General features: G+C 67.6%; 52 protein-coding genes (1 of these 52 only partly in view). 18 read left to right on the top strand and 34 right to left on the bottom strand.

Features of this window, described 5'->3' with window-relative positions; translation table 11 throughout:
• Positions 1-148 precede the first annotated feature (148 nt).
• The 3 genes from AC5JCN_RS10695 to rimO all read right to left on the bottom strand — a co-directional run bounded on the left by AC5JCN_RS10695 (position 149) and on the right by rimO (position 2,545).
• Positions 149-376: a hypothetical protein gene (locus tag AC5JCN_RS10695; protein WP_495755040.1), complete on the bottom strand. Its 228-nt coding sequence runs from the start codon at positions 374-376 to the stop codon at positions 149-151.
• 221 nt (positions 377-597) lie between these two features.
• Complete coding sequence (locus AC5JCN_RS10700; RefSeq protein ID WP_495755041.1) at positions 598-1,224, bottom strand: MarC family protein; 627 nt, start codon at positions 1,222-1,224, stop codon at positions 598-600.
• A gap of 4 nt (positions 1,225-1,228) precedes the next feature.
• Positions 1,229-2,545 (bottom strand): 30S ribosomal protein S12 methylthiotransferase RimO, encoded by a 1,317-nt coding sequence (rimO, locus tag AC5JCN_RS10705; protein WP_495755106.1) that lies wholly within the window; start codon positions 2,543-2,545, stop codon positions 1,229-1,231.
• Between the two features lie 187 nt (positions 2,546-2,732).
• Between rimO and AC5JCN_RS10710 the strand changes: the two genes are divergently transcribed.
• Positions 2,733-4,274, top strand: coding sequence for an OpgD/OpgG family glucan biosynthesis protein (locus AC5JCN_RS10710; protein WP_495755042.1), 1,542 nt, complete (start codon positions 2,733-2,735; stop codon positions 4,272-4,274).
• Positions 4,275-4,307: 33 nt separating this feature from the next.
• On the opposite strand, the gene AC5JCN_RS10715 is transcribed toward AC5JCN_RS10710, so the two are convergent.
• The 3 genes from AC5JCN_RS10715 to AC5JCN_RS10725 are packed head-to-tail and all read right to left on the bottom strand — an operon-like array spanning position 4,308 to position 9,417.
• Positions 4,308-7,481, bottom strand: coding sequence for an efflux RND transporter permease subunit (locus AC5JCN_RS10715; protein ID WP_495755043.1), 3,174 nt, complete (start codon positions 7,479-7,481; stop codon positions 4,308-4,310).
• Entirely contained in the window at positions 7,478-8,746 is a 1,269-nt protein-coding gene (locus AC5JCN_RS10720; RefSeq protein ID WP_495755044.1) for an efflux RND transporter periplasmic adaptor subunit, read from the bottom strand. The genes AC5JCN_RS10715 and AC5JCN_RS10720 overlap by 4 nt, the downstream gene beginning before the upstream one ends.
• A complete protein-coding gene (locus AC5JCN_RS10725) occupies positions 8,743-9,417 on the bottom strand; it encodes a TetR/AcrR family transcriptional regulator (RefSeq protein ID WP_495755045.1) in 675 nt (224 codons plus the stop codon). Before AC5JCN_RS10725 ends, AC5JCN_RS10720 begins: the two co-directional genes overlap by 4 nt.
• Before the next feature lie 214 nt (positions 9,418-9,631).
• Between AC5JCN_RS10725 and AC5JCN_RS10730 the strand changes: the two genes are divergently transcribed.
• The 3 genes from AC5JCN_RS10730 to AC5JCN_RS10740 all read left to right on the top strand — a co-directional run bounded on the left by AC5JCN_RS10730 (position 9,632) and on the right by AC5JCN_RS10740 (position 12,207).
• Positions 9,632-9,874, top strand: a complete 243-nt coding sequence (locus AC5JCN_RS10730; protein WP_495755046.1) for a hypothetical protein — start codon at positions 9,632-9,634, stop codon at positions 9,872-9,874.
• A 129-nt stretch (positions 9,875-10,003) separates the two neighbouring features.
• On the top strand, positions 10,004-11,320 hold the full coding sequence (gene gabT, locus AC5JCN_RS10735; RefSeq protein ID WP_495755047.1) for a 4-aminobutyrate--2-oxoglutarate transaminase: 1,317 nt from the start codon (positions 10,004-10,006) through the stop codon (positions 11,318-11,320).
• Positions 11,317-12,207 (top strand): NAD(P)-dependent oxidoreductase, encoded by an 891-nt coding sequence (locus AC5JCN_RS10740; protein ID WP_495755048.1) that lies wholly within the window; start codon positions 11,317-11,319, stop codon positions 12,205-12,207. Before gabT ends, AC5JCN_RS10740 begins: the two co-directional genes overlap by 4 nt.
• Before the next feature lie 160 nt (positions 12,208-12,367).
• Here the strand turns inward: AC5JCN_RS10740 and AC5JCN_RS10745 are convergent, their stop codons facing one another.
• Positions 12,368-13,978 (bottom strand): phytoene desaturase family protein, encoded by a 1,611-nt coding sequence (locus AC5JCN_RS10745; protein WP_495755049.1) that lies wholly within the window; start codon positions 13,976-13,978, stop codon positions 12,368-12,370.
• 67 nt (positions 13,979-14,045) lie between these two features.
• Positions 14,046-15,419 carry an FAD-binding oxidoreductase gene (locus AC5JCN_RS10750; RefSeq protein ID WP_495755050.1) on the bottom strand — a complete coding sequence of 458 codons (1,374 nt, stop codon included), beginning with the start codon at positions 15,417-15,419 and terminating at the stop codon, positions 14,046-14,048.
• A gap of 105 nt (positions 15,420-15,524) precedes the next feature.
• Here AC5JCN_RS10750 and AC5JCN_RS10755 point away from each other — a divergent pair, with 105 nt between their 5' ends.
• From AC5JCN_RS10755 to AC5JCN_RS10770, 4 genes are all read left to right on the top strand, one after another.
• Positions 15,525-16,628, top strand: coding sequence for an AI-2E family transporter (locus AC5JCN_RS10755; RefSeq protein WP_495755051.1), 1,104 nt, complete (start codon positions 15,525-15,527; stop codon positions 16,626-16,628).
• Between the two features lie 112 nt (positions 16,629-16,740).
• Positions 16,741-17,169, top strand: a complete 429-nt coding sequence (locus AC5JCN_RS10760; RefSeq protein WP_495755052.1) for a response regulator — start codon at positions 16,741-16,743, stop codon at positions 17,167-17,169.
• Between the two features lie 80 nt (positions 17,170-17,249).
• Complete coding sequence (locus AC5JCN_RS10765) at positions 17,250-18,728, top strand: oxidoreductase (protein ID WP_495755053.1); 1,479 nt, start codon at positions 17,250-17,252, stop codon at positions 18,726-18,728.
• A gap of 69 nt (positions 18,729-18,797) precedes the next feature.
• On the top strand, positions 18,798-20,435 hold the full coding sequence (locus AC5JCN_RS10770) for a GMC family oxidoreductase (protein WP_495755054.1): 1,638 nt from the start codon (positions 18,798-18,800) through the stop codon (positions 20,433-20,435).
• Here the strand turns inward: AC5JCN_RS10770 and AC5JCN_RS10775 are convergent.
• From AC5JCN_RS10775 to AC5JCN_RS10800, 6 genes are all read right to left on the bottom strand, one after another.
• A complete protein-coding gene (locus tag AC5JCN_RS10775; RefSeq protein WP_495755055.1) occupies positions 20,429-20,680 on the bottom strand; it encodes a hypothetical protein in 252 nt (83 codons plus the stop codon). The genes AC5JCN_RS10770 and AC5JCN_RS10775 overlap by 7 nt on opposite strands.
• 155 nt (positions 20,681-20,835) lie before the next feature.
• Complete coding sequence (locus AC5JCN_RS10780) at positions 20,836-21,945, bottom strand: DUF3618 domain-containing protein (RefSeq protein WP_495755056.1); 1,110 nt, start codon at positions 21,943-21,945, stop codon at positions 20,836-20,838.
• A complete protein-coding gene (locus AC5JCN_RS10785; protein WP_495755057.1) occupies positions 21,942-22,352 on the bottom strand; it encodes a phage holin family protein in 411 nt (136 codons plus the stop codon). The genes AC5JCN_RS10780 and AC5JCN_RS10785 overlap by 4 nt, the downstream gene beginning before the upstream one ends.
• On the bottom strand, positions 22,342-23,223 hold the full coding sequence (locus AC5JCN_RS10790; RefSeq protein ID WP_495755058.1) for a hypothetical protein: 882 nt from the start codon (positions 23,221-23,223) through the stop codon (positions 22,342-22,344). Before AC5JCN_RS10790 ends, AC5JCN_RS10785 begins: the two co-directional genes overlap by 11 nt.
• Before the next feature lie 228 nt (positions 23,224-23,451).
• The gene (locus AC5JCN_RS10795; RefSeq protein WP_495755059.1) at positions 23,452-23,667 is read right to left on the bottom strand and encodes a hypothetical protein; all 216 of its coding nucleotides are present in this window, start codon (positions 23,665-23,667) and stop codon (positions 23,452-23,454) included.
• A 130-nt stretch (positions 23,668-23,797) separates the two neighbouring features.
• Complete coding sequence (locus AC5JCN_RS10800; protein WP_495755060.1) at positions 23,798-24,985, bottom strand: glycosyltransferase family 87 protein; 1,188 nt, start codon at positions 24,983-24,985, stop codon at positions 23,798-23,800.
• 432 nt (positions 24,986-25,417) lie between these two features.
• On the opposite strand from AC5JCN_RS10800, the gene AC5JCN_RS10805 reads away from it, so the two are divergent.
• Positions 25,418-26,167 (top strand): ABC transporter ATP-binding protein, encoded by a 750-nt coding sequence (locus tag AC5JCN_RS10805; RefSeq protein WP_495755061.1) that lies wholly within the window; start codon positions 25,418-25,420, stop codon positions 26,165-26,167.
• A complete protein-coding gene (locus AC5JCN_RS10810; protein ID WP_495755062.1) occupies positions 26,164-27,792 on the top strand; it encodes a hypothetical protein in 1,629 nt (542 codons plus the stop codon). Before AC5JCN_RS10805 ends, AC5JCN_RS10810 begins: the two co-directional genes overlap by 4 nt.
• Here the strand turns inward: AC5JCN_RS10810 and AC5JCN_RS10815 are convergent.
• The 9 genes from AC5JCN_RS10815 to AC5JCN_RS10855 all read right to left on the bottom strand — a co-directional run bounded on the left by AC5JCN_RS10815 (position 27,765) and on the right by AC5JCN_RS10855 (position 37,320).
• Complete coding sequence (locus AC5JCN_RS10815) at positions 27,765-28,559, bottom strand: MBL fold metallo-hydrolase (protein WP_495755063.1); 795 nt, start codon at positions 28,557-28,559, stop codon at positions 27,765-27,767. The genes AC5JCN_RS10810 and AC5JCN_RS10815 overlap by 28 nt on opposite strands.
• Entirely contained in the window at positions 28,556-29,335 is a 780-nt protein-coding gene (locus tag AC5JCN_RS10820) for a TatD family hydrolase (protein WP_495755107.1), read from the bottom strand. Before AC5JCN_RS10820 ends, AC5JCN_RS10815 begins: the two co-directional genes overlap by 4 nt.
• A gap of 8 nt (positions 29,336-29,343) precedes the next feature.
• Complete coding sequence (metG, locus tag AC5JCN_RS10825; RefSeq protein ID WP_495755064.1) at positions 29,344-30,906, bottom strand: methionine--tRNA ligase; 1,563 nt, start codon at positions 30,904-30,906, stop codon at positions 29,344-29,346.
• Positions 30,907-30,931: 25 nt separating this feature from the next.
• On the bottom strand, positions 30,932-31,999 hold the full coding sequence (locus AC5JCN_RS10830) for a DNA polymerase III subunit delta' (RefSeq protein WP_495755065.1): 1,068 nt from the start codon (positions 31,997-31,999) through the stop codon (positions 30,932-30,934).
• On the bottom strand, positions 31,996-32,676 hold the full coding sequence (gene tmk / locus AC5JCN_RS10835) for a dTMP kinase (RefSeq protein WP_495755066.1): 681 nt from the start codon (positions 32,674-32,676) through the stop codon (positions 31,996-31,998). The genes AC5JCN_RS10830 and tmk overlap by 4 nt, the downstream gene beginning before the upstream one ends.
• On the bottom strand, positions 32,673-33,869 hold the full coding sequence (locus tag AC5JCN_RS10840) for a D-alanyl-D-alanine carboxypeptidase family protein (protein WP_495755067.1): 1,197 nt from the start codon (positions 33,867-33,869) through the stop codon (positions 32,673-32,675). The genes tmk and AC5JCN_RS10840 overlap by 4 nt, the downstream gene beginning before the upstream one ends.
• 88 nt (positions 33,870-33,957) lie before the next feature.
• Positions 33,958-35,073: a septal ring lytic transglycosylase RlpA family protein gene (locus AC5JCN_RS10845; RefSeq protein WP_495755068.1), complete on the bottom strand. Its 1,116-nt coding sequence runs from the start codon at positions 35,071-35,073 to the stop codon at positions 33,958-33,960.
• A gap of 317 nt (positions 35,074-35,390) precedes the next feature.
• Positions 35,391-35,825 carry a hypothetical protein gene (locus AC5JCN_RS10850; RefSeq protein ID WP_495755069.1) on the bottom strand — a complete coding sequence of 145 codons (435 nt, stop codon included), beginning with the start codon at positions 35,823-35,825 and terminating at the stop codon, positions 35,391-35,393.
• A 226-nt stretch (positions 35,826-36,051) separates the two neighbouring features.
• Positions 36,052-37,320 (bottom strand): L,D-transpeptidase family protein, encoded by a 1,269-nt coding sequence (locus tag AC5JCN_RS10855; protein ID WP_495755070.1) that lies wholly within the window; start codon positions 37,318-37,320, stop codon positions 36,052-36,054.
• A 178-nt stretch (positions 37,321-37,498) separates the two neighbouring features.
• On the opposite strand from AC5JCN_RS10855, the gene AC5JCN_RS10860 reads away from it, so the two are divergent.
• Complete coding sequence (locus AC5JCN_RS10860) at positions 37,499-38,335, top strand: DUF1295 domain-containing protein (protein ID WP_495755108.1); 837 nt, start codon at positions 37,499-37,501, stop codon at positions 38,333-38,335.
• A gap of 63 nt (positions 38,336-38,398) precedes the next feature.
• Here AC5JCN_RS10860 and ldtR read toward each other — a convergent pair whose 3' ends face one another.
• The 3 genes from ldtR to AC5JCN_RS10875 all read right to left on the bottom strand — a co-directional run bounded on the left by ldtR (position 38,399) and on the right by AC5JCN_RS10875 (position 40,569).
• The gene (gene ldtR / locus AC5JCN_RS10865; RefSeq protein ID WP_495755071.1) at positions 38,399-38,911 is read right to left on the bottom strand and encodes a transcriptional regulator LdtR; all 513 of its coding nucleotides are present in this window, start codon (positions 38,909-38,911) and stop codon (positions 38,399-38,401) included.
• A 207-nt stretch (positions 38,912-39,118) separates the two neighbouring features.
• On the bottom strand, positions 39,119-39,541 hold the full coding sequence (locus AC5JCN_RS10870; protein WP_495755072.1) for a DUF6163 family protein: 423 nt from the start codon (positions 39,539-39,541) through the stop codon (positions 39,119-39,121).
• The gene (locus AC5JCN_RS10875) at positions 39,538-40,569 is read right to left on the bottom strand and encodes an enoyl-CoA hydratase/isomerase family protein (RefSeq protein WP_495755073.1); all 1,032 of its coding nucleotides are present in this window, start codon (positions 40,567-40,569) and stop codon (positions 39,538-39,540) included. Before AC5JCN_RS10875 ends, AC5JCN_RS10870 begins: the two co-directional genes overlap by 4 nt.
• Positions 40,570-40,767: 198 nt before the next feature.
• On the opposite strand from AC5JCN_RS10875, the gene hemB reads away from it, so the two are divergent.
• The 6 genes from hemB to AC5JCN_RS10905 all read left to right on the top strand — a co-directional run bounded on the left by hemB (position 40,768) and on the right by AC5JCN_RS10905 (position 46,366).
• Positions 40,768-41,823, top strand: coding sequence for a porphobilinogen synthase (gene hemB, locus AC5JCN_RS10880; RefSeq protein ID WP_495755074.1), 1,056 nt, complete (start codon positions 40,768-40,770; stop codon positions 41,821-41,823).
• A 14-nt stretch (positions 41,824-41,837) separates the two neighbouring features.
• Positions 41,838-43,193, top strand: a complete 1,356-nt coding sequence (locus AC5JCN_RS10885) for a branched-chain amino acid ABC transporter permease (protein WP_495755075.1) — start codon at positions 41,838-41,840, stop codon at positions 43,191-43,193.
• Between the two features lie 15 nt (positions 43,194-43,208).
• Positions 43,209-44,444, top strand: coding sequence for a threonine ammonia-lyase (locus tag AC5JCN_RS10890; protein WP_495755076.1), 1,236 nt, complete (start codon positions 43,209-43,211; stop codon positions 44,442-44,444).
• Between the two features lie 82 nt (positions 44,445-44,526).
• A complete protein-coding gene (locus AC5JCN_RS10895) occupies positions 44,527-44,973 on the top strand; it encodes an RDD family protein (RefSeq protein WP_495755077.1) in 447 nt (148 codons plus the stop codon).
• A 125-nt stretch (positions 44,974-45,098) separates the two neighbouring features.
• Positions 45,099-45,845, top strand: coding sequence for an arginyltransferase (locus AC5JCN_RS10900; RefSeq protein ID WP_495755078.1), 747 nt, complete (start codon positions 45,099-45,101; stop codon positions 45,843-45,845).
• A gap of 269 nt (positions 45,846-46,114) precedes the next feature.
• Positions 46,115-46,366 carry a helix-turn-helix transcriptional regulator gene (locus AC5JCN_RS10905; protein WP_495755079.1) on the top strand — a complete coding sequence of 84 codons (252 nt, stop codon included), beginning with the start codon at positions 46,115-46,117 and terminating at the stop codon, positions 46,364-46,366.
• A 12-nt stretch (positions 46,367-46,378) separates the two neighbouring features.
• On the opposite strand, the gene parC is transcribed toward AC5JCN_RS10905, so the two are convergent.
• Both parC and AC5JCN_RS10915 read right to left on the bottom strand, forming a co-directional pair.
• Positions 46,379-48,628, bottom strand: coding sequence for a DNA topoisomerase IV subunit A (gene parC / locus AC5JCN_RS10910; RefSeq protein WP_495755080.1), 2,250 nt, complete (start codon positions 48,626-48,628; stop codon positions 46,379-46,381).
• A gap of 198 nt (positions 48,629-48,826) precedes the next feature.
• Entirely contained in the window at positions 48,827-48,985 is a 159-nt protein-coding gene (locus tag AC5JCN_RS10915) for a DUF1127 domain-containing protein (protein ID WP_495755081.1), read from the bottom strand.
• Positions 48,986-49,277: 292 nt separating this feature from the next.
• Between AC5JCN_RS10915 and trmFO the strand changes: the two genes are divergently transcribed.
• Positions 49,278-50,702 (top strand): methylenetetrahydrofolate--tRNA-(uracil(54)-C(5))-methyltransferase (FADH(2)-oxidizing) TrmFO, encoded by a 1,425-nt coding sequence (gene trmFO / locus AC5JCN_RS10920; protein WP_495755082.1) that lies wholly within the window; start codon positions 49,278-49,280, stop codon positions 50,700-50,702.
• Between the two features lie 6 nt (positions 50,703-50,708).
• Here trmFO and AC5JCN_RS10925 read toward each other — a convergent pair whose 3' ends face one another.
• From AC5JCN_RS10925 to AC5JCN_RS10950, 6 genes are all read right to left on the bottom strand, one after another.
• Positions 50,709-51,563 carry a phytoene/squalene synthase family protein gene (locus tag AC5JCN_RS10925; protein ID WP_495755083.1) on the bottom strand — a complete coding sequence of 285 codons (855 nt, stop codon included), beginning with the start codon at positions 51,561-51,563 and terminating at the stop codon, positions 50,709-50,711.
• A gap of 6 nt (positions 51,564-51,569) precedes the next feature.
• On the bottom strand, positions 51,570-51,953 hold the full coding sequence (locus AC5JCN_RS10930; protein WP_495755084.1) for an Mth938-like domain-containing protein: 384 nt from the start codon (positions 51,951-51,953) through the stop codon (positions 51,570-51,572).
• A complete protein-coding gene (gene secF, locus AC5JCN_RS10935) occupies positions 51,953-52,939 on the bottom strand; it encodes a protein translocase subunit SecF (protein WP_495755085.1) in 987 nt (328 codons plus the stop codon). Before secF ends, AC5JCN_RS10930 begins: the two co-directional genes overlap by 1 nt.
• 13 nt (positions 52,940-52,952) lie before the next feature.
• Positions 52,953-54,560: a protein translocase subunit SecD gene (gene secD / locus AC5JCN_RS10940; RefSeq protein WP_495755086.1), complete on the bottom strand. Its 1,608-nt coding sequence runs from the start codon at positions 54,558-54,560 to the stop codon at positions 52,953-52,955.
• 52 nt (positions 54,561-54,612) lie between these two features.
• Positions 54,613-54,894, bottom strand: coding sequence for a preprotein translocase subunit YajC (gene yajC / locus AC5JCN_RS10945; protein ID WP_495755087.1), 282 nt, complete (start codon positions 54,892-54,894; stop codon positions 54,613-54,615).
• 163 nt (positions 54,895-55,057) lie between these two features.
• On the bottom strand, positions 55,058-55,179 hold the end of the coding sequence (locus tag AC5JCN_RS10950) for a COX15/CtaA family protein (RefSeq protein ID WP_495755088.1). 949 nt of this gene lie beyond the right edge of the window; only the last 122 of its 1,071 coding nucleotides appear in the window; the start codon falls outside the window, past its right edge; the stop codon is at positions 55,058-55,060.

Genomic DNA, 55,179 nt, shown 5'->3' on the forward strand with positions numbered 1-55,179 from the left:
GGCCTGTGTCAAAACCTTGGGGGTTTTTTTTGTGGGGCCGGGGGGGGCGCGCGGGCCCCCCCCCATCCCGTGCCCCCCGCGCCCCGGTTGGGCCCCCCCGGGCGCCGCTTCTGCGTTGAAAGGGTGTGAAACGGTTCGGCTGGCAGCGTCAGGCTGCGTCGGCGTCGAGCATGAAGGCCGGGAGCTGGCGCGCTTCGGTATCCGCGTGGGCCTTCCTCTTCAGCTGCGCTGCGGCGGCGGCGACTGCGGGAATGCCGATCCCCCGAAATCCCGCAGCGTAGACCGCTGCCTTCTCGGCGTGAAAGTTGGGCTGCTCGGGCAGCCGTCGGCTGGCCTGGCGGGGGGCATTCTGCGCGTCCTTGGCCTCGACGTTCATGATCCAGCGTTCCTCTGCTACGCGGCGAAGTGCCGCCGCGGCGGTGTTGATGGGGCAATCGAGCCCAGCGATGGCGGGTTCATGGAGGAAACGTGGCCTCCCTGCTCGCCGTACCGGTTGGAGCCGAGAGTCCTCCAGAGCGGTGAATCGAGTTTTAACGGTCGCGTTAAGGAGGGGCGGTGCGGCTGCGCACGCGGCCGGTGTGGCCGCGGAGTACCAGGTCAGGCCGCGACGATTGCCTTGACACCGTCGGCCACGAACTGGACCGCGAGCGCGGCGAGGATCACGCCGAGAAGGCGTGTCAGCACCGCGTTGCCGGTGACGCCGAGCAGTCGCGAGATCCGTTCGGCCGCGAAGAAGGTCAGCAGGCAGCTCAGCACGACGCCGGCGATGACAGCCATCAGCAGCCCGAGCTTGAGCAGGTCACCCTGGGCACGGCCAGCGAGCAGGATGGTCGCCGTGATGGCGCCGGGGCCCGCCATCAACGGGATGGCGAGCGGAAAGGCCGCGACGTTGCGGATATGGTCGATCGTGACGGCGGCCTCGACGTCGGCCGATTTCCGCTCCGTGCGGCGGCCATAGACCATCTCGAACGCGATCCAGAACAGCATCAGCCCACCGGCGATCCGGAAGGCCGGCAAGGTGATGCCGAGTGCGTTGAGCAATTGCGCGCCGACCAGGCCGGAGGCCGCCATGATGAGTCCGGCGATCACGGATGCGCGTACCGCGACCTGCCGCCGTTCCTCAGAGGTCATTCCGGGTGTCACGCCGAGGAAGATCGGCGCAAGGCCGGGCGGGTCTACCGTGACCAGTAGGGTGACCAGCGCGGCGGCGAGGTAGTCGAGCATGCGCTCAGACTGCCACGCCGTGGAGATCGTAGGCGTCGGCCCGCTCGACCTTGACGGTCACGATATCGCCGGCCCGCAGCGGGCGGCGGGAGCCGACATAGACCGCCCCGTCGATCTCGGGCGCGTCCCACTGCGAGCGGCCCTTCGATACGGTCGGGCCGGGCTCGTCAATGATGACCTTGATGCGCCGGCCGACCCTTGATGCGAGCCGCCTGGCGCTGACGGCCTGCTGCGCAGCCATGAAGCGCTCCCAGCGCGACTGCTTCACCTCTTCAGGCACCGCGGGCAGGCCGAGGTCGTTGGCCGTCGCGCCGCGGACGGGCTCGTACTTGAAGCAGCCCACGCGCTCCAGCCTGGCCTCTCCAATAAAGGCGAGGAGCTCCTCGAAGTCCTCTTCCGTCTCTCCGGGGAAGCCGACGATAAAGGTGGAACGGATGGCGAGGTCCGGGCAAACCTCGCGCCAGCTCCGTATCCGTTCCAGCGTTTTTTCCTGGTGGGCGGGGCGGCGCATCGCCTTCAGCACCTTCGGCGAGGCATGCTGGAAGGGGATGTCGAGATAGGGAAGCACGAGGCCCTCGCTCATCAGCGGGATGACCTCGTCGACATGCGGATAGGGATAGACGTAGTGCAGGCGCACCCAGGCGCCGAGCGATCCGAGTTCGCGAGAGAGATCGATAAAGCGGGTGCGGATCTCGCGGTCTTTCCAGACCGAGGGCGGATACTTCAGGTCGAGCCCGTAAGCGGAGGTGTCCTGCGAGATGACGAGGAGTTCCTTGACGCCCGCGGCGACCAGCTTCTCGGCTTCCCGGAGCACATCGCCGATGGGCCGGGAGACGAGGTCGCCGCGCAGCTTGGGAATGATGCAGAAGGTGCAGCGGTTGTTACAGCCCTCGGAAATCTTCAGGTAGGCGTAGTGGCGGGGCGTCAGCTTGATGCCCTGGGGCGGCACGAGGTCGAGATAGGGATCGTGCGCCGGCGGCACCGCCTCGTGCACGGCAGCCACGACGCTCTCGTAGGCTTGCGGGCCGGTGATCGCCATTACGCCCGGGTGCACGTCGCGGATCTGCTCGGGCTCGGCGCCCATGCAGCCCGTCACGATCACCCTTCCGTTGTGCGCCAGCGCATCGCCGATGGCCGCAAGCGACTCGGCCTTGGCGCTGTCGAGGAACCCGCACGTATTGACGATGACGGCGTCGGCGCCCTCGTGTTTCCGGACGAGCTCATACCCTTCGGCACGCAGGCGCGTGACGATGCGCTCGCTGTCGACGAGCGCTTTCGGGCAACCGAGAGAAACGAACGAGATCTTTGGCTGAGCCGTCATGGCAGTCCGGATGAGCATGGAAGGGCGCGTCCGTGCCGCTCATGCGGAAAGCCGGACGCCGTCCGGCCGATGCTCTAATGCATTTCGGCCCGCAGGGGAAACCGGATGACTGCGGACCTTCGGCGGCGGGCCGGAACGGTCCTGTCACGCAGCACGTTCCCAAGGTCAAGCCAGCCGGAGACCTTCGATGCCGCTGACCCGCCGCCAAGCCCTCGTTACGATTGGCGCCACGGCCCTCGCCGGTTCGGCCAGGCCGGGGCGCGCCGCTCTCCCTGAAAGTCAGTTTTCCTTCGACATGGTCATCGACAGGGCTCGTGACCTCGCCTCCAGGCCCTACGAGCAACCCGAATCTGTTCTGCCGCCTGAGCTGGCCGCCCTCGACTACGACGCCTGGCGCGACATCCGCTTCCGGCCCGAGGCGGCGCTCCTGGATGGGCCGTTCAGGCTGCAGATGTTCAATTCCGGCTTTCTCTACACCCACCCGGTTTCAATCGCGATCGTCCGCAACGGCGTCGCCCGGCCGGTCGCCTATTCGGCCGATCTTTTCGACTACGGCAAGAATCGTTTCGAGAAGCCTCTACCGGAGGATCTCGGGTTTGCCGGGCTGCGGATCCACTATCCGCTGAACAACCCAAACGTGATGGACGAGCTCGCCGTCTTCCTGGGCGCCAGCTATTTCCGCTTCCTTGCCCGGGGGCACCACTATGGCGCCTCCTTGCGTGGCCTTGCCATCGGTTCAGGTCGGCCAAACGAGGAGTTTCCTGCGTTCCGGGCATTCTGGGTCGAGCAGCCGGGCGGCGAGGGTCAAGCTCGTATCCGGCTTTGGGCGCTGCTCGACGGCCCTTCGGCAGCCGGCGCCTACGCCTTCGTTGTCACGCCGGGGCAGGAGACCGTCACCGAGGTCCAGCTGCACCTCTTTCCCCGCCGCCCGCTCGACACGGTCGGAATCGCGCCGATCACCTCGATGTTCTACGTCGATGAAAACGACCGTCGGTTCCAGGACGAATTCCGCCCGGAAGTCCACGATTCCGATGGCCTCCTTCTCGAGACCGGCGCCGGCGAATGGATTTGGCGTCCGTTGCGCAATCCACCGGACGTCCGCATCTCGAGCTTCTCTGACCAGTCTCCGCGCGGCTACGGCCTGCTGCAACGCGACCGCAACTTCCTGCGCTATGAGGATCTGGAAGCGCGCTACGACCTGCGGCCATCCTACTGGGTGGTGCCGTCCGGCGATTGGGGGCAGGGCAGGGTGGAGCTGGTGGAGCTGCCTGCGCCCGACGAGACGTTCGACAATATCGTCGCACTGTGGCGTCCGGACGAAACACCCCAGCCGGGGCAGGCCTTCGTTCGGGCCTACGCCATCCACGCGCTTGCAGTGGACGCGGCCAGGCACAAGGGCGGCACGGTACGGGCCACATTCCAGGCGGTACCTGTCGCGCACGGACAGGCGCGCACGTCACCCCCGGGCACACGGCGCTTCCTCGTCGAGTTCGCGGGCGGGGACCTCGACTACTACCTCGCCGATCCGTCGAAGGTGGAACTGGTCGCCACCATCAGCTCCGGGCGGATCACTGCGACTTTTCTCCAGCCCAACCCGGTCCGGCGCGGCTTCCGCGCCGGGATCGACATCGAACTGGGCCAGGGGGAGACAGCCGACCTCCGCGCCTTCCTGAGGGCTGGCCCCGATACGCTGACCGAGACCTGGACCTTCCCTTGGACCGCGCCGTAGTCGCTTCCCTCCCCGGGAGGACGGGCGCAAGCGTCACTCCGCCGGGACGGGGTGGCCCTCCACGTCGCGTCCTCGCTTCGGCTCCGGGCGGGCATGGGCCGGTGCAGGTACCGCTTCGGCCTTGCGGCGCGAGAAGAGGTGCGACAGCCGGTCCATGTAGAGGAACAGCACCGGCGTGATGAACAGCGTCAGCATCTGCGAGACGATGAGACCACCCACCACGACGATGCCGAGAGGCTGCCGCAGCTCCGCGCCGGCTCCGGCGCCGAGCGCGATTGGCAGCGCACCGAAGATCGCCGTCAGCGTCGTCATCATGATTGGCCGGAAGCGCATCAGGCTCGCCTTGTGGATCGCCTCCTGCGCCGGCAGCCCCTCGCGCTGAAGCACCAGCGCGACGTCGATCATCATGATCGCGTTTTTCTTCACGATGCCGATAAGCATCAGCAGGCCGATGATGGCGATGACGCTGAGCTCCATCCCGAACAGGTCGAGGGCCGCGAACGCGCCGATAGCGGCCGACGGCAGGCCCGTCAGGATGGTCAGAGGGTGGACGAAGCTCTCGTAGAGCATGCCGAGCACGATGTAGATCGTGACGATCGCCGCGATCAGCAGCAGCCCCTGGTTCGACAGCGAGTCCTGGAAGGTCTTCGCCGTACCCGAAAGGGTGGTGGCGATCGATCCGGGCAGCTGCAGTTGCGACTTGATCTGGTCTGCGCGCTGGAGAGCCTGGCCGAGCGACACCCCGTTCGGAAGGTTGAACGAGATAGTGACCGCGGGCAGCTGGCCGAGCTGGTTCACGGCAAGCGGGCCGGTGGTGCGCTCGACCCGGGCGAAGGAGCTGAGCGGCACCAGCACGCCGTTGGCGGCGCGGATGCGGAGAATATCGAGGCGCTCGGCAGACCATGCCACCCCGGGATCGAACTCGATCAGCACGGAGTAGCTGTCGCCGGTGGCGTAGATGGTCGAGACCTGCCGCGTTCCGAAGCCCGAATAAAGCGTCGAGCGCAGCTGGTCGGCGGAGATGCCGAGCGCTTCGGCCTTGTCGCGGTCGACGAGCAGCGTGGCCTGGGCAGCGTTGTTCTGCAGGTCGGTCGTGACGTCGGCGAAGTTCGCCGGGTCACGCTGCATCGCATCCGCCATGCGCAGCGACCAGGGATAGAGCTCCTGCTGGTCGATGCCTTGCATCACGAACTGATACTGGCTCTTGGAGGCGCGCCCACCAATGTTCAGGTTCTGCACCGGCGTCATGTAGGTCGTGATGCCGGGGATGGCGGAGAGCTGGCGCCGCAGCTCCGGCAGGATCACGTCGAGCTTGGGCCTCTGGTCGGAGGGCTTCAGCTCGACGAACATGCGTCCCTGGTTCATGCCGCTGTTTGGGCCGCCGCCCGTCAGGCTGACGCCTGCGGTGGAGGCAACGTGGGCCACGTAGGGCGAGGCGCGGAAGACATTCTGCACCTCCTGCTGGAGCTTGCTCATCGCCTCGAAGGAGATGTCCTGCCGTGCCTCGGTGCTGACCGAGAGCTGGCCGATGTCTTCCTGCGGGAAGAATCCCTTGGGGGCGATCTGGTAGAGCCAGACCGTGCCGGCGACCGTGCCGAAAAAGACGAGCAGCACGACGAACTGCGCGCGCAGGCACAGCTTCAACCCGGCGTCGTAGAGACCCAGCAGCGCGTCGAACCCCTTTTCGAGACCGGCGCTGATGCGGCCCGGCTTCGTGTTGGGGTCGTGGGCCTTCAGGAGCTTGGCGCACAGCATGGGTGTCAGCGTCAGCGATACGAAGCACGAGGCCATGATCGAGGCCGTCACCACGATGGCGAACTCGAAGAAGACCCTCCCGATGACGCCGCCCATCAGCAGCACCGGGATGAACACGGCCACGAGCGATAGCGTGATCGAGACGATGGTCACGCCAATCTCGCCGCTGCCTTTCAGAGCGGCCTCGAGCGGGCTGAGCCCGTCCTCCTCCATGTGCCGGACGATGTTTTCCAGCATGACGATGGCATCGTCGACGACGAGGCCCACCGCCAGCGTCAGGGCGAGCAGCGAGATGTTGTCGATGGAGAAGCCGAACACGTACATGACGGCCAGTGTCGCCACGAGGGAGATCGGAACGGCGAGCGACGGGATGATCGTCGCGGACAGGCGGCGCAGGAACACGAAGATGACCAGGATCACGAGCGCAATGGTTAGCGCCAGCGTGAACTGCACGTCTTCCACTGCGTGCCGGATCGAAACCGACCGGTCGTTCAGGGTGTGAATGGACGAGTTGGGCGGCAGCTGCGTCTCGAACGACGGCAGCAGGGCCTTCACCCGGTCGACCACCTGAACGGTGTTGGCGTCCGGCTGGCGCTGCACCGCGAGCACGATCGAGCGCGTGCCGTCGTACCAGCTGGCGGACTGGAAGTTCTCGACGGAGTCGATCACCTTCGCGACGTCGCCCAGTCGAACCGGCTTGCCGTTGCGCACGGCCACGATGATGTTGCCGAACTGCGAGGCGTCGGCGAGCTGCGTCTTCGCCTCGATGGTGAGGCGTTGCTGGGCGTTCTCCAGCACGCCCACCGGAGTGTTGGCGTTCGCGGCGGTGATGGCCTGCTGCAGTTCGTTGACGCCGATGCCGCGCGCGGCGAGCGCGTTCGGGTCGATCTGGATTCGGACCGCGTATTTCTGGCTGCCCCAGATCTGGACCTGCGCCACACCCTGGATGGTCGACAGCGAGGGCGAGATCACCTGCTGCGCGAACTCGTCGAGCTTGGACAGCGGCGTGGTCTCGCTCCGGATGGCGAGGAGCAGGACGGGAGCGTCGGCGGGATTCACCTTCCGGTAGCTCGGCGGGTCCGTCATCTCGTTGGGCAGCTGACGCTGGGTGCGGGCGATGGCTGCCTGCACGTCGGCTGCTGCCGCATCGATGTTGCGGTCGAGCGTGAACTGCAAGGCGATCGAGCTGTTGCCCTGCGTGCTCGTGGTCGAGATCGAGTCGATGCCGGCGATCGTCGCGAACTGCTTGATGAGCGGGGTCGCGACCGAGGTCGCCATCGTGTCCGGTGACGCGCCGGGAAGCTGCGCCGACACGTTGATCACCGGGAAGTCCGTGCGCGGCAATGCCGCCACCGGCAGGAAGAAGCAGGAGAAGACGCCCGCGGCGACGAGCGCCACAGACATCAGCGTGGTGGCGACGGGGCGCCGGATGCAGAACTCGGAGACGTTCACGAGCGGACCTCCGTATTCTGCGCCACGGGCTTGGGTGCCTGGTCCTTGCCGGTGCGAATGGGCGTGCCGTTGCTCAGCCGCAGCTGGCCGTCGACGACGACGTTCTCGCCGGCAGAAAGGCCCTCGGTCACCGCCGTGCGCCCGCCCTGTTCGGCGAGGACCTTGATCTTGCGCAATTCCGCCGTGCCGTCGGGTTTCGCGACGAACACGTAGGGGCTGTCCTGACCGGTCTGCACGGCGACGGTCGGGACGGTGACCGTGTCGGGCTGGGTCCTGAGGTCGACCTGGACGTCGACATACTGGCCCGGCCAGAGCTCGAGGCCCTCGTTCGGGAACTCGGCGCGCACGGTGATGGTGCCCGACTGGGTATCCACTGCGCTGTCGATGAAGCTGACGGGCGCAGTCGCGACGGCCTTAGCCTGCCCGTTCGGGCGGACATGGACCGATGGTGGCTTCTTTGCCGCCATGGCATCGCGAAGGCCGGAGAGCTCGCGTTCCGGCAGCGTGAAGGACACGCGCACGGGCTTCACCTGGGTGATCGTGACGAGCCCCGTCCCGGTGTCTCCGGCCCGGACGAGGTTGCCGGGCGAAACCATGACGGTGCCGATCCGCCCATCGATGGGCGCCTTGATCTTGGTGTAGCCGAGCTTGACGCGATTGAGCTCGAGTGACGCCTTCGTCCCCGCCACGGCAGCGGCTGCGGACTTGGCGTCGGAGACGGCCTGGTCGACCTGCTGCTGGCTGCCGGCATTGGTGGAGAGAAGGTCGCGCTTGCGCTTGAGATCGGCCTCGGTGCGCTCCGCGACGGCCTCGTCGCGGGCCAGCGTCGCCTCGTTCTGCGACACCGTCGCCGCGAGTTCGCGGTCATCCAGCGTGAAGAGCATGTCGCCTGCCTTGACCATCTGGCCGTCGGTGACGTGCTGCTCGACGAGCTGGCTGTCGATGCGGGAGCGAACGGTGACGGACGCCACGGGCTCGATCGTGCCGATGGAACGGCGGCTGATGACGAAGTCCCGGCTGTCGGCAGGCGCCAGCGCGACAGCGACCGCATTGCGTCGCTGGCCTGCGCCCTGCGGTGCAGTCCCAGCCTGCTTCTGCTGGCCGTCGGCAGGCGCTTCCTGCTTCGGCAGCCGTGCCTCGACCTGCTGGCGCAGACCATCCGGCAGGCGCTGTGCGGCGCTTGCGATGAGTTCGGGACGTTCGAACCAGGCCCAGGTTCCGCCGAGCACAAGGGCCAGGAGGAGGGCGAGGAGAGTGCGCGTCATGAACGGGCTTCCTTCACGGGGGAGGACAGGAGGTCCGGGGACACGGGACGAAGTCCGCCCAGAACCATCGCGACGATGCCGTTGGCGGCAGCGGCACGACGCCGGGCGGGAACATTGGCGGCCGTCATGCGGACGGCGCCGAGAATGGCGAGTGCGGCGAGTTCAGGCTCCACCGGTCTAAAGGCGCCGCTTGCGACGCCAGTGGAGACAACGCTTTCCATGGTCACTCGTATGCGCTTCACCCTGCGGCGGATGACCGCGCGGCCGCGCTCGCCGAGGCCGGTCTCGCCATCGTCGAAGGCGCGGATGGCGGCGGTACACTGGCCGAGCGCATCCAGCACGCAGCGGACGATGGCGGAAAGGGCGTCCTCGGGAGACGCAGCGGCTTGCGCCGCGGCTTCCGCGTCGTGCTCCAGGTCGCCGAGCGTCCGCTCGATCCCTTCGAGGAAGAGCTCTTCCTTGGTCGCGAAATAGCGATAGAGGGTGGGCTTGGCGACACCAGCCGCGCGCGCCAGGTCGTCCATCTGGACGCTGTCATAGGCCGTCTCGGCAAAAAGCCTGAGCGCCGCATCGATGATCCGGCTGCGGCGGTCGCGTGACGACGCACGTGCCGGCGGCCCGGGCAGCTCTCCCGGGGCACCGTCGAATTCTGAACTGACCAGTTTCACCATGGCGCCGATTTGAACCCGCGAGTATCGCGGGTCAAATGAACTTTCCGTAAGATAGGCTCCCCCGTGCGGCAATGCGCCACGCATTGGCAGTGTGCGCGCGCTTCGCGACGACCGTGCCGTCAACGTGCTTGCTGCATCGCGCTCTCTGGAACGCTTCCCCTCGGCGATGGTTGTGCTCACGGTCGCGCTTGCGACCTCACCAGAGGAGGACGACATGGCCCGGGAGACACGCGGACCTCAGCCGGAAACGCTGGAGACGTTCGACGCCGCCGCGCGCAAGGGCGGCATGAAGCCGAAGGACGTCGGCCTGGAAGCCACGCCCGAGACGGCGCCGCGGCGCGACGATCCGAAAAGCAAGGATGCGACGGCCACCAAAGTGCTGCAGGCCGGCGTCGAGAAGGACCCGGTGAAGGCCGGAGAGGCGGCACGCAGCCGCAAGGATCCCCGTATCGACTGAGCGATGCGGCACATGGCGCCAGGGCTGCAAAGGTCGCACTGGCGCCGTGGCAGTGTCGCAGGCACGATGGCAAGGCGTGCTGCCACGGCCTAGAAGGCCTGCGGCACAGCTTACCCAGAGGGCCTTCCCATGAACGACCATTCGCCTGTCCGCAGCAACCGCACCCTCACGGACGAGCTGCTGGAGCGTCGAACCCAGGCTGTCGCCCGCGGCGTCGGCCTGGGCCAGCCGGTATACGCCGCCCGCGCCGAGAATTCCGAGGTGTGGGACGTCGAGGGCCGCCGCTTTATCGATTTTGGCGGAGGCATCGCCGTTCTCAACACCGGCCACCGCCATCCGCTGGTGATGAAGCGCGTGCAGGAGCAGCTCGACCGCTTCACGCACACCTGCTTCATGGTCACGCCGTACGAGCCCTTCGTGGAGCTCGCCGAGAAGCTGAACGCAATGGCGCCCATCTCCGGTGCCAAGAAGTCGCTCTTCGTGACCACGGGCGCCGAGGCGGTCGAGAACGCCATCAAGATCGCACGCGCGTCGACGGGCCGCTCGGACGTCATCGTCTTCACCGGCGCATTCCACGGCCGGACGCTCCTGACGATGGCGATGACGGGCAAGACGGTGCCGTACAAGACCAAGTTCGGGCCGTTCCCGGGCGGGGTCTGGCGCGTGCCGTTCCCGATCCCGCACAAGGGGCTCAGCGTCGAGCATACGTTCCTGACGCTGGAGTGGCTGTTCAAGACCGACGTCGACCCGAAGACGGTCGCCGCCATCGTCTTCGAGCCGGTGCAGGGGGAGGGCGGCTTCTACGTCGCACCGCAGGCCTTCGTGGAAGGCATCCGCAGGCTCTGCGACCAGCACGGCATCGTCATGGTGGCTGACGAGATCCAGTCCGGCTTCGGGCGCACCGGAAAGTGGTTCTCGATGGAGCACTACGGCGTCGAGCCGGACCTGATCACGGCCGCCAAGAGCCTCGCCGGCGGGTTCCCGCTGGCCGGCGTGGTTGGTCGGCAGGCGATCATGGACGCGCCGGACCCCGGCGGCCTTGGCGGCACCTATGCCGGCAATCCCGTCTCCTGCGCTGCGGCCCTCGGCGTCATCGAGGCGTTCGAGGCCGACGGGCTGCTCGCAAAGTCCGCGGAGATGGGGGAGACGGTCACGGCGCGCCTGCGTTCCATTCGCGACCGGAAGACGGGACGCCCGATGGGCGATGTCCGCAATCTCGGCGCCATGATCGCCTTCGAGACGGTGACGGAACACGGCGGCAGCACGCCTGATCCGAACGCCGCCAAGGCCCTTGCGGGCGAATGCCTCGACCGGGGCCTCATGATCCTCACCTGCGGCGTGTGGGCGGAAACCGTGCGCCTCCTGTTCCCTCTCACGATCCCTCCGGCGATCCTCGAAGAGGGGCTCGACATCCTGGAAGCCGCGCTGACGGAGCCGCGGACATGAGCGCCGCGAACAAGCCCACCGTCGGGTTCCTGGGACTCGGAGAGATGGGGCGCCCGATGGTGTCCCGCCTCCTTGCCGCGGGCTACGAGGTCACCGTCTGGAACCGCTCGCCGGGTCCGGAGAAGGATCTGGTCGCCGCGGGCGCGAAGGCGGCCACCAGTGCCGCCGAGGCGTTCGGGCGTGAGGTCGCGCTCTCCATGCTCGCCAATGACGCGGCCACCCGCGAGGTGGTCGGCGGGGCGCTGGCGGCGGGGGCCCGGCCCCGCATCCACGCCAATATGGCGACCATTTCCGTCGCGCTGTCGTCAGAGCTCGCCGCCAGCCACGCCGAGGCCGGCGTCACTTATGTCGCCTCGCCCGTCTTCGGCCGGCCAGAGGCTGCCCAGGCGGGCCAGCTCAACATCGTGGTTGCCGGCGACCGCGCAGCGGTGGCGGAGCTGGAACCCGTCTACCGCGCCATGGGCAAGGCGGTATGGCCTGTTGGGGAAGACCCCGCCGCTGCCAATGCGGTGAAGATCGGCGGCAACCTCATGCTGGCCTGTGCCATCGAGGCGATGGGGGAGGGCGCCGGCATCGCGACGGCCCATGGCGTGCCGGCGGCGCGGTTCCTGGAGATCATGACGGAGACGCTCTTCGGCGCCATCGCCTATCGCGGCTACGGGGCGATGATCGGGTCGAACACCTTCGAGCCCGCGGCCTTCAAGCTGCCGCTCGGCCTGAAGGACGTGAACCTCGCTCTGTCCGCTGCCGAGGGGGCGGGCAAGGACCTGCCGTTCGGGCAGGCACTCCGCGCACGCTTCGAAAGCGCCATCGCCGCCGGCCTGAGCGACAAGGACTGGTCCGCCATCGGCGGCATGGCCGTCGAGGGCAAGCCGGTGAAGCGGTAGGCCTCGGAGCGCCCGTGCTCCAACGCGCTGTGGCTTGGCAAGAGCGGGTCTGAAGACCCGCGGTCCACGGACGGCCGGACAAGCGCCATGTCGGACCGCGCGTCTTCAGACGCGCTGTTCGCCTTGAAGATGCGCGACTGCAGAACCCCTGTGCCGGCGGCTAGCTCGCCAGCCGCCTCTTGCGGAAGTCCCGCACGATTTCGCGCGCTGCGTTGTGTCCCGGTGCTCCCGTGACGCCGCCCCCGGGATGCGTGCCGGAGCCGCACATGTAGAGCCCCGGTATCGGACCGCGATAGGCGGCGTTGCCCAGGGCGGGTCGGGCGGAGAAGAGCTGGTCCAGCCCCAGGGCGCCATGGAAGATGTCGCCTCCCACGAGCCCGAAGGTCCGTTCCAGGTCAAGAGGGCTCATGATCTGGCGGCCCACGACCGCACTTCGGAAATTGGGCGCGTACTCCGTCATCGTATCGATCATCAGGTCCGCGACCTCGTCCCTGTGCTCGTCCCATGACCGGCCGTCCGGCAACTGCGGCGCGACATGCTGGCAGAAGAGGCTCGCGACATGGCAGCCGGGCGGGGCGAGGCTGTCGTCGAGCGTCGAGGGGATCAGCATCTCGACGATCGGCTTCCTCGACCAGCCATGTTGCCGCGCGTCCACATAGGCCTGTTCCATGTAGGCCAGCGACGGCGCGATCACGATCCCGGCGGTGTGGTGATCGGCGACGGCGCCGCCGGTCGGCAAGCAGGTGAAGTCGGGCAGCTCGGAGAGAGCGACGTTCATGCGGAACGTGCCGGATCCGCAGCGCCATCCCTCCATCCGCTCGCGGAAGTCGGCAGGCAGCACGGCGGGGTCGATGAGCGACAGGTAGAGCAGCTTCGGGTTGAGGTTGGACACGACGGCGCGGGCCCGCAGCGTCTCGCCGGCCTGGGTGACGACGCCGACGGCGCGGCCCTTTTCGACCAGCACCTCGCGCACGGCCGCGTCCGTGCGGATGGTGACACCCTTCTCGGCACAGGCTCTCGCCATGGCCTGGGTGATGGCGCCCATGCCGCCGATGGCGTGGCCCCAAATCCCCTTCTTGCCGTTCACCTCGCCAAAGCAGTGATGCAGCAGCACGTAGGCCGTGCCAGGCGTATACGGGCTGGCGTAATTTCCGACGACGCCGTCGAAGCCCAGCAGGGCCTTGAGGGGCTTGCACTCGAACCAGCGGTCGAGCACGTCGCCCGCCGAGCGGGTGAAAATGTCGAGCAGGTCTCGCTGCAGCGTCAGGTCGAGCGAGCGCAGGCGCTTGGCGGTTCCCGCCGCGCGCAGCAGCTCGGGGATAGCCGCGAGGAGGCCGCCCTTGGTGACGTTGGGCGGGGTCTCGAGCACCAGCCCGCGCAGCACCTCCGCCAGCGCCTCCAGCCGGTCGTTGTAGGCATCCAGCCTTGCCGCGTCCTTTTCGGAGAACCTGGCGACCTCGGCCTCGGTGACCCCGGGACCGGCCCTAAGATAGCGGCCGTCGGGAAGGGGCAGGAGGTTGAGAAGCCGGCGCTCGACGATGCGCAGCCCGTGGCGGGCGAGCTCCATGTCGGCGATGACCCGCGGATTCAGGAGGGACACCGTGTAGGACGCGACGGAGTTCCGGAAACCGGGATGAAACTCCTCGGTCACGGCGGCCCCTCCCACCACGCCCCGGCGCTCGAGAACGGTGACGGAGAGGCCCGCGGAAGCGAGGTACCAGGCCGCGACGAGGCCGTTATGGCCTGCGCCGATGATGATCGCGTCGGTCATGATGTCCCTGCGCAGCGGTGGCTGGCGGGGACATACTCCCGGAATGCTCCCGGGGGAAGCGACGCGGTCAGAACACGCGGCCGGGGTTGAGGATGTTCCCGGGATCGAGCGCGGCCTTGATGCGGGCCATCAGCGCCAGTTCGGGCTCGGTCCGGCTCAAAGGCAGCCAGGGCTTCTTCGTCCTGCCAATGCCATGCTCGGCCGAGACGGAGCCTCCGAAGCGCTGCGTCACGCCGTAGACCGCCTTCTCCGCCGCGAACTTCGCCTCGTCGGACCAGGCCGGCGGCATGATGACGACGTGGACATTGCTGTCAGCGATGTGGCCGAACACCGACCAGACCGCTCCCGGCAGGGCGGCCGGGACGTCCGTCCGGAGCTCCCCTATCGCGTCCTGCATGCGGTTCAGCGGGATGGAGATGTCGAAGCCGACCTCCTTCGGGAGATGGCGCGCATACTCGTACACGCTCTCGCGCAACGCCCAGAAGGCGGCACGGTCCTTCTCCGACTGCGCGAGCGTGGCGTCGAGGACGAGGCCGTTCTCGTAGAGCGGCTCCAGGGCGGTGGCGAGCACGTCCTGGCCGGGTGCCCCGGCGGGTGCCTCGACGATGAGGTAGAGATCCTTGCCGGCGGCGAGAGGGGCGGCGACGCCGATGGTCGTCGTCGCGATCGCGTAGAATTCGCTCCACATCGCCTCGAAGGACAAAAGCCCTCCGGGCAGAGCTCTCTCCAGCGCGCGCAGGACGGCGACGGCCGTGTTGGTGTCCTCGACAGCCAGAAGGGCGGTCTCGATGGCCGCCGGCCGGGGCTGCAGGGCCAGCACCGCCCGTGTGACGACGCCAAGCGTGCCCTCCGAGCCGATGAAGAGCTGCGGCCAGTCGTAGCCTGCGTTGTTCTTCAGCATCTTGTTCAGCGAGCCGACGACCTGTCCGTCCGCGAGGACGACCTCGAGTCCCCGCACGTTGCGCCGCGTCATGCCGTAGCGCAGCACCTGGTTGCCGCCCGCGTTCGTCGAGACGTTGCCGCCGATGGTGCAGGAGCCACGCGCGCCGAGATCGACGCCATACATGAGGCCAGCCTCGGCTGCTGCCTGGTGCACCATCTGCAGGGGCGTGCCGGCGAGCACGGTCATCGTGCCGCTGTCGCGGTCGAGTTCCTCGATGCCGCTCATGCGTTCAAGGGACAGCGCAATCTCGGTTTCGCCCGGCCTGGCGCCGCCCGCGAGCCCCGTGAGGCCGCCCTGGGTGACGACGGGTTGCCGGTGGGCGTGGCAGATGGCGAGGGCCTGCGACACGTGCTCCGTGCTGCGTGGCAGGAGGACGGCGACGGGGGCCTGAGGTGCCAGGCCGGCCGAATCATTGGCGTTGCGCGGCGGGATGCCTTCGCCCGTGCGGACGATGTCGGGGCCGAGGGCGGAGAGGAGGGCTTCGAGAACTTGCGTCATGACGCGCACTCATCGCACGGATTTCGCGTCGACGGAACGGAGGCCGATCTGGCCGGTTGTCGGCCGGTCGCCGCCACCCGCGCGGCAGCCTGGAGCCGGCGCGACATGACCAGTGCGGAGAGCGAAGCCGCCGGCGGCGACGCCGTGTTCCTCAAGCGCATCGCCAAGGCGACCCTGGTCGTCCTCGGCATCCTGGCGCTCGCGGCACTTCTTGTCCTGCTCAACCCACTTATTCTTTTGATCATTGCGGCCATCCTCGTCGCGACCGTGCTGCGCACGGCGGCCGAGCCGTTGAAGCGTCATGCTGGGCTGCGGGACGGCGTGGCGCTCGCGATAGCCGGGCTGGTGCTCGTGGTGCTTCTCGGCGGAAGCGGCTGGCTGCTGCAGTTCCAGATCAGGACGCAGGTGGCTCAGGCGCTGGGCTCGGCAAACGATGCCCTCCCCAAGCTCGGCGAAGCCATCGGGTATCCCGATCTTCCCCGCCAGATCACGGACGAGTTCAACCGCCTGAGCAGCGACGGCTCGTTTCTCGGTCGCGTCACCTCCTTCGGTGCCGCGACAGTGGGCGCGGTCACCAACCTCGCCATTATCCTGTTCGGCGGCATCTACTTCGCCATAGACCCGAACACGTACCGCCGCGGGCTGCTGAAGCTGTTTCCCCGTGGATCGCGGGACGAGGCGCGCGAGGCGCTCGATGCCTCCGGCCGGGCTCTCCGGATGTGGCTGCTCGGGCAGCTTGTCGCGATGGTGGTCACGGGCACCCTGACGGGGATCGGCCTCTGGCTCATCGGAGTACCGTCAGCCTTCGGCCTGGGGCTCATCGCGGGGCTGCTCGAGTTCATTCCCCTGCTCGGCCCCTTCCTGGGTGCAATCCCGGCCGTGCTGACGGCCTTTGCCGTCAGTCCCACGCTGGCGCTGTGGACCATCGTCGCCTTCGTCGCCATCCAGCAGGTCGAGTCCAACATCATCCAGCCGATCGTGACGCGGCGCTATGTCTCGATTCCGCCGGCTCTGCTGCTCTTCGCTGTCGTCGCGGCGGAGAGCCTTTTCGGCCTTCCCGGAGTTCTGCTGGCTGCCCCGCTCACGGTCCTGGCCTATGTTTTCGTTTCGAAAACCTATGTGAGGGACACGCTAGGGGAATCCACCGTGGTGCCCGGGGAAGACGCACACGACAGAGATCAAGTCGAAAAGCGACAGATAAAAGATTGATGCGATCGAGTCGGTTTAGTTATCATTTCGTAAGACCTCGACTGCAAACTCACCTTGCTCGACCGCACCAATCGGTGCTCGACAGTCTTCGCCTGCAGCCGGAATTGCATCGATGTCACTCCGTTCGACGCATCACCGGGTTCTCGTTGCCGACGACGAGCCGATCACTCTCCAGGTGATTCGCAAGCAGCTGCAGTCGCTCGGGTTCCGCGACATCGACGTTGCTACGACCGCGACCGAGGCGTTGCGCACGCTTCGGACGAATGAGTTCGGCCTCGTCATCTGCGACTACATGGTGCCGCCCATCAACGGCCTCGACCTTCGCCGGGTGATGCTGTCCAACGCCAAATGGGCGTCGATCCCCTTCATCATCGTGACCGCGCCCTCGACGCGTGCCCGCATCTGGCCGGGCTGCCGGGACATCGTCGACGACGTGCTCGCCAAGCCGTTCAGCGCCGGCCATCTCGCCATCACCGCCGCCCGCGCGCTGGGCGACATTCCCAAGCTCGTCGACGCCGACGCCGAGGTGTTCGAAATCTGAGCACTGCCTCTGCGCCACCCGCGGGTTGAAGTCCGCGCCCGGCGGGCGCACGCTGCCCAAAACAGGGTCGCGGGGAGGCGATGAGAAGCAAGGCGTATCCGAAGCTGACTGCCCTGGATGGGCCGGCCGCTTTTTGCCGCTATCTTTCCGAACTCGGTGTCGTGATGCCATGCGACGATCATGTCGACGCAGGCTCGACCTCGGCACTTGCCGATCCCATTGCCGTCGACGGCATGGCGATTGGAAATCGCTTCGCAATCAACCCCATGGAAGGCTGGGACGGCGAGACCGATGGCCGCCCGAGCCCCAACACGATCCGCCGCTGGGAGCGCTTTGGCCGCAGCGGCGCGAAGCTGATCTGGGGTGGCGAGGCCGTCGCCGTCGTGCCGGAGGGGAGGGCCAATCCCAACCAGCTCGTCATGTCCGAAGCGAATGCCGGCGCTATTGCCGATCTTAAGAAGACCCTGGTCAACAGCCATGTCGAGGCTACCGGCAGCGCCGAGGGCCTCGTCGTCGGCCTGCAGCTCACGCATTCCGGCCGCTTCTGCAAGCCGAACAGCCATTCCGTGTTCGAGCCGTGGATTGCCTACCGGCACCCGATCCTCGACCGTCGATTCGGCCAGCCGGACGATTCCAGGCTGATCCCAGACGGCAAACTCGACCGGCTGGTGAAATGCTTCGTGCGGGCGGCGGTGCTGGCCCGCGAGGCCGGATACGATTTCGTCGATCTGAAGCATTGTCACGGCTATCTCGCGCATGAGCTCCTCTCGGCCCGTACGCGGCCGGGGCGCTACGGCGGTTCATTCGAGAACCGGACGCGCTTCCTGCGCGAGGTGATCGCGGGGATCCGGGCCGAAGCACCGGGGCTCGGCATTGGGGTCCGGCTCAGCGCCGTCGACACGGTGCCTTTCCGCCCGGATCCGGCGCAATCCAGTCCGGGCCATCTCGGGCCGGGGATCCCCGAGGACCTTGCCGGCCTGTTGCCTTATCAGTGGGCGTTCGGCGCTGATCCAGAGAATCCGGTACGGCAGGACCTGTCGGAGCCCGTCGCCCTCATCGCCCTGCTGCGCGAGCTTGGCGTCCGCCTCATCAATCTGACCGCGGGCAGTCCCTACTACACGCCGCACCTCATTCGCCCGGCGATCTATCCGCCCTCGGACGGGTACCAGCCCCCCGAGGAGCCGCTCCTCGGCGTACTGCGCCACCTTCACCTGGCCCGCGACCTGAAACAGCGATTTCCCGACGTCTGCCTGGTCACGAGCGGTGTTTCTTACTTGCAGGAATTCCTGCCCAACGTCGCGCAGGCCGTGGTGCGCGAGGGCTGGACGGATATCGTCGGCATTGGCCGCCTTGTGCTCTCGTATCCCGAGTTCCCGGCGGACGTCCTGGCGGGGAGGGGAGTCAGGCGCAAACTTCTTTGCCGGACGTTCAGCGACTGCACGACCGCGCCCCGGAACGGCATCGTGTCCGGCTGCTACCCGCTTGACGCTCATTACAAGCAATCGGCGGAAGCAAAGGCCCTCGCTGCCGTGAAGGCGGCCGCAAAGGCCGCGCACTGAGGCCGGCGCCCGCGCCGGAACGCAATGACGACGCGGCCGTACAAGGCCGTGCGACAAAGGGGGGACGTCATGGCCGAGCAGAAGGAAAGCCCGCCGGGGGCTGCATTCTCCACGTTCACATTCGTTCCGGACGCGAGGGCGACCTTCGGCGCGAGTTCGACGATAGAGCCGCCGCGCGGTCCCTTCGACTACATCATTGTCGGTGGAGGATCGGCCGGCTGCGCCCTCGCGTCTCGCCTGGCGCTCGAGAGCGACGCGAGCGTCCTGCTTCTGGAGGCAGGCGGCGATGACGACGTCGAGGCGATCCATACTCCGCAGCGCTGGGTGGAGGCGCTGGAGAGCAAGGCGTGCCGGTTCTATGAAACCGAGCCTCAGCCCTTCACGGCCGGCCGAACCCACCTTTGGCCGCGCGGGCGCGTGATCGGCGGATCGAGTTCACTGAACGTCTCGATCTTTGTCCGCGGACACCGGGCCGACTTTGACTCCTGGGCCTACCAGGGGGCCCGCGGCTGGGATTACGCGTCGCTGCTGCCACTGTTCAAGGCCATGGAAGACTTCGAGGGAGGCGCGAGCCCCTTCCGGGGCACGGGCGGGCCGCTGCATGTGTCGACGCCCAAGCCGGGCCGCCGCCATCCCGGGGCCGTGGCCTTCGAGGAAGCGACGCGGGCGATGGGCTACCCCTCCACGTCCGACCTGAACGGTCCCTCCATGGAGGGGACAGGATGGGCGGACCTGACGGTGAAGGACGGCCGCAGGCAGTCGGCGGCCGTGGCCTTCCTGCGCCCGGCCCTCCGCCGTGCCAACCTCACGGTGGTGACCGACGCCCCGGCCTTGTCGCTGGTGCTGGAAAACGGTCGCTGCCGCGGCGTTCGCTACCTGCATGCGGGCAAGCCGCACATCGTGCATGCCGCAGGGGAGGTGATCGTCTCGTCGGGATCGCTGGAGAGCCCGCGGCTTCTGATGCTGTCGGGCATCGGCGATGCTGGCGAGCTTGCAGCGCTGGGAATCGATGTCGTGGCCGATCTCCCGGGCGTCGGCCGCAACCTGCAGGACCATTTGCTCGTCGGCGGTATCGTCTACGAGGGGAGGGGGCCGCAGCCTCCTTCAAACTACAACCATTCGGAGGTCTATCTCTGGGCGCGCTCAGAGCCTGCTCTGTTCACGCCGGATCTCTTCATTCACCATCACAGCCGGGCCTTCGCCGTCCCGCCCACCGCTCCTATCGAGAACGCCTACACGATCGTCCCGGGGCTCGCCCGTGCTCACAGTCGCGGGCACATCCGGCTGCGATCCGCGGATCCGAACGATCCGCTGCTGATCGACCCGCGCTACCTCTCCAGCGAGCAGGATCGGAAGGCGCTCCTGATCTCGGTGAAGCTGTCCCGGGAGATCGGAGCGAGCGCCGCCTACGCCGACATGCGCCTGCGCGAGGTGCTTCCCGGCCCCGATGTTAAGAGCGACGCGGATCTTGCTGATTTCACTGCCCGGGCGGTTCACACCTTCTTCCACCCGACATCAACCTGCCGGATGGGGTACGAGCCCGATTGCGTCGTCGACGCCGAACTGAAGGTGCATGGGATAGAGGGCCTGCGGGTCGCCGATGCGTCCGTCATGCCCTCCAATACCTGCGCCAACACCAACGCTCCCTCCATGCTCATAGGCTGGAAGTGCGCGGGGATGATCCTGGCGGGAGCCCGAGCTCAGTAATAGTAGGGCCGATAGGGACGATAATAGGGACGTGCGTAGTACGGACGCCGGTAATAGGGCGCCCCATAGTAGACCCGGTTCCCGTAATACGCACCGCCGTAGCGTGGAGAGCCGTAGTAGTTGCCGTAGCCGTAGGACACGGTCGGTCTGACCACCACCGCCGAGGAGCCGTAATAGCCACCACCGGCTGGGACGCAGGCCGCGGCGAGACTTGCCACGCCGATCGCGAACAGAACCTTCTTCATCGTCTCCTCCCTACGGGGCAGAAACACGCCACAGCTTCAAAGCTCATTCGTGGCGACTTGGTTCCGTTTGGCCCCGAGAAAGTGCGGTCGGCATCAGGCGGGAGTTCTGGAGCGGCGCGGGGCGGGTGAGGACACCCGCCCCGTCGTTGCTTGGGTCAGCTACCCGAACGCGGGGAGACACCGCTCGTCGCCGTGCCCTGCGGCGTCGGCTTTGCGGATGACGGGCCACCGGTCTGACCTGCTGAGCGGGCCGCGTCTGCCGCCGTGTCGGCCAGCTTCTTGGCCTCCCCGGTGACCGACTTGGTCGCCCTTTCCGCAACGGCCGCGACGCTGTCGCCGAGTTCCTTCGCGGTTTCGGCGAGCTTGTCGGTGGTCAGCCCTTTCTCGGCCGCGGCGTCCTGCACGTCCTGCAGAGTCGAGGCAGCCACGTCGGCGACGTGTCCGAACTCCTGCTTCGCGACATCGAGCGCCTGGTCCTTCAGGCGATCCGCCGGCTCTCCCATGAGGCGGTTCTCGACCTCGCTGGAGGGCAGGGCGGCACCGATCGCCGCGCCGATGGCAAGGCCGATCGCGCCGAGGACGAGTGGCTGGTCCGCCACGGCTCCCCATGCGCTTCCGACCCGGTCGACGCCGCGATACGCGTACTGCGTCGCCTGCCGCCTGGCGCCCGATGCAGTGTCGCCGAAGCCCTGGGCGGCATTGCCGACCGAGCCTGCTGCCTGGCTGGCCGCGCCCGCTACGCTGCCTGCTGCGCTGCTGATACCGCTGGCGGCGCTGGAGACGCCGTGGGCCGCCGAACGTGCCGCGTCCGCCACGGTGGACGCTGCGCTCTGTGCAGCTCCCGCCACGCTGGAGGCGACGCCGGCGACGCCGGACGCCGCGCTCCTGGCCGTGTCCATGGCTCCCGACATGGCACCGCGCCCGGATTCTCCGGAGGTGCCGCCGCGGTAGCGATAGTCGTCGTCCTCGTAGCGTGTCCGCTCGGGCCGCCGGCTGCCGCCGGTCAGGGCGGAGCCCCCACCGGTCAGAAGCATGGTCAGGCCGGCGCCAATCAGGAGGGCCGGCACGGGGTGGTCACGCAAGCTCGTGCCCAGGTTCGACATGAAGGCCGAAGCGCCGTTGCCGGATCCCTGCAGCAGCTCGTCGACGATCTGGCCCGGCGAGAGCCGGTCGCGCAGCTGTTCGAGCGTGGACGACAGCTGGGCGCGCGACTCGTCTGCCTCACGCTCGACGTCGCGGGAGGTGGGGGAGGACACATAGCTCATCTGACCTGCTCCTTGGCGACGGCGGCGTCCTTCTCGAGCGAGCGGACAGTCCGATCCGGGACGATCTGGGAAGCGGAGAGGGCGTTGAGGCCCTTCCGCATGACGAGATAGCCGATGATCGCGGTGACCACCGCGACGATGAAGATGGCCAGCGTCGGGTGCACGCCGAGCGTGACGAGAACGGCGACGACGCCCTGGAGGAAGAGGAAGAGGGCGGCGAGGAGCAGCACGCCGCCTATGGCGACGAATGCTCCTGCGGCGACTGCGCCGTTGACCTTCTCCAGCATCTCCGTCTTGGCGAGCCGGACCTCGGCGCGGACGAGGTCCGCAACCTGGGCGAGGGCGTCCGATACGAGCGTCGGAATGCTCGGGGCAGGGCGTTCAGAAGAGAGGCGCTCACCTGACATGGTCGTCGCCTCCACGCTCGGTGCCGCCCAGGCCCGATCCCGTGACGGTCGGCCCCGACGTCGGGGAAGTGCCCCAAGCCGTCGAGCCGCCCGGCCCGGTGGCTGCCGACGAACCGCCGCCCAGCGTGCCGGACGAGCCGGGCATCCCCTCCGACGCCGGACGGCTCGCAGCCGCGTGACGCCAGTCGTCGGACCCGCCAGCCGTTCCACCGGCGCGGGAGCCCTGTCCGCCAGGACCACCCGTCATCCGGTCGCTTCCGAAGTCACGACGGTCGCCGAGGGAGGTGCCGCGGCCGCCTTGCCAGGAGTTTTCCTGCATGGCGCTTTCCGCGCTGCTCTTGAGGAAGCGCGCGAGCACGAATCCGGTAAGCACGGTGCCGGCTACGAAGGTCGCAGGCTGCCGCCTCGCGAAGTCCATGACGGTGTTGGCGAGTTGCCCGAGATCGCGGCGGCCGAGTTCGTCAGCCGCCCGGTCGAGCCCGCCGGCGAGTTCCTGGACGTAGCGTGCCGGAACCGGCGCATCGGAGCCCAGCTCCTTCGCGGCCGCGTTCACCGCCCGCGAAAACTGCCGCAGCATGTCGGCGCCTGCGGCCTTCTGCGTTTCTGCTGCATCGGAGGCGAGGTTCGTGACATGTCCCGCGATTTCGCCCGCGGCCGCCTGGGCCTGGCCGGCGACCCGGCCAGCCGTGTCCCTGAGGTCGGAGGCCACGTCCGATACCTTGGCCTGCGCCTCGCGCGCCACGTCCTTCGCCTGTCCCTTGAGGGCTTCCGTGGACGGGGCGCCGCCCTGGCCGGCAGAATTGCCGGAGGGGTTGGCCATGTCCGTCATGCCGCTGCCCTGCCCGGATGCGCCGGACGGCTTTGGTGACATCGAGGATCCCGATCCGGCCTGCGGGGACGCGGAAGCCGGGCGAGCCGTGTTCCCCGTCGTATTTGCGCCCGGTACGGACGTTGTTCCGGCGCCACCCGGCGGAGACGTTGAGTCGGTTGCCATGATCATCACTCCTCTTGCCCCCCGTGGACCCGGCGGGATTTCGAGCGACGAACGTGATGTAGAGCGGGAAGTTCCTGAGACGGACCGTGTGCGCCGCGCGGGAGCTCAGTCGGCGTCGGCGGACGCGACAGCCGTCACCGTTCGGCCTGCCCAAAGCAGCGCGGCACTGGCGACACCGACGGCCATCGTAAGCCCGGCCGAGGGATAATGCAGGCTGTCGGTCACTCCCAACTGCGTAAAGAGCGCGGTGCCGACGCCGGCACACCCGAGGAACAGACCCACAACGGCGAGGCCATTCAGCATCGTCAGCACGATGAACATGCGCGCATCCTCAAACCGGCCGAACAGGCCGTGACGCAATCCGAGCGTGAGATCATTGAAAATGGGTTAGCGCGGCAGCCCTAATGCAACGCAGTACGCGATTGACCGTATGCGCAACCGGGGAGGGGGCTCAATTTGCGGCCGCACTTGGGGCGGCAACCCGGACCGGCATCATGCGCCTGGCCAGCGAGTCCCAGGCAAACCAGGCGACTGCCGCCGTGAGCAGCATCGGGTAGACCGGCACGCCGAAACTCCTGGACGGAAAGAAGCACAGCGCGGCCCAGAACTGCAGCATGGCCAGACCCATCCAGGGAAGCGCCGGCGTGCGCGGATCGCACAGCGCGAGGGCCACGATCGGCGCGGCCAGCACCATGTCGGATGGAAGAACATAGGGCAGGGCGAAAAGCGTCAGCAGCGGCACGAGTTCGTGTTGGCGCTCCTCGGGCACGCCACGCAAATGCATGAGGACGAGCAGCCCGCATGCGGCCAGTGCGGCCACGCCTTGCGCAAGCATGGCGGGCCCGAAAGCCAGGCCAGCCTGTCGCAACCCGGCGTACCAGGACGGCTCCCACGACCACAGGAAGCTTCTCTCCAGCATGGCCGCGCCCTGGTTGCCAAGCCCCGCCGTCAGCGCGAGCCGCCAGGGCTCGACGCCGATCACGACGAGCGAGACCGCGACCAGCACGGCTGTCGTTATCACGGCCGACGCGATGGCTGTCCAGCGCCTTTCCATCACGAGTACGAGCGGCAGGAGCAGGCCGAGATGCGGCTTGATCGTGAGGATGCCAAAGCAGATGCCCGCGATAGCAGGCCGGCGCGGCAGGAGCCTCAGGCCGCCCAGGAGAAGGATGGCGGCAAAGCCTGTCACCTGGCCGAAGAACACCGTGCTGAGGAAGCCGGACGACAGGAGGACGAGCGCCAGCGCCTGCCAGTCTAGCCGCAAGGTCCGGCGCACGAAGGCGACGAAGGCAGCCGCGTTCAGGCCGGTCCAGGCCAGGCCTGCCACGGGAAACGAAACCAGACCAAACGGGATGGCGATCAGCAGGAAGTGCAGCGGGTACGACCAGACGTGGACCAAGTCTTCGGGAAAATACGCAGCACGGGCCGCATTGTAGCGGGCGATGTCGAACAGCGGCGTGAGGTCGCCATCCAGCCAGAGCCGCGCCGCGAACCAGGTGTTCTTGAAGTCGACGAAGACGCCGGGAAACCAGCCGTCGACCCAAGCCGTCTCACCGAGGACGCCGAGGAAGAAGCGCGCGTCGAACGCCGCCGCGACCGCCAGGATCGCAGCCAGCGCAACGATACGGGACCGGTCCATTCCGGTGTGATCGGAGCTACTCACGCCGGGAGCGTAGCAGCGCCTGGTTGCCATTCCTGAAACGGGCCGCTTGCTTTCAGCGAGACCCGCGTCGGCCAACTTGCTGCCTCTGTTGTTCGAGGGATCAGTGCCAAGGGGTTGTGGCTGTTACGGAACTCCGCCACGCCTTTGCGTTCCATAATATGTCTTATGCGAATCACGGATCTAAATTCGCGTGGCTTGCTGGGTGGCAATGGGCCGCGGCAGAGCAGACGCGCTCTAGCCCGACCTGACCGCCAAGTGCCACTCCCCTGCGCCGGTCCACACCTCCGGCTGCGGTAGCGGTCGAACCGCTCCACGCATTTTCGACAAATGCCGAAAGGCTTTGGCGAGACTTGCCCTTCATGATCCGCCGCGTCCGCAGGTTGCGGTCTGGTTGCAGATGGTGCGCGCATGACTGGCCAGGCGGCCGCCCTCGAAATCACGGGCCTTTGCAAGACCTATCAGAGGCCTGCGGTGGACAGCCTCGACCTCCGGGTCGAGCCCGGCGAGTTCTACGCACTGCTCGGTCCGAACGGTGCCGGCAAGACGACGACCCTTCGCATGGTCGCCGGGCTTCTACGGCCCGACTCCGGATCGATCCGGGTCTACGGCATCGACGCCGTTGCCGATCCGCTCGCGTCCAAGGCCATCGTGGCATGGCTCCCCGACGAGCCAATGCTTTATGACAAGCTGACGCCGCTGGAGTACCTGGAGTTCGTCGCAGGGCTCTGGTCGGTGGAGCGGCGGACGGCCGAGCAGCGGTCAACAGAGTTGCTTCAGGCGCTCGATCTCTGGAACGAGCGCGACATGCGCTGCGAGGGCTTCTCCCGCGGCATGCGCCAGAAGGTTGCGCTGGCCGGCGCCCTGATCCATGACCCCCGCCTGCTCATCCTGGACGAGCCGCTCACGGGGCTGGACGCTGCGATAGCGCGGCAGGTCAAGGACCTGCTCGTGGCCCGGTTGAAGACCGGGTGCACCGTGATCCTCACCACCCACATCCTCGAAGTCGCGGAGCGGCTTGCGTCCCGCATCGGCATCATCCGGCACGGCCGGCTGATGGCCGAGGGCACGCTCGAGGAGCTGCGGGCCGCGCGCTCAGGGCGCGCCCATACGCTTGAGGATATTTTCCTTGATCTGATGGTGTCGGAGATCGCGGCGTGAGCCAGGCGGGAAAGGTCTCCGGCCCCCCTCCCCGTGCTCCGTCCGTGGCATGGCTGGTTGGCTGGGAGCTCAGGCTCTGGTGGCGGCGGCTGTCCGGTCGCGCCAGCGGCGCCGGCCGGCGCGGCCTGTTCATCGGGCTGTTCCTGGTCGTCGCCGTCTTCCTGCACCTGCTCGGACTAGGCGCGGTGAAGCTCGTCATGCGCCTGCCGGACGATCTGCCGCCCGGCCTCGTGCTGCCGCTCGCCACCGGGGCGGCGGTTGTCCTGTGGACATTGCTGACGGCGCAGGCGCTGAGCGGCGCCACGCGATCGTTCTTCGATGCCGGCGCGCTCGACCTGCTGTTCTCGTCGCCTGTCCCGCCGCACACCGTGCTGGCCGTCCGCGGACTGGTGCTCGCCATTACCACGACGGCGCCTTTCGCCGTCTTCGTCCTGCCGATCGCGAACATGGGCCTGCTCGTCGCCGGGCCGGCCTGGCTGGCGCTCTATCCGGGCCTCGTCGCGATCGGGCTCGTGGGCACTGCGACAGGTCTCGTCCTGGCACTCGGCCTCGTGCAGGTGCTAGGCGCCCGCATCACACGCAGCGCAGGGCAAATCGTTGCCGTGATCATCGGCACCGGCCTCGGCTTCGCCGTGCAGGCGTTCAACCGGCTTCCGGTCGAGGAGAAGGTCGGTTTCCTTCGGCGCCTCACCGAGAATGCCGCCGCCCCGTCCGAGGCCGAGAGGCTTCTCTGGCTACCCGGCCGGGCATTGCTGGGAGAACCCTGGGCGGTGGCCATGCTCGTGATAGCCGGTGCCCTCGTCTTCGCGTGCACGCTGAGACTGGCGGCTGCACGGTTCGCGGATGGCCGCGCTGCGGCGGCGGCCGTGGCCGACACGGGGAAGCGCACCGCCAGGGCTCCCCGGCGCACGCGCTTTGGCACGAGCCCAGCCGCGTCCCTGCGCCGGAAGGAGTGGATGCTGCTCGTCCGCGACCCCTGGGTGCTGATGCCTGTGGCGCAGCGGGCCTTCGCGCTGGTGCCGCTCTGCCTGGCGCTGGCTGGTCTCGACCGTTCGGGAGATCTGGCACTGGCCGTCAGCGGGCCGATGATCGTCATCTTCGCCGGCAAGCTGGCGAGCGGCATCGCGTGGCTGACGCTGGCCGCCGAGGATGCGCCGGAGCTGATGGCAACGGCCCCGGTGAGTATGGCTGCGGTCACGCGCGCCAAGGTCGAGGCCGCGCTGATGGCCTCCGCCGCGCTGTTTTCGGTTCCGCTCGCTCTGCTGGCCTGGACGGATTTGCGCGTCGCCAGCCTCGCAATGGCCGGCTCGATGGTCGCAACCGTCAGTGTCACTCTTCTCGCGCTGGCCGAGCCGTCCCGCGTCCGCCGCCGCGACTTCAAGGACCGTTTCCGCAACTTCGGACCCTTCGCCGTCGCGGAACTCGCCAGCACGGGCGCGTGGGCGGCCACGACGTGGCTCGCCGTGCAGGGCTCGTGGATGGCGACCGCCGGAGCGGCCCTGGCCACCATGCTCCTCGTGGCGGCCCTGGTGAAGATGATGCAGGCGACCTCACCCGGTCCGAAGGCGCGGAGGAAGCCGGCCCCCCTGCCCGCCTCTCACGCGGTCAGCAGCAGGCCGTCATAGGCTGGCTCGACATGCGCCGGCAGGGCGCGGCGGAGTTTTTCGTAGTCAAGGTCGGTATGCAGGTTCGTCAGCACGGCGCGCCGCGGCTTCATCCGCACGATCCAGGCCAGCGCCTCATCGAGTGAAAAGTGCGACGGGTGCGGAGAGGGCCGCAGCGCGTCGATGATCCAGAGGTCCAGGTTTTCGAGGGCCGGCAGGCTTTCGTCCGGGATGGCGTTCACATCCGGCGTGTAGGCGACAGTGCCGAAGCGGAAGCCGAGCGCGTCGGTGTCGCCGTGGTGCACGCGGAAGGGGGTTGCCTGAAGCTGACCCCCTGCCCCGTCGACGACGACGTCATGACCGACAGCGATGCGGAACTCCCGGACGATCGGCGGGTAGCTGCTGCCAGGCGGCGAGACGAAGCAGTAGGAGAAGCGGCTCGTCGTCAGCTCGGAGGTCCGTTCATCCATGTAGACCGGCAGCACCCGCCTCATCGCGATCACGAGCGGCCGGACGTCGTCTATGCCGTGCGTGTGGTCGGCGTGGTCATGGGTGAGCAGGACGGCGTCGAGATGCCTGATGTCCTGCCCGAGAAGCTGCTCGCGCAGGTCGGGCGACATGTCGACCAGGACGCGCGTGGTGCCGCCCGCTCCCGTCTCCTCCACAAGGATGGAGCACCGGCGGCGACGGTTCCGGGGGTTGGCCGGATCGCATGCGCCCCAGCCACTGCCGACGCGGGGAACACCGCCCGACGAGCCACATCCGAGAATGGTGATCGTCAGGCTCATGGGCGAACCGCCTTGGAGAACAGGCGGAAGAAGTTGTCCGTCGTCCGCGCCGCCATCACTTCCGGCGAGACACTTTTCACTGCGGCGAGGACCGCGTTGGTCTCCGCCACATAGGCCGGTTCGTTGCGCTTGCCGCGGCGCGTCTGGGGCGCGAGGTATGGCGCATCCGTCTCGACGAGGAGTTGGTCGCCCGGCACCTCGGCGGCGATAGCGCGAAGCTCGTCCGACTTCTTGAAGGTCAGGATACCGGAGAACGACACGCAGAAACCCAGCGCGACGCCGGCACGCGCCAGCGACGGCCCCGACGAGAAGCAGTGCAGCACCGCCTTGAAGGGCCCGGCTTCGTGCTCCTCCTCGAGGATCCGGATCATGTCGTCGTCGGCGTCGCGGGAGTGGATGACGAGGGGGAGACCGGTGTCCCGCGCGGCGGCGATGTGCGTCCGGAACACGCGCTGCGCGATCTCCCGGGGCGCCTTGTCGTAGTGGTAGTCCAGCCCGGCCTCGCCGATGGCGACACAGAGCGGATCCGCCGCCAGCCCGGCGAGCTCGGCCGCCGCCGTGTCCGGCTCCTCTTCGGCCTGGTGGGGGTGGGTACCGACCGAGCAGAAGGTCGAGGGATAGGCTCGGGCCACGGCCAGGATGCGGTCGAACTTCGCCACCCGCGTGCAGATGGTCAGCATCGTGCCGACGCCAGCCTCGCGCGCCCGGGCGACGATGGCGTCGCGCTCGGCATCGAAGTCGGGAAAGTCGAGGTGGCAGTGGCTGTCGACCAGCATTGGAACCGTCATGCCTGGGCGGCGCCCTCTTCGGGCTCCACGTAGCGCGGGAAGATCGGCGCCGGCGCGGGCAGCACGGTGCCGGCGGACAGCTTTCCGCCCTCACCCACCTCGGCGAAGTCGCGCGCGCCGGGTGGCACCGCAAGGAGATCGAGCAGCTTGCCGGCCGCCCGGGGGATTACGGGCTGGGCCAAGATGGCCACCACGCGCAGCACTTCGGCCGTAACCCAGAGGATGGTCGCAAACCTCTCCGGATCGCTCTTGCGCTTCACCCAGGGCTCCTCGGAGGCGAAATACCGGTTCGCATCGCCCACCACGCGCCAGAGTTCCGCGAGCATGGTGTGGAGCGCGAAAGCCTGCATAGCCTCGCGGGCCTTGGCGGGAAGGCCGTAGGCGGAAGCGAGCAGCGCCAGGTCCGCCTCGGACAGCGCGGCCGGTCCGGGCAGAGTGCCGCTGAGGTTCTTGGCGATCATCGACAGTGAGCGCTGCGCGAGATTGCCGAGGTCGTTGGCGAGGTCCGCGTTGATGCGGTTGACGATGGCCTCGTGCGAGTAGTTGCCGTCCTGCCCGAAGGGCACTTCCCGCAGAAAGAAATAGCGCAGCTGGTCGACGCCGTAATGCGCAGCCAGGGTGAACGGATCGATGACGTTGCCCACCGACTTCGACATCTTCTCCCCGCGGTTGAAGAGGAAGCCGTGACCGAAGACGCGCCGTGGCAGCGGCCAGCCCGCCGACATCAGGAAGGCCGGCCAGTAGACCGCGTGGAAACGCACGATGTCCTTGCCGATGATGTGCGCGTCGGCCGGCCAGAACCGGGCGCGTGGCGCATCCGGATCGGGGTACCCAGTGCCGGTGACATAGTTGGTGAGCGCGTCGACCCACACATACATCACGTGCTTCGGCGCATCGGGGACGGGAATGCCCCAGTCGAAGGCGGTCCGGCTCACCGACAGGTCCTTCAGGCCCGAGCGGACGAAGCTCATGACCTCGTTGCGACGCTCGTCGGGGCCGATGAAGTCCGGCTGGCTCTCGTAAAGGGCGAGCAGCCTGTCCTGGTAGGCGGAAAGGCGGAAGAAGTAGCTCTCCTCCTCCACCCACTCGACCGGCGTACCGGTAGGCCCGCGGCGGACACCGTCGGCGCTGACCTCGGTCTCGTTCTCGGCGTAGTAGGCCTCGTCCCGAACTGAATACCAGCCGGAATAGGCAGCGAGATAGATGTCGCCGGCCTCCTCCATCCGCTTCCAGATCTCGGCCGAGGTCGCGTAGTGGCGCGGCTCGGTGGTGCGGATGAAGTCGTCGTTCGAGGCGTTCAGCGCCGTTGTCATCTCGCGGAAGACGGCAGCGTTACGGTCCGCGAGTTCGCGCACGGGGACGCCTTCGCGCGCAGCCGTCTGCAGCATCTTTTGCCCATGCTCGTCGGTGCCGGTGAGGAAGAAGACGTCGAACCCGTCGAGCCGCTTGAAGCGGGCAATGGCGTCGGTCGCGATCAGCTCGTAGGCGTGTCCGATATGCGGACGCCCGTTCGGGTACGAGATCGCCGTCGTGATGTAGAAGGTCGGCTTTCCCGTCATAGAAACGTCCCGGTCGGGCCGCCGATCAGCCGCGCGCGGCCCGCAACGCGTCCGAAAGGTCGGAAAAGAGGGTCAGAACCAGCGCCCGGCGGTCGAGATTATAGGCATCAGCCTCCCGAACCGCGCGCGCGATCTTGTCCCATACCTCGGCAAGGGGTGCAAGGCGGGCCGGCCCCTGCGGCGCCAGTGCCCTCGTCTGCTCGGACAGCCAGTCGAAGACGGTGTCTATGAGCGCCCGGAACAGAGCGTCGTTGGACCGCGCGGCGACGCCGTCGGCCATGGCGTGCAGCCCCGTCCAGTCGACCGCTGGAAGGAGGTCCAGCGTCTTTCGCACGTGGTCCGCGACGGCGAGCGTTTCCTCGTCGAGAATGCGGAACGCCTCCCCAACCGACCCGCCGGACAGGGCCGCCGCCCGCCTCACGGTGTCTGCATCCGGGGGCGACACCGCGGCCGCTTCCACGGCCCGTACCACGTCCGCCTCGGCGAGCGGCCGGAAGGGCAACGCGCGGCAGCGCGAGCGAATGGTCGGCAGGACGCGCCCAGGCATGTGGGCGACGAGCAGGAACAGGCAGCGGGGCGGCGGCTCCTCGACGATCTTGAGAAGAGCGTTCGAGCCGAAGACGTTGAGGTCCTCGAGACTGTCGACCAGGCAGATGCGCCAGGACCCCTCCCCGGCGGTCGATCCGAAGAACTGGACGGCGTGACGAACGGAATCGACGGGGATGGTCGCCGGAATCGATTTCTTTTCCGGATTCCAGCGCCGGCGCAGGACGAAGAGCCCGGGATGGGACTGGGCCGAGATCTTGCGGACGGACGGGTCGGCAGGGGGCACCGAAAGGTCGCGGGCGCCGGCGAGATCGCGCGCTGCGGGATCGGGATGGGCCAGAACGAACCGCGCGGCCCGGTAGGCGAAGGTGGCTTTGCCCGTACCGGGAGGGCCGCCGAGGATCCAGGCATGCGGGAAGCGGCCGGAGCGGTACGCGTCCAGGAAGGCCATCTCGGCCGCCTGCTGCCCGAACAGGACCTGCGTGTCGCGCGGGTGCCGGGCGCCTTCCGCCCTGTCGAACTCCGCGATGTCTGCGTCGCCGCTCAAGACCGGGCCTCCGGCCTGACCGTCTTCTGCAGCAGACGGTCGAGAACCAGGTTCCAGACGCTGTCGGCCACATCGTCCTCCGGCAGCGCCGCATCCACCACTGCACAGCGGTGCGGCTCGTCCTTGGCGATGCGCAGGAAGGCCTTGCGGAGCCTTTCGTGAAAAGCCATGCCCTCGGCCTCGAAGCGGTCGGCGCCTTCGGCAGCGCCCCGGCGCGAAGCGGCGCGCGCCATGCCATCGCGGGCCGGAAGGTCGAGCACGATCGTCAGGTCGGGCTTCGTGCCACCCACGACCACTTTCTCCAGCGCCGCAATCAGCTTGGGGTCGACCCCGCCAGCGGCGCCCTGGTAGGCGCGCGTCGAATCGGAGAACCGGTCGCAGACGACCCAGGCGCCGCTGGCGAGGGCTGGCCTTATCGTCTCGGCAAGATGGTCGGCGCGCGCCGCGTAGAACAGCACGGTCTCCGTTGCCGCTCCCAGCTCGGCCGTCGCCCCGGACAGGATCAGGGCGCGAATCTCCTCGGCCCGGGGCGAGCCCCCCGGCTCGCGTGTGAGCACGGCGCGGATGCCGCGCTCTTCGAGCCGCGCCGCGAGGCGGCGAACCTGCGTGGACTTGCCGGCCCCCTCCCCGCCCTCGAACGTCACGAACCGGCCGCGGCCGGACCGGCCTGGCTTCATGTCCCGGGCTTCTGCAGCTTGGAGCGGACATAGCCGAGCACGAGCTCGGTCGCTGCGTCGAAGGCCCGGCGCGTCAGCTCACCCTGTGCGGCGTCCTCGTCGGCATAGAGTGGCACTTCGAGAACGAGCGTTTCCCCCCGCATGACGCGGAGCTTTCCGACCGCGGCGCCGGCCGTCACCGGCGGCAGCAACGGGCCCTCGTAGACGATGCGGGCCGAGAGCCGCTCGGAGCTGCCGCGCGGGACGAGCACGCGCACGGGCTGCTTGGCCACCAGCCCGACCGAAGAGGGCTGGCCTCCATAGACCTTCGCTTCGCCGATCACCGAGCCGGCAGGAAAGACTTCCTTGCTCTCGAAGGAGCGGAAGCCCCATTGCAAGATCCTGCGTGCCTCCTCGGCCCGATCCTTGGCCGTCTTCAACCCGTTCACCACGACGATCAGGCGCTGGCCGTTCTGGACGGCCGAACCAACGAGACCGAAGCCGGAGTCGCCGATATTGCCCGTCTTCAGGCCATCGGCCCCGACATCCATGAACAGGAGCGGATTGCGGTTCTGCTGCCTGATCTTGTTCCAGGTGAACTCCTTCAGCCCGAAATTCGGGTAGAGGTCCGGGTAGGTCTTGATGATGTGGTTGGCGAGAAGCCCGAGCTCGCGGGCCGTCACCTTCTGGTCGGGATCGGGCATGCCCGTGGCATTGGCGAAGGTCGACTTGGTCAGCCCGAGTTCGTGGGCGCGTGCCGTCATGCGGCTGGCGAAGGCGCCCTCGCTGCCCGCGACCCCTTCGGCCACGGCAATCGCCGCGTCGTTGCCCGACATCACCGTGATGCCGGGGATGAGGTTGGCCACACGGACCTTGCTGTTGAGCTGGGCAAACATCGCGGACCCGCCGGAGGGGCCACCGCCGCGCCGCCAGGCGCTTTCGGAGATCAGGAACTCGTCGTCGAGCTTGACCTTCCCCTCCGCGATCTCATGAAACAGCACCTCGAGGGTCATGAGCTTCGCCATGCTGGCGGGCACCATGAGTTCGTCGGCCGATTTCTCGAAGAGGACCGCCCCGCTGTCGGAATCCATCAGCACCGCATAGGGCGCGATGGTCTGGAAGGCCGCCTGCTGCTGTTGCGCGGCCCCAGGAAGCGCCAGGGCGATCAGAAAGGACAGCGCGGCCAGAACCCTGCAGACACCCTCGAACCGCATGGAAAAGCCGCCTCGCCTCACCCGTCACGACAGGTGGGAACAATGACCATTTCGGCGCGCCGAAATCAACGCGTCCGAAACTGCAGGGTCAGAGGCTGGCGGCCTGCCGGCGCAGCGGGACGAAGTTCTGCTCGATCAGACCGGCGAGCGGATCATTGCCGCGCTCGAACACACTGACAATGCCGGGCTCTTCAGGCGCCGCGAACATGCTGGCGGTCGTGATCGAGCCGCGCATGACGGTACGAGGCAGAGGCATGGGTACCGGACCCTTCGTCGCCGTCGGAGCGGCCGGGACCATGCGGCCAGCCTGGCCGAGGTCAAACGGGCGGTCGGGCGGCAGCGGGACGCCCGGAGCGGGCTTGGCAGCCATGGCGCGCGGCGCCGGCGCGACGGCCTCGGCTGCCGCCGGCTCCTCTGCAACTTCAGGTTCGACGGCGGCGACAGGCTCGGGAGCCGGGCGCGAATAGGCGACCGCCGGAGCCGCGACCGGGGCGGCGCTCGCCACCTGGGTCTCGGCGCCACGCAGGCTCGCGGGCAGGCCGTCGGTGCGCAAGGTCGCGATCAGACGCTCGTCGTCGCTGCCCGCCAGCGAGGCGCGGCCGAGATAGTCGACCTTCACCTTGGCAGTGCCGAGATTGCGGAAGGACAGCGCCTCCGCGACACGCTGCGAAACGTCGATCAGGCGGCCGCCATGGTAGGGGCCGCGGTCGTTGACGCGCGCCACGATGGAGTGGCCGTTCAGCATGTTGGTGACGCGGACATAGCTCGGCAGCGGGATCGTGGGATGCGCGGCCGAGACGGAGTTCCTGTCGAAGACCTCGCCGTTCGCGGTCAGGCGCCCGTGGAAGGATGGGCCGTACCAGGATGCAAGGCCAACGGCCGAATAGTTCGGGTTTTCACGCGGCGTATAGAGCCGGCCCGCGACGACGTAGGGCTTGCCGACGATCTCACGTCCGCCACCCTTGGGAACGGGGTCGCCGTCGGCGACGACCTTCGGGCTCGCGGATACGCCGTATTTGGGATCGACTCCGCCGCCGCCCTTGGAGGCCATCTTCTGCTGCGACGCACAGTTGGCGACAAGGAGAGCGGCTGCCACCGCAAAGCCGGCGCGGATCGCGCGGCGTGCGTGGGGCTCGTACAGGCGGGGGGACTGTTTCGAAACGGGACCGGGATGATCGAGGCTGGAAGGCCGGTCTGCTGTCATCGCGTCGTCCCCAGTTTCCGCCGGGCGCCCGCACGTGCCGATGTCCGGAACTGCGGCGCCCTCTCAGCCCATGGGCCGCCTCGATATGCGGCCCACAGCGTGAACACCGGGTAAACGGTTTGCGTCGAATCCGAGCAACCCGACTCGGGATCGCGAAATGCGTCCCCGACGGTGTCCATCCCGGATCGAGAACCCTGGAGCGGCGGCGATCAAGACCGGAGTCGCTGGAGTCCCGGATTGGGACGTGGGAAAACCCACTTCTCAGCGACCCTGTGTCTCTTCCGCAACGAACAGGTCAGGAAGCCTGACCCTGACAGCTAGTCGGCGATGCGTGCAGTCCCCTTCATGCCGTCGTCGCGGACCCAGTCGATCCGGCCGGGTGCGGAACGCGAGACGGTGAAGCAGAACACCTTGCCGTCGTACCACGTCTGCCACTTCTGGCAGAGGCGGTCTCCAGAGACCCACCAACGCCCGGAGTCAGACGGCTTCAGAAACCGCCCGAGCCCGACAGCTTCGCCGGACCCGTCAACGCGCCCGTTTGGCTGGTAGTAGAGTGGAAATTCGCCGCCCAGCGGAACCGCGAGATAGATCCGCTTGCCGGCGACGGCGCCGCGCAGATCATTTCCGGAGAGCTTGCCGCTTTCCGTGTTCGCAGACGCCGGCGCACTGACCGCGGCTCCCGCCATCACGGATGCCACCGTCGCGGCACCCAATCCATGCCGCAGCACCTGACTGAAACTCCCCGCCTTCATCGCTCAATCTCCGTTCCGGCGCCTCCCAACGCTACGCCTACGCATTGGGCGTGCGTTCGGATTAGCCCTCGGTTGCTGTCGAGGGCCCCGCTTCCAGACAGAGTATACTTGCGTTGAGGAAAGCAGACGTTGATGCGAACGATGGCGGGCAGACCAGGCGCGCCCTCCAGGGCGCCCCCCAGACCAGGCCGGGCGCCCTGCTTCCAATTGGAGAGGCGGAACAACCTTACTGGGGCTGTTCCTCATCGCGCTGCATGGACGCGACCGGGACGGGGCCGACACCGTCCTTCTCGTAGATGTCGTCGCGGAACTGGGCCATGCCGTCGGGCGTGGCCCATGCGGTGATGTAGACCCAATACACCGGCACCGGCGTCGCCAGCTTGGCGTCGACGCGCTGGCCGGACTCGATTGCCTGATCGATCTGGTCGCGCGTCCAGCCCGGCGTGTCCTTCAGGAGCCAAGTCACGTAGTCGCGCACATTCTGCACGCGCATGCAGCCGGACGAGACGAAGCGGAAATCGTCGCCGAAGATACCCTTGGCCGGCGTGTCGTGCATGTAGACGCCATAGGGATTGGCGATGTTGATGCGCACGACGCCGAGCGAGTTGAAGTCGCCGCCCGGATCCTGGCGGAACATGAAATGCGTGGCCTCGTCCGAGCGCCAGTTGATCTGGGTCGGGCTGACCTCCTGGCCTTCCTTGCTGTACACCCTGATCTTGTTCTCGGTCAGGTAGTTCGCGTCGGCCTGCATCTTCGGGATGAGGTCCTTCTTGATGATCGAGGCCGGGACCGTCCAGAACGGATTGAAGTTGATGTCGACGACGCGGGTCGTCATCACCGGCGACTGGCGGTCGATCTTGCCGACGCCCGCAGCGTGGCGGGTGACCACCTGGCCGTTCTCCACGGTCTCGACCAGAGCAGCCGGGATGTTGGCCACGACGAAGCGGTTGCCGAGATTGCCAGCATAGCTGCGCAGGCGAACCACGTTGGTCTCGAGCTGCCGCAGACGCGTGTCGGCGGGCACGTTCATGGCGGTCAGCGTGGCGGCGTTCACGATGCCGGTCGGCATCAGGCCGTGGCGTTCCTGGAAGCGCTTCACACCTGCCTCGACGTAGGAGTCGAACACAGGCGAATTGCCCGCGGACTGGTCGAGATCGCCCGACGCTGCGAGCCTGCGGCGCAGGGCCACCACGTTGTTGCCCTTCTGGCCGAGGCGCAGATTGTTGACCTGCGGCATCTCCGGCCAGCCACCCTGCCCGGCAATGCCGCGGAACGTCTCGATCATCTGCTCGGTGGCGGCCAGCGTCGCAGGCGAGAGCACCGGGGTCAGCGAGCGGCCGACGCGCTGCGTGGTGGCAGCGTCATAGCTTTGCGTCCACTCCGCCTGGCTGTCGAGGTCGACCGGCGCAGCACGGACCGCGCTCGACCCTGCGACAAGAAGGGCGAGCGTGGAAAAACCGAAATCGCGGCGGGTGATCGATCTGAATGAGGCCATCGGGCGTAAGCAATCCTGTGAGTGGAGGGGACCGACGCGCGCAGACTGGACGGGCTTGGTAAACGGCCCGTTCCTACGACGCGAAGCGCTCCCTGTCGATCCGACAAACGGCCGCCAGTCCGGCGATTTTATGGCGGCGCGGCAAGCATTGTGCGGTGCAGGAGGCGGTGTGACACTCATGGCACTCTCGGCGGCACTGGCGTCATTCGGCGCGACGGCACTCGTATTCGGGCTTCTCTGGCTCTACAGCCTGAGACGCAGGGACTGCAGCGTCGTCGACCTCTACTGGGCCTTCGGCTTTGCCGTAATCGCCTGGATCCAGATCGGGATGACGGCGGAAAGCAGCGTCCCGGCTCTCGTCATGGCGATTTTGGTCACGGTCTGGGCACTGCGGCTCGGCCTCCATCTCATTCGGCGACACACCAGATCAGTGGCCGAAGATCCGCGCTACCACGCGATGCGTGTTCGCAACGGGCCCGGCTGGGAGCGCAGGAGCTTCTGGATGGTGTTCATGCTTCAGGCCGTCTGCATGTGGATCATTGCATCGCCGGTTCACATCGTGACCATCGGCCCGAAAGGCTTCGACCTGCCTGCTTCCTTTGCGTCGGTCCTGCTCGCGGCCGGGCTCACGATGTTCGCAGCAGGCTTTCTGATCGAAGCGGCTGCCGATTCTGCTTTGGCCCGGTTCCGGCGTGACCCCGCGAACAAGGGCCGGCTGCTGACAACCGGTCTCTTCGCGTGGTCCCGCCACCCGAACTATTTCGGGGAGGCGCTGCTGTGGTGGGGGCTCGGGTTCGTGGCCGTGGCGTTCACGGGCCAGCCTCTTGCGCTGGCGGGACCGGCCTTCCTGCACCTGCTTCTCGTCAAGGTTTCGGGCGTGCCGCCTCTCGAGGAGCACCTGTCCTCTCGCCCCGGCTTCGCGGACTATGCGGCCCGGACGCCGGCCTTCCTGCCGCGCCCGCCACGGGCGCCTGCGATAGGCGGTCTCTCACCGACCAAGGATCCCGCCGAGTAGAACGAAAAAGCCCCGGAGCTTGCTCCGGGGCCTTTTTGACGTCGTGCACGAGGCTATGCAGGGTCAGAGGCGGTAGCGAATGTGATCCGTCCAGAAGCGCTCGAGACGGGCCAGGGCGGTGTTGACCTGCTTGAACTCCTCAGGGGAGATGCCGCCGATCTGTTCGACCGTGCGGACGTGCTTGTCGTAGAGGCCCTTGACGATCTCATGGACCTCCTTGCCGGCCTCGGTGAGGCTGATGCGCACCGAGCGGCGGTCCACCCGCGAACGCTGGTGGTGGAGGAAGCCCATCTCGACGAGCTTCTTGACGTTGTAGGAAACATTGGAGCCGAGATAATAGCCGCGCGTCCGCAGCTCACCGGCCGTCAGTTCCTTGTCGCCGATGTTGTAGAGCAGGAGCGCCTGGACGCTGTTCACGTCCGAGCGACCGCGCCGGTCGAATTCGTCCTTGATGACGTCGAGCAGGCGGCGGTGGAGACGCTCCACCAGCGTCAGGGCCTCGATGTAGAGCGGCCTGACGTCCGGCTGGCCCGCTGCCACGTCCTTCTGTTCAAGGGGCTTCAGAGCTGTCTTCATGTGTCGCCTCGTACTGCACCATCGCTGGCCTTTTTCCCGGCCTTGATCTGAATAGACAGTATTGCGAGCCCATGAAGACGAGTTTAAGCAACGGCGTGAATCAGGCTTTTACCCTTTGCGGGCGATTTCAGTCGAATTGAAATGACCTCTTTACCAAGGCTGTCCATGACCGCGTGGGAGAGGCGTTGAACGCATCCACAACGAGCATCAAACCTCGCGCGATGCAAGCCACGATAGGACGACATAGGCCAGCACGAGGGCAATCTCGGCACCTCCGATAAGGCGGCTGCCCGGGATGGCAGGTCCGGCGATGGTCACCATCAAATGGGCCATCACCGCGAGGAGCCACATCACGCCGCCCCACGTGCTGGTGAGCCAAAGCCCCACCGCCGCAACGAGATCGAGCACGGCAAAGCTGACGAAACCGGCCTGCACAGCCCCCGGCAGGGTCTCGAATGGCGGCATGCCGAGTTGCGCCGGGGTGAGGATCACCGCCCAGGCAGCGAGCCCCTTCACGATCCACAGCGCCGCGACGACCCGCATGAAGATCACGAGGTAGCGGTCCCAGGCGGCCGTGCCTGGTGGAGGCGCGTCACCGCGCAGGGGCCGCGTGCGGTGTGCGTCAGTCATTCCGGCACTCCCGTCCAGCGGGAAATCTCGTCCAGCCCGACCCCTCCGGCGGCTGCGTGAAGCCAGCGCGGCGCGTTGTCCCGGTCGACGAGAACTGCCCGGATACCTTCGGCGAAGTCGGGATTGTCGGGCATCCCGCAGGCAATCCTGTATTCGAGCGCCATCGCGGCATCGAAGTCCAAGCCACGTCCGAGCCTCATCTGCTCGCAGGCGATGGCGAGGCTCAGCGGGCTCTTTGCCCGGATGAGCCGGGCGGCCTCCTCGGGAAAGACATTGCCGCCACCCGCCGCGGAGTCGAGCCGGGAGAGGATGCCGCCCACGGTGTCAGGCGCAAAGCAGGCGCCGCAGACCTCCGGGTCGAAGCCGCTTTCGGCCGGAGGAGGCGCGCTGTACGAGTCCAGGATCGTTCCCGTATCGCCGGGATTCTCGAGGGCGGCGAGGAGCGCCTGATGCCTCTCGGACGGCACGTAGTGGGTGGCGAGCCCAAGGGCGACTGCCCTCCCCGGCCCGATGCGGGCGCCGGTCAAGACCAGCCATGGTCCGGCATGGCCCGGCAAGCGCGAGAGCACGAAGGTGGCGCCGACGTCGGGAAAGAAGCCGATGCCGACCTCGGGCATGGCGAAGACGTAGCGGTCTCCCGCCACGCGGTACCGTCCATGCACGGAGACGCCGACCCCGCCACCCATGACGATCCCGTCGATGAGCGCAATGTACGGCTTGGGATAGCGCCGGATGATTGCGTTGAGCGCATACTCCTCGCGCCAGAAGGTGAGTGCCTCCTCGCGCCTGCCGCCGAGCACCGCCTCGCGGAGCAGGCGAACGTCACCCCCTGCACAGAAGGCCCTGTCGCCCGCTCCGGTGATGGCGACGCGCTCTACCGCGTCATCGCCGGCCCACGCGGTGAGCTGCCGGGTCATCGCCCTCACCATGCCGAGCGTCAGCGCGTTCAGCGCCTTCGGGCGGTCGAGCGTGATCAGGCCCAGCCGGCCACGGATCTCGAACCGAACCTCACCGGTGTCGCCGCTCACCCCTACCTCCAGAATCCGGTGCCAGCCTTCGCCGGCGCCGCGGAGTTAGCGCGCCGCCCGAGGCAACGTCAAACCCGCGCCTCGAAACGCAGCGGCGGGCCGTCGCATCAGGACATTCAACGACTTCCGGCGCTCCCGCGGGGGTGCTACGCATGCGGCGGAGGGGCACTGGCGAGACCCCTGTGAGGAGACCGACCCATGGCGTCGCGCGTCACGTCCCTTCAGCCGGGTCAGCGGCCCCTATCGGAGGCCGAAGAGACCGCTCATCGGCTCGACCTGGCGCACAGGCCGCGGCGCAACCGGAAATCGGAATGGGCGCGCAGGCTGGTGCGCGAGAACCAGGTCACCGCCGACGACCTGATCTGGCCGATTTTCGTTGTCGAGGGCAGCAATGTCCGTGTCCCCGTAGGTTCGATGCCGGGGGTGGAGCGTCTCAGCATCGATGTCGCGGTGCAGGAGGCTCGCAGGGCCGTGGAGCTCCGGATTCCCTGCATCGCTCTTTTTCCCTACACGGACCCCAAGCTGCGTGACGCGACGGGCCGGGAAGCGCTGAATTCACAGAACCTCGTCTGCACGGCGTGCCGGGAGATCAAGAAGGCCGCCCCCGATATCGGCATCCTCACCGACGTGGCGCTCGATCCGTATACGAGCCATGGCCATGACGGGCTTCTGCGCGACGGCCGCATTCTGAACGACGAGACCGTGGCCGTGCTGGTGCAGCAGGCGATCGTCCAGTCCGAGGCAGGCTCGGACATCGTCGCGCCCTCCGACATGATGGACGGGCGCATCGGCGCCATCCGCCGTGGGCTCGATTCCGCCGGCCTGCTGGACATCCAGATCATGGCCTACGCCGCCAAGTACGCGTCGGCCTTCTACGGGCCCTTCCGCGAAGCGGTCGGCTCGAGCGTGACCCTCAGCGGCGACAAGCGCACCTACCAGATGGACCCCGGCAACACCGACGAGGCGATGCGCGAGGTCGCGCTCGACATCGACGAGGGCGCCGACATGGTGATGGTAAAGCCCGGCATGCCCTATCTCGACATCGTCAGGCGCGTGAAGGACACGTTCTCCGTGCCGACCTTCGCCTACCAGGTCTCCGGCGAGTACGCGATGATCAAGGCCGCCGCGGCCAATGGTTGGCTCGACGGCGAGAAGGCGATGCTGGAGAGCCTCGTCGCCTTCAAGCGGGCCGGCGCCGACGGAATCCTCACCTATTTCGCTCCGGCTGTCGCCGAGAAGCTGGCCCGCGCCTGAGCCGCGCGGGCGCCTTGACGGCATTCCTGCGACGTTCGAAGGCGCCATGGCTGGCAGCCGCCGCAGTCGCGGCGTTGTCCGGTTGCGGGCCGGAGACGGACAGCGACCAGGCGCGTATCTGCCGCATGGCACTCCCGGCGCTGCACGAGCCCGGATCCATCTTCGAGATCTCGCGCATCGCGCCCGGCACGACGCCTGACACGGTGCGCATCGTCTACCGGGTGCAGGAGCCCAGCCGACCCTCGCGCACGCGCTTCATCTCCTGCCGCTTCGCCGGGTCCGGCCTCGCGCCGGGCCGCCAGGACCTCGTTTCCGTGACGACCGAGGCGGGAACACTGGGCGATGCGCAGCTCTATTTCCTGCGCCGGTTCTGGCTGGCGACACCCGAGGCCATGGATCTTGACCCCGGCGACAGGCCGGCCCAGGCGCTGGTACCGGACATGCCGTTCTGGGCCGCCTATGCACTCCAGCAGTCGGTGTCGGGCCTTCCCCAAGCCTGCGTCTACGCTCTGCTGGCGGCCGCCTACTCCCTCGTCTACGGCCTCATCGGCCGCATCGTCTTCGGCTTCGGCGAACTGGCCGCGCTCGCCGCCTATGCGACGCTGCTTGTTGTAGGGATGGCGCTCGCCGGCGGCCTGGGCCTCCTCGCGGCCATCGCGCTGGCGGTGCCGGTTGCGGTCACGACTGGCGCGCTTCACGGCGTGGTGGTGGGGCGGCTGGTCGTCTCGCCGCTCGCCGGGCGTGGCGGGCTGCCCATCCTCGTCGCCACGACCGGCCTCATGCTGGTGCTGTCGGAATACATGCGGCTGGTCCAGGGGCCGGCCTTGCGCTGGGTTCCGCCGTTCATGAACCGGCCGTGGGCCTTTGGGCGATCGGGCGACTTCGTGGTAACGGCGACACCCGTCGCCATGCTGGCGACGGCGGTCTGCCTCGTGGCCGGGATCGGCCTCCTGCTGCTCCTCTGGCGGACGCGCTTCGGCAGGGCGTGGCGTGCCTTCGCCGACGATCCGAAGATGGCGGTGCTGCTCGGCGTCGACGGAAGGCGCCTCTTCGGGATCACATTCGCCCTGTCGGCGGCCCTGGCCGGGCTCGCTGGCTTCGTGGTGACGGTGCATTTCGGCGGCGTGGGATACGGTTCGGGCCTCACCGTGGGGCTCAAGGCGCTGGTGGCAGCCGTGCTCGGGGGCGTGGGATCCGTGCCCGGTGCGCTGCTGGGAGGGCTCGCGCTGGGGCTGGCCGAGGCCTTGTGGTCGGCAGCGATGCCCATCGACAGCCGTGACGTGGCAGTCTACGCACTGCTCTCGATTGTCCTCGCCCTGCGCCCTGGCGGCCTTTTCGGCTTCGGGGACGCCACGCCGCGGCGGGTGTGACGGGACGGGGCCGCCATGACTTACGCCATCAGCATTGCCGACATCCGGGCCGCCGCAGCCGCCATTTCTGGCCAGGTGCTTGCGACCCCCACCCTCCCCTCCCCGCGGCTCTCGGCCGCCACGGGCGCGGAGATCTACGTCAAGTACGAGACGCTGCAGGCGACCGGGGCCTTCAAGGAACGCGGCGCGCTGAACCGCCTGCTGGCGCTGACCGAGGAAGAGCGCCGCCGCGGAGTCGTGTCCCTGTCGGCCGGCAATCATGCGCAGGCGGTCGCCTACCATGCCCGCCGACTCGGAATTCCCGCCACCATCGTCATGCCGAGGGGCACGCCGATGGTGAAAGTCGAGAATACCCGCGGCTACGGCGCCACCGTGGTTCTGGAAGGCGACACGCTGGAGGAAGCGAGCCGCGAGGTCGAGCGCATCCTGGCGCGCGATGCGCCGGTGCTCGTCCATCCCTATGATGATCCCGCCGTTATGGCGGGCCAGGGGACGATCGCACTCGAAATGCTCGCCGCGGTGCCGGACCTCGACACGCTGGTCGTCCCCGTGGGCGGCGGCGGGCTGTTCTCGGGCATGGCGGTCGCAGCCCGTGCCATCAACCCGTCCATCCGCCTGGTGGGAGTGGAAGCGCAGCTCTACCCGTCCTTTCGCAACGCCGTGCGCAGCGAGGAGCGGCCGGTGGGCGGCGCCACACTCGCCGAGGGCATCGCCGTGAAGACGCCGGGGCGGCTGACCCTGCCGATTGTCCGCGATCTCGCCGACGACATCGTCCTGGTCAGCGAGGAGGAGTTGGAAACCGGCATCAATGCCTTCGCGACGCTTGCCCGCTGCATGGCCGAAGGCGCGGGCGCGGCCGGCCTGGCGGCTATCCTCGCCGATCCCGCGCCTTTTCAGGGGCGCAAGGTGGGGCTCGTGCTGTGCGGCGGCAACATCGACGCCCGCCTGGTCGCGGCCATCATGGTGCGGGCCTTGGAGCGCGACCGGAAGATCGTCTCGTTCCGCCTCACGATCGTCGACCGGCCGGGAATGCTGGGTGCGATCGCATCCCGGCTCGGGGAGCTCGGCGCCAACATCCTCGAAGTGTCGCACGGCCGGCTTTTCCTGGACGTTCCCGCCAAGGGTGTCTCGCTCGACGTCACGATCGAGGCGCGCGACGGGGCTCATGCCCAATCGGTGATCGCCGCGCTGGCATCCGAGGGCTGGAACCCGCGCTTTGTCGAACGAATGCGCCAGGCCACATCCCCGTGAGCCCGCGCGGCGGCGCTTGCAACTCGGGCGCAAAGGGCCACATCAGGCAGGCCGGCCATACCGACCGGCGGGACGGAACACGATGAACGACACGACCACGCTGGCGCCCTATGCGCCGCAGGATTTCAGCGGCGTCCTTACCGGTCGATGCCTGGCCGTGATCATCGACCTGATCATCGTCGGGCTGATCACATTCGCGATCTGGATCCTGCTGCTGCTCAGCACGTTCGGGCTGGCCTTTGTGTTCCTGCCGCCGCTCTTTCCGGTCGTCGGGCTGATCTACAGCGGACTGACCGTGTCCGGGGAAGGACGCGGCACGGTGGGCATGCGCATGTTCGGCGTCGAGATGCGCACGACCAGCGGGCAGACACCGCCTTTCATCGTGGCGGCCGTGCACGCCGTGTTCTTCTACGTGAGCGTCACCATGCTCACGCCTCTCGTGCTCCTGTTCGGGCTTTTGCGAGACGACCGCCGTCTGCTCCATGATCTGCTGACCGGGCTCGTGGCGGTTCGCCGCGGATCTCCCTGATCCACCTGCCCGGCAATCTTTTGCTGCGCAGAGGCGTATTCCCGCCTCAAGCCCTTGAGAGACGCGTCTGCGATGCTATCGTTGGCATGATTGAGCGGTGACACCGCGTCGAGAGGAAGCGCCGGGTGACAACCCAGTCCCGCGACCAGCCCCAGTTCTACCTGACGGCGCCGACGGCATGCCCCTATTTGCCGGGACGCATGGAGCGCAAGGTCTTCACGCACCTGATCGGCCGGCGCGCATCCGAGCTCAACGACGTGCTGACACATGCCGGCTTCCGCCGCTCGCAAACGATCGCGTATCGGCCGGCCTGCGACGGATGTCGGGCCTGCGTCTCCATTCGCGTCGTCGTCAACGACTTCGCCATTTCGCGCAACATGCGCCGGGTGCTCGATGCCAACGAGGACCTTATCGGCGACATGCGGGCCAACACCCCGACGTCCGAGCAATACTCGCTGTTTCGGCACTATCTCGACGCCCGCCACGCGACGGGCGGCATGGCCGATATGACGGCGCTCGACTTCGCGATGATGGTCGAGGACAGCCACATCGAGACCCGGGTGGTGGAGTACAGGCGGCACGGGCCGGACACTGCCATCGACGGCCGGGGACACGGTCCGCTGATCGCGGCCGGCCTCACCGACGTCCTCTCCGACGGGCTGTCGATGGTCTATTCATTTTACGACCCGCTTCTGACGCCCCGCAGCCTCGGAACGTTCATGATCCTCGACCATATCCTGCGCGCCCGGCGCATGGGGCTGCCCTATGTCTACCTCGGCTACTGGGTGCAGGGCTCGGCCAAGATGGCCTACAAGGCCCGGTTCAAGCCCCAGGAGCGGTTGACCCCGCAGGGATGGCAGCGCGTCGAGTGACACGACGCAACTTGTGACGTCAGGTTCAGGTAATACAGCACTTAAACAATTATCGGTTGCATGCAGTTGAGTTGACAAGCGGGCTCTGTGGTTCAAACTTCTTTCATCGATAAAAAGACACTGCGAATCGATGCGTTGAACCGGCCGTCCTGCGGCCCAATTCAGGCTATCTCCCGTCGTCGCCTGCGCGCCCCCGCCTGCCCTGCCGGATGGAACGCCGCATCCTTTTCTGCGACTGCGGGCTGGCCATCACACAGCAGGGGGCTGCAATGCCTCATCGTCTCCTCGCCCTCCTGGGCCATGACCTACTCCCATGGGCGCGAAACCGCTCGGGCCTGACGCTGGACCAGGCGGCGTGGCATGCCGGCGTCTCCCGTGAGACGCTCTCGGCCTGGGAAACCGGCCGGTCCAACCCGGACTGGCGGCAGTTGAAGCGGTTGGCCGAGATTTATCGCACCAGCATCGGCGTCTTCTTCCTGAAGGAACCGCCGATCGACGACAGGTACGGGAACAACGCGTGATGTAGCGGGAGCTCAGCCGGAGAACCGGTTGCTTCTCGGGAAGCCCTTCGGCGGCAGGCGGCCGGACTCGGCGCGGTTGCCGAGCCACGCGTCCAGTTCGGGCCGGGAAACGGTCCATGTGCGGCCGGACGTGTCGGTCCAGGTGAGGCCGTCTTCCAGGGTGAAGACCTTGGCGTCGGCGAGGCCGCCCTCCTTGTAGCGCTGCAGCCTCACGCCCTTGCCGCGGCCCATCTCCGGCAACTGGCCTGTCGGGAAGACGAGAAGCTTGCGGTTCTCGCCGACGACGGCGACGTGGTCGCCTTCCGCCGGGACGGCCAGAACGGCGCGCTCGTTCTCGTCGACGTTCAGCACCTGCCGACCCTTGCGGGTGTTCGCCACGACGTCGTCTGTCGGGCAAATGAAGCCGCGCCCGTCCGAGGTAGCGAAGAAGAGCTTGGTGCCGGCCTTGCAGGGCCAAGCCTGCACGATGGTGGCGCCCTCGTCGATGTCGGCGAGGAGCCGCACGGGATCGCCGAAGCCGCGCCCTCCCGGCAGCTTGCCGGCATCCAGCGTGAAGACGCGGCCATTGCTGACAAGAACGAGGATCTTGGCCGTCGTCTCCGTGAAGAAGGAGGTGAGCAGCCCGTCGTCGCCCTTGAACTGCAGATTGCCGAGGTCCTGCACATGGCCCTTGAGCGACCGGATCCAGCCTTTCTGGGTGAGCACCACCGTCAACGGCTCGCGCTCGACCATCGCCTCGGTGAGATCGATATCGGCCGTCTCGGGGGCGTCGGTGAAAGTGGTGCGGCGCTTGCCCAGGGGTGTGTGCGGGCCGAACGTCTTCTTCACCTCGCGGATCTGCCAGGTGATGGTCTTCCACTGCTGCTCGTCAGATCCGAGCAGCGTTTCGATCTGCCCCTTCTCGACGGTGAGCGCGTCGAACTCGGTCCGCAGTTCCATCTCTTCCAGCTTGCGCAGCGAGCGCAGGCGGGTGTTGAGGATCGCCTCGGCCTGGTTGTCGGTCAGCGAGAAGAAGCGCATCAACTCCTGCTTCGGCTCGTCCTCCTCGCGGATGATCTTGATGACGCGATCGAGGTCGAGATAGACGATCAGCAGGCCGCCGAGGATCTCGAGCCGCTTCTCGATCTGACCCAGCCGGAAGCGGGAACGGCGCTGCAGCACGACGCGGCGATGGTCGAGCCACTCGCGAAGAGCTTCCGTGAGGCCGAGAACCCGGGGGACGAGGCCGCCGGTCAGCACGTTCATGTTCATGCTGACGCGGCTTTCGAGCTCGGTCAGCCGGAACATCGATTCCATCAGGATGGCGGGGTCGACGCTGCGCGAGCGCGGCTCGAACACGATGCGCACGTCTTCTGTGGACTCATCCCGGACATCCGCCAGGAGCGGCAGCTTTCGCTCATTGACGAGGTCGGCGATCTTCTCGATCAGCCTCGCCTTGGGGATCAGGTAGGGGATTTCGGTCACGACCGCGACCCACGTGCCACGGCCGGTTTCTTCTTTCGTCCAGCGCGCGCGAACCCGGAACGATCCGCGGCCGGTCCGATAGGTCTCCACCATCGAGGCGCGCGATTCGATGATGACGCCTCCGGTCGGGAAGTCCGGACCGGGAACGAAGGTCATCAACTGCTCGGACGTCGCCTTGGGGTGGGCGATGAGGTAGAGCGCCGCGTCGCAGATCTCGGCAACGTTGTGCGGCGGGATCGAGGTTGCCATGCCGACCGCAATGCCCTGCGAGCCGTTGGCCAGCAGGTTCGGGAAGGCGGCCGGAAGGACGACCGGCTCCTCGTCTTCGCCATTGTAGGTGTCGCGGAAGTCGACGGCGTCCTCGTCGATGCCGTCGAGGAGAAGCCGGGCGACTTCGGTGAGCCTTGCCTCCGTGTAGCGATAGGCAGCCGCGTTATCGCCGTCGATGTTGCCGAAATTGCCCTGCCCGTCGACGAGGGGGTAGCGCTGGGCGAAATCCTGCGCGAGCCGCACCATGGCGTCGTAGACGGCCTGGTCGCCATGCGGATGAAACTTGCCGATGACGTCGCCGACGATGCGGGCGCACTTCTTGAAGGCCTGGCCGGGATCGAGGCGCAGAAGTCGCATCGCGTGCAGGATGCGGCGGTGGACGGGCTTCAGGCCGTCGCGCGCGTCCGGCAAGGCGCGGTGCATGATCGTCGAGAGCGCATAGGCGAGGTAGCGCTCCTCGAGCGCCGCCTTCAGGTCGACGCTCTCGATGCCGTCGCCGTCCTGCGGCGGGTCGACCGGCTTGCCCACGGTCCTGCCTCTCCGTGTCACGGGAATCGAGGGGAACGATTAGCGAACGCACCCCGGCCAGGCAAGCTGCCGGCGAGGGTTTTCCCCGCCTGAAACTGAAAGCGCCCGCCTCTTGCGAGGCGGGCGCTTTCGACCCTCAGGCCGCGGGAGGGGAGGAACGGCCCTCGGGAAACTGTTTGGCCCTGGCGGGCCACCGCGTCAGGCGCGAGCGTGCTTGCGGGCGACGAACCTGATGTCGCCACGGCTCAGGCCGAGGTCGTTCAGGTCGCGGTCGGTGAGCTGCGACAGCTCACGCACGGTGTTGCGGTAGCGGTTCCAGTCGCGAACCTTCTTCGCGATCGTGTTGACGGTCAGCATGGTCGGTCTCCGTTGCAGTGCGGAACGCGGAAATCCGGGGCGGAATATGGGAGCGCCCTGTTTCTCCGGTCGGCGTTTGTTGCACTGCATATAGGCCGGTGCTGCGTTTCGAGGTAGCAGAACGCCCACATGAAAGGCATTCTTAAAACGCATAGCATTTCTAAGATCCGTTTACCTTCGTGCGCGTAGCGCAATGGTGACTAAACCGATCGGGTATTTTCGCAGCTGCGCTGCGGTTATCGCGGTTCTCACTGCTGTTGCCCAAACCGGAGCGCGCGCCTAGGTTCCGGCCATGTCGCTCCCCTCCCCCATCCATGTCGTCGGCGGTGGCCTCGCCGGATCAGAAGCCGCATGGCAGATCGCCTCCGCAGGCTTTCCCGTGATCCTGCACGAGATGCGTCCCGTGCGGGGCACCGACGCCCACCACACTGACAGCCTGGCGGAGCTCGTCTGCTCCAACTCATTCAGGTCGGATGACCCGGATGCAAACGCGGTAGGGCTGCTGCACGCCGAAATGCGCCGGATGGGGTCGCTCATCATGAACAGCGCCGACCGCAACCAGGTGCCCGCCGGTGGAGCGCTGGCGGTCGACCGGGACGGCTTCTCAGCCGCGGTAACGGCGTCCCTCCAGGCACATCCCCTGGTCACGATCGACCGGGCCGAGGTGGCGGGGCTGCCTCCGGCCGAGTGGGATTCCGTCATCATCGCCACGGGTCCCCTCACCTCCCCGGCCCTGGCCCAGGCCATCCTGGAACGCACCGGCGAAACGTCGCTCGCCTTCTTCGACGCCATCGCGCCGATCGTGCACCGTGAATCCATCGATATGTCGAAGGCGTGGTTCCAATCGCGCTACGACAAGGCCGGGCCGGGTGGGACGGGCGCCGATTACATCAACTGCCCGCTGGACAGGGAGCAGTACGAAGCGTTCGTCGATGCCCTGCTGGCGGGAGAGAAGACCGCCTTTAAGGAGTGGGAAGCGTCCACCCCCTATTTCGACGGATGCCTGCCGGTCGAAGTGATGGCCGAGCGAGGGCGCGAAACGCTCCGGCACGGGCCGATGAAGCCGTTCGGGCTCACCAACCCGCACGAGCCGGACCGCAAGGCCTATGCGGTGGTGCAGCTGCGCCAGGACAACGCGCTGGGCACGCTCTACAACATCGTCGGGTTTCAGACGAAGCTGAAGCATGGCGAGCAGGTCCGGATCCTGCGCACCATCCCGGGGCTGGAGAATGCGGAGTTCGCCCGGCTCGGCGGCATCCACCGCAACACATACCTGAACTCGCCCGTGCTCCTCGACCCCGTGCTGCGGCTGAAGGCAGAGCCGAGGCTGCGCTTCGCGGGCCAGATCACCGGCTGCGAGGGCTATGTCGAGAGCGCGGCCGTGGGTCTGCTGGCCGGGCGCCTTGCCGCGTCGGAACGGCTCGGCCGCGTCATGGAGCCGCCGCCTGCGACGACCGCGCTTGGCGCGCTGGTCAACCACATCACGGGCGGACACGTCGTCACCATCGATGCCGGGCCGCGGTCATTCCAGCCAATGAACGTGAATTTCGGCCTGTTTCCGCCTCTCGAAACGCCCGTCAAATCGGAGGACGGCAAGAGGCTGCGCGGACCGGCCAAGGCCGTGGCGCGAAAGCACGCGCTGACCCGCCGGGCACGCGCAGACCTGGAAGCTTGGCTGGGTCGCGTCGACGGAGAAGGACGGGAAGCGGCGGAGTAGCGCCGCTCAGCCCCGCCAGCGCCAATAGCGCCAGAGCCGCCTGAGATCCGGCATGTCGACACGCGTCCTGAACGGGTCGTAGCCGGGCCGCTCCATCGCGTTCAGATAATCGCTCACCAGGGCGGCCGGCAGCATTCCCAGCCGAGGCGTCCGGTGGAGGCCGGCCAATCCGGGTCCGGCCTGTGCGAGGCGCTGGCGAGCGAGAGCGCGAAGATCGGCCAGCACGCCCATGAGAGAAGGCGTCGCCACCCCGGACATGGCGGCCTCCCGCGTGAGGCCATGCCGCGCCATGAGGTCTTCCGGCAAATGCAGGCGCCCCGCGGCGGCGTGCCAGGGGTAGGCGCGCAGCAGGCCCGCAAGGGCGTAGGCCACGCCCGCGTAGCCGGCCGCCTCGGCACCGCCGGGGTCGAGCCCTCCGGACAGGATCAGGCTCGCCAGCCGCATGACGACCGACGATGTTTCCCCGCAGTAGCCTTCGAGGTCTCCAACCGTCGGCGGCAGGTCGTCATAGAGGTCGGAGGATCGCGCATCGATCATGACATCGAACGCGGCTATGGGCAGGCTGTAGCGCGCAACTGCATCGAGAAGACCGCGTGCGACGGGGCTGCCCCCGGGATCGCCGCGCGCCTCGCCGGCCAGAAGCTCGCGCCACCATTGCAGGCGCATTTCGCCGGGCAGTGCGTCGGAAACGCGCTCGCGCACCCGCGCGATCTCGAGCGCGAAGGCATAGAGCGCAGCGAGGGCCGGCCGGGCCTCTGCGGGCGAGAACAGCACGGCGAAGTACCTGTCGCGGTCGTTGTCGCGCAGCAGGGCCAGTAGCGCATCGAGATCGGCGGGATCGGAGCCGGCCGGCGGCGGCATGGCGCGTCAGTCGACGGCGACGAGCGCGGCAGCGACAGGCCGGTTCTCGCCGAGCAGGATGTTGTAGGTGCGCGCCGCGGCCCCGGTCTGCATGGCCTCCACGCCGATCCCGGCGCCGCGCAGCAGGGCGAGGATTTCGGGGTTCAGGAAGACGGGATCGAGCCCGGTGCCGACGAGAAGGATGCTGATGGCATCCGCCTCGGCGACCACTGGGGCGAACACCTCGGCGGTGAGGTCCGCCGGGCCGGCCACCGGCCAGGCCGCGATGCCCGAGGGAAGGGCGAGGATGGAGCCGCGGTGCGACATGTCGGCGAAGCGGAAGCCGCCCCGCCCATAGGCGTCGATCGGATGGCGCCCCGGTACGAACCCCTCGTAGCGCCGCCCCTCCATCAGGCCGGGCTCTGCCCGGGCTCCCCGGGCTTGGCCTTCGCCGCCCGGCGCGCGGGGGCGGCTGCGGCGGGAGCTTCCGCAGGAGCCTCGCCGGACACACGGACGCCGAGATAGATCAGCACCGGCGCCGCGATGAAGATCGACGAGTAGGTGCCGATGACCACGCCGAACATCATGGCGTAGGAGAAGCTCTCGATCACCTTGCCGCCGAAAAGGACGAGCGCGAGCAGCGCCAGCATGGTCGTGACCGAGGTCATGACCGTGCGCGACAGGGTGGAGTTGATGGAAAGGTTTAGCAGCTCCTCGGTCGGCATCTTCTTGTACTTCCGCAGGAGCTCGCGGATCCGGTCGAACACCACGACGGTGTCGTTCAGGGAGTACCCCACGATCGTGAGGATCGCCGCGATCGACGTCATGTTGAACTCGATCTGCGTGATTGCGAAGAAGCCGATCGTCAGCACGAGATCGTGCAGCGTCGCGATGACGGCACCGACTGCGAACTGCCACTCGAAGCGGAACCAGAGGTAGACGAGCACGGCGACCACGGACAGGACGACGCCGAGCGTGCCGGACTGGACGAGCTCACCCGAAACGCGCGGTCCAACCACCTCGGTGCGCCGGAAATCGTAGTCCTTCTCGAAGACCTGCTTGACCCGTTCCAGCGCGGCCTGCTGCCCCTTCTCGCCACCAGGCTGCAGCCCGAAGCGCAGCGAGACGTCGCCCTTCTCGCCGAACTCCTGCACCTCGATGTCGCCGACGCCGAGGTCTTCCGTCGTTGCTCGCACCGCCGCGACGTCCGCCTTTCCGGAGCGCGCCTGCATCTCGATGAGCGTGCCGCCGGTGAAGTCGATGCCGAAGTTCATCGACACGAAGAAGAAGCAGAAGATCGCGACGACGGAGAGCAGAGCCGAGAACGGAAAGCTCACGCGCCGGAAGCGCATGAAGGCAAACTTGGTGTCGTCCGGAACGATGCGAAGCAGTTTCATGGCGACGCTCCGGTCAGAACGGCAGGTGCTGGGGCTTCGCCCAGCGGTACCACAGCGCGATCATCATGCGCGTCATGGTGACGGCGGTGACCACGGTGGTGATGATGCCAAGGATCATGGTGATCGCGAACCCCTTCACCGGCCCGCTGCCGAGCATGAAGAGGATGGCCGCGGCGATGAACATGGTTACGTTGGAGTCGATGATGGTCGCGAATGCGCGCTGGAAGCCCGCCTCCAACGACGAGACCATCGAGCGCCCGAGCCTGTGTTCCTCGCGGATGCGTTCGTAGATCAGCACGTTGGAGTCCACCGCGGTGCCGATCGTCAGGACGATGCCGGCGATTCCGGGCAGCGTCAGCGTCGCCCCGAGGAGCGACATGAGCGCGAAGATCAGCAGCACGTGCACAACCAGGGCGATGTTCGCGAACAGGCCGAACATGCCGTAGGTGACGAACATGAAGGCGACCACGAGGGCGCTTGCGACATACGACGCGAGCTTACCGGCCTGAATGGAGTCCGCGCCGAGACCCGGGCCCACGGTCCGCTCCTCGACGATCGTCAGCGGCGCTGGCAGCGCGCCGGCCCGCAGCAGGATCGCGAGATTGTTGGCCTGTTCCACCGAGAAGCGGCCCGAAATCTGGCCCGATCCGCCGGTGATCGGCGTCTGGATGCGCGGCGCGGAGATGACCTTGCGGTCCAGCACGATGGCGAGAGGCCGGCCGACGGCCTCCGTCGTCACCTGGCCGAAGCGCTGACCGCCGCGGACGTTGAAGCGGAAGTTGACGATGGGCTCGTTCGTCCGCGAGTCGAAGGAGGGCTGGGCGTCGACGAGATCCTGGCCCTGCACGATCACCCGCTTTTCGATCGGCAACTCACCGCCACCCTCCTGGTTGGGCAGCATCTCGACGTCGCCCGGCGCGGCACCCGGCTCAGCGACCAGCCGGAACTCGAGCTGGGCGGTCGTGCCGAGGATCTCCTTCAGGCGGCGCGGATCCTGGAGGCCGGGAACCTGCACGAGAATGCGGTCCACGCCCTGGCGCTGGATGTTCGGCTCCGTCGTGCCGAGCGCGTCGACGCGGCGGCGCAGCACTTCGATGGCCTGGTCGATGGCCTTGCGCACGCGCTCGTTGACGCCGGCCTCGGTCACGTTGATCTGGACGAGACCGTCGGGCTGCTCGGTTATGTCGATATTGTTGCCGGCCCCCTGCCCCAGCACGCCGCCAATGGGCTGGACGAGCTTGCGCAATTCGGGGAGCAGCTTTTCGCGGTCCGCCTGCTCTGGCACGCGCACCGATACGCCGCGAGCCTGAACGCCGATTCCGCCCGATAGCGAGATGCGCTGGTCGCGCAGGACGCGCCGGACGTCGTCACGCAACTGGTTCACCTCGCCCTTGATCAGGGCGCTTGTGTCGACCTCGAGCAGCACGTGCGAGCCGCCCTGCAGGTCGAGGCCGAGCACGATGGCCTGGTGCGGGACGAGCCAGCGCGGGATGAACCCCGGAATCGACTGCTCCACCGCCTTGCGCGTCTCGGGAAACATCAGGCTCGGCAGCGTGAAGAGCACGCCGAGGACTGTCAGGAGAATGACGCCGGCGACCTTGAGGCGGGAAAAACGGAGCATCGGACGTTGCAGGCCTTCGCAGAAGGGGCCGGTGCGGCCGGCCCGGCCGAGTTCACGACTTGACGGGTTCGCCCTTCGACCGGACGTCAGCGATCATGCCGCGCGCAACCTTGACGCGCACGCCATCGGCGATCTCGACTTCGAGATCAGCGTCGTCAGTGGCCATGGTCACCTTGCCGACGATACCGCCTGTCGTGACCACCTGGTCGCCGCGGCGCACGTTCTTCAGCATGTCCTGATGGTCCCGCGCCTTGCGCTGCTGCGGGCGGATGATCAAAAAGTACATGATCACGAAGATCAGAACGAAAGGGACGAGCTGAAGAACGATGTCCATGCCGCCGCCCGTTGGGGCAGCACCTTGGGCAAAAGCTGGCGAGATCACTGAAGTCCTCCGCACACGACGCGCCGCGCCCTTTCCGGCGATCGGGCGTTCCAAAAACCGGCGCGGACTATAGCCGCCGAGCGCCGGAAAGCAATGGCGCGGCCGCAGCCCGCCATCACGCGCGCACCAGCCTCCAATGGACTGCCGCCATCGCGAGCACGACCATGGCGAAACCCTGGTGCAGCAGGGCGAGCGGCAGCGGCACCTGCGTCACCAGCGTGGCGATGCCGACCACCG

The organism is Alsobacter sp., from assembly GCF_059501845.1.

Excerpts from the sequence above, each read along its gene's own strand:
- AC5JCN_RS10695 (WP_495755040.1), bottom strand. The coding sequence starts at position 376 with ATGAACGTCGAGGCCAAGGACGCGCAGAATGCCCCCCGCCAGGCCAGC.
- AC5JCN_RS10700 (WP_495755041.1), bottom strand. The coding sequence starts at position 1,224 with ATGCTCGACTACCTCGCCGCCGCGCTGGTCACCCTACTGGTCACGGTA.
- rimO (WP_495755106.1), bottom strand. The coding sequence starts at position 2,545 with ATGACGGCTCAGCCAAAGATCTCGTTCGTTTCTCTCGGTTGCCCGAAA.
- AC5JCN_RS10710 (WP_495755042.1), top strand. The coding sequence starts at position 2,733 with ATGCCGCTGACCCGCCGCCAAGCCCTCGTTACGATTGGCGCCACGGCC.
- AC5JCN_RS10720 (WP_495755044.1), bottom strand. The coding sequence starts at position 8,746 with ATGACGCGCACTCTCCTCGCCCTCCTCCTGGCCCTTGTGCTCGGCGGA.
- AC5JCN_RS10725 (WP_495755045.1), bottom strand. The coding sequence starts at position 9,417 with ATGGTGAAACTGGTCAGTTCAGAATTCGACGGTGCCCCGGGAGAGCTG.
- AC5JCN_RS10730 (WP_495755046.1), top strand. The coding sequence starts at position 9,632 with ATGGCCCGGGAGACACGCGGACCTCAGCCGGAAACGCTGGAGACGTTC.
- gabT (WP_495755047.1), top strand. The coding sequence starts at position 10,004 with ATGAACGACCATTCGCCTGTCCGCAGCAACCGCACCCTCACGGACGAG.
- AC5JCN_RS10740 (WP_495755048.1), top strand. The coding sequence starts at position 11,317 with ATGAGCGCCGCGAACAAGCCCACCGTCGGGTTCCTGGGACTCGGAGAG.
- AC5JCN_RS10745 (WP_495755049.1), bottom strand. The coding sequence starts at position 13,978 with ATGACCGACGCGATCATCATCGGCGCAGGCCATAACGGCCTCGTCGCG.
- AC5JCN_RS10750 (WP_495755050.1), bottom strand. The coding sequence starts at position 15,419 with ATGACGCAAGTTCTCGAAGCCCTCCTCTCCGCCCTCGGCCCCGACATC.
- AC5JCN_RS10755 (WP_495755051.1), top strand. The coding sequence starts at position 15,525 with ATGACCAGTGCGGAGAGCGAAGCCGCCGGCGGCGACGCCGTGTTCCTC.
- AC5JCN_RS10760 (WP_495755052.1), top strand. The coding sequence starts at position 16,741 with ATGTCACTCCGTTCGACGCATCACCGGGTTCTCGTTGCCGACGACGAG.
- AC5JCN_RS10765 (WP_495755053.1), top strand. The coding sequence starts at position 17,250 with ATGAGAAGCAAGGCGTATCCGAAGCTGACTGCCCTGGATGGGCCGGCC.
- AC5JCN_RS10770 (WP_495755054.1), top strand. The coding sequence starts at position 18,798 with ATGGCCGAGCAGAAGGAAAGCCCGCCGGGGGCTGCATTCTCCACGTTC.
- AC5JCN_RS10775 (WP_495755055.1), bottom strand. The coding sequence starts at position 20,680 with ATGAAGAAGGTTCTGTTCGCGATCGGCGTGGCAAGTCTCGCCGCGGCC.
- AC5JCN_RS10780 (WP_495755056.1), bottom strand. The coding sequence starts at position 21,945 with ATGAGCTATGTGTCCTCCCCCACCTCCCGCGACGTCGAGCGTGAGGCA.
- AC5JCN_RS10785 (WP_495755057.1), bottom strand. The coding sequence starts at position 22,352 with ATGTCAGGTGAGCGCCTCTCTTCTGAACGCCCTGCCCCGAGCATTCCG.
- AC5JCN_RS10790 (WP_495755058.1), bottom strand. The coding sequence starts at position 23,223 with ATGTCACCAAAGCCGTCCGGCGCATCCGGGCAGGGCAGCGGCATGACG.
- AC5JCN_RS10795 (WP_495755059.1), bottom strand. The coding sequence starts at position 23,667 with ATGTTCATCGTGCTGACGATGCTGAATGGCCTCGCCGTTGTGGGTCTG.
- AC5JCN_RS10800 (WP_495755060.1), bottom strand. The coding sequence starts at position 24,985 with ATGGACCGGTCCCGTATCGTTGCGCTGGCTGCGATCCTGGCGGTCGCG.
- AC5JCN_RS10805 (WP_495755061.1), top strand. The coding sequence starts at position 25,418 with ATGACTGGCCAGGCGGCCGCCCTCGAAATCACGGGCCTTTGCAAGACC.
- AC5JCN_RS10815 (WP_495755063.1), bottom strand. The coding sequence starts at position 28,559 with ATGAGCCTGACGATCACCATTCTCGGATGTGGCTCGTCGGGCGGTGTT.
- AC5JCN_RS10820 (WP_495755107.1), bottom strand. The coding sequence starts at position 29,335 with ATGCTGGTCGACAGCCACTGCCACCTCGACTTTCCCGACTTCGATGCC.
- metG (WP_495755064.1), bottom strand. The coding sequence starts at position 30,906 with ATGACGGGAAAGCCGACCTTCTACATCACGACGGCGATCTCGTACCCG.
- tmk (WP_495755066.1), bottom strand. The coding sequence starts at position 32,676 with ATGAAGCCAGGCCGGTCCGGCCGCGGCCGGTTCGTGACGTTCGAGGGC.
- AC5JCN_RS10840 (WP_495755067.1), bottom strand. The coding sequence starts at position 33,869 with ATGCGGTTCGAGGGTGTCTGCAGGGTTCTGGCCGCGCTGTCCTTTCTG.
- AC5JCN_RS10845 (WP_495755068.1), bottom strand. The coding sequence starts at position 35,073 with ATGACAGCAGACCGGCCTTCCAGCCTCGATCATCCCGGTCCCGTTTCG.
- AC5JCN_RS10850 (WP_495755069.1), bottom strand. The coding sequence starts at position 35,825 with ATGAAGGCGGGGAGTTTCAGTCAGGTGCTGCGGCATGGATTGGGTGCC.
- AC5JCN_RS10855 (WP_495755070.1), bottom strand. The coding sequence starts at position 37,320 with ATGGCCTCATTCAGATCGATCACCCGCCGCGATTTCGGTTTTTCCACG.
- AC5JCN_RS10860 (WP_495755108.1), top strand. The coding sequence starts at position 37,499 with ATGGCACTCTCGGCGGCACTGGCGTCATTCGGCGCGACGGCACTCGTA.
- ldtR (WP_495755071.1), bottom strand. The coding sequence starts at position 38,911 with ATGAAGACAGCTCTGAAGCCCCTTGAACAGAAGGACGTGGCAGCGGGC.
- AC5JCN_RS10870 (WP_495755072.1), bottom strand. The coding sequence starts at position 39,541 with ATGACTGACGCACACCGCACGCGGCCCCTGCGCGGTGACGCGCCTCCA.
- hemB (WP_495755074.1), top strand. The coding sequence starts at position 40,768 with ATGGCGTCGCGCGTCACGTCCCTTCAGCCGGGTCAGCGGCCCCTATCG.
- AC5JCN_RS10890 (WP_495755076.1), top strand. The coding sequence starts at position 43,209 with ATGACTTACGCCATCAGCATTGCCGACATCCGGGCCGCCGCAGCCGCC.
- AC5JCN_RS10895 (WP_495755077.1), top strand. The coding sequence starts at position 44,527 with ATGAACGACACGACCACGCTGGCGCCCTATGCGCCGCAGGATTTCAGC.
- AC5JCN_RS10905 (WP_495755079.1), top strand. The coding sequence starts at position 46,115 with ATGCCTCATCGTCTCCTCGCCCTCCTGGGCCATGACCTACTCCCATGG.
- AC5JCN_RS10915 (WP_495755081.1), bottom strand. The coding sequence starts at position 48,985 with ATGCTGACCGTCAACACGATCGCGAAGAAGGTTCGCGACTGGAACCGC.
- trmFO (WP_495755082.1), top strand. The coding sequence starts at position 49,278 with ATGTCGCTCCCCTCCCCCATCCATGTCGTCGGCGGTGGCCTCGCCGGA.
- AC5JCN_RS10925 (WP_495755083.1), bottom strand. The coding sequence starts at position 51,563 with ATGCCGCCGCCGGCCGGCTCCGATCCCGCCGATCTCGATGCGCTACTG.
- AC5JCN_RS10930 (WP_495755084.1), bottom strand. The coding sequence starts at position 51,953 with ATGGAGGGGCGGCGCTACGAGGGGTTCGTACCGGGGCGCCATCCGATC.
- secF (WP_495755085.1), bottom strand. The coding sequence starts at position 52,939 with ATGAAACTGCTTCGCATCGTTCCGGACGACACCAAGTTTGCCTTCATG.
- secD (WP_495755086.1), bottom strand. The coding sequence starts at position 54,560 with ATGCTCCGTTTTTCCCGCCTCAAGGTCGCCGGCGTCATTCTCCTGACA.
- yajC (WP_495755087.1), bottom strand. The coding sequence starts at position 54,894 with ATGGACATCGTTCTTCAGCTCGTCCCTTTCGTTCTGATCTTCGTGATC.